Genomic DNA, 56,261 nt, shown 5'->3' with positions numbered 1-56,261 from the left:
ACTGCTCGGTGATTGATACCGTGATCATGGGCCATGAAGAGCTGTGGAACGTCAAGAAGGAGCGCGACCGCATCTACTCCCTGGCGGAGATGAGCGAGGAAGACGGCATGGCCGTGGCCGACCTGGAAGTGCAGTTCGCCGAGATGGATGGCTACACCGCTGAATCCCGGGCCGGCGAATTGCTACTGGGGCTGGATATCCCGCTGGAACAGCACAACGGACCCATGAGTGCCCTGGCGCCGGGCTGGAAACTGAGGGTGCTGCTGGCCCAGGCTCTGTTCTCCGATCCCGACGTGCTGCTGCTGGACGAGCCCACCAACCACCTGGACATCAACACCATCCGCTGGCTGGAGAACATCCTGGTGGCTCGCAACAGCACCATGATCATCATCTCCCACGACCGCCACTTCCTGAACAGCGTGTGTACCCACATGGCGGACCTGGATTACGGCGAGCTGCGCCTGTTCCCGGGCAACTACGACGAATACATGACCGCTGCCACCCAGGCCCGCGAACGCATGCTGGCAGACAACGCCAAGAAGAAGGCCCAGATTGCCGAGCTCCAGCAGTTCGTCAGCCGCTTCTCGGCCAACGCCTCCAAGGCCAAGCAGGCCACCTCCCGGGCCCGCCAGATCGACAAGATCCAGTTGGAGGAAGTGAAGCCCTCCAGCCGGGTCAGCCCGTTCATCCGGTTCGAACAGGGCAAGAAGCTCCACCGCCAGGCCGTGACTGTGAAAGATCTCTACAAGGGTTTCGGTGAGGAGTGTGTGCTGTCGAAGCTGAACTTCCAGATCGAAGCCGGCGAGCGGGTCGCCATCATCGGCCCCAACGGAATTGGCAAGACCACGCTGCTGCAGTGCCTTGCCGGCGCCTACACCCCGGACAGCGGCGAAGTGAAGTGGACCGACAGCGCGGAAGTGGGCTACTTCGCCCAGGACCACACCGCCGACTTTGCCGAGGATGACACCCTGACCGACTGGATGGCCCAGTGGACCAAGGGCGGCGAACAGCTGGTGCGCGGCACTCTGGGACGCATGCTGTTCTCGGGCGATGACATCGGCAAATCCGTGCGGGTGATCTCCGGCGGCGAACAGGGCCGGATGCTGTTCGGCAAGCTGATCCTGCAGAAGCCCAATGTGATGCTGATGGATGAGCCGACCAACCACCTGGACATGGAATCCATCGAGGCGCTGAATCTGGCGCTGGAGAACTATCCGGGTACACTGATTTTCGTGAGCCACGACCGGGAGTTTGTTTCTTCGCTGGCGACGAGGATCATAGAGTTGAAGGCTGATGGCGTTACGGACTTCAGTGGTTCCTACGATGATTACCTACGGAGCCAGGGGTACGTCTGAGCCCCAGGCTTGGGTGCAGCCAGTCCCACACGCCCGCTCCAACCTGTGAGCGAGCCTCCAACAGAACAACGGACACAGAACAATATGGTCGAGACCGAGATTATTGCCGCTACCCGCAAATGGGTCGAAGACGTCGTTGTCGGCTACAACCTTTGCCCGTTTGCCAAGCGTGAGCTGGTGCACAGCCGAGTGCGTTTCGTGGTATCCGAGGCGGAAACCGAAGACGGGCTGCTGCAGGCGCTGCACTCGGAACTTCAGCGGCTGGAGGACGAACCGGAGATCGAGACCACCCTGTTGATCCATCCGGGTGTATTGCAGGCGTTCGGTCCCTACAATGAGTTTCTGGATGCCGCCGATGGCTTGTTGGCGTATCTGGAGATGGAGGGCGTTTACCAGATCGCCAGTTTTCATCCGGAGTACCGGTTTGAGGGTACCGAGCCGGATGCGGCGGAAAACTACACCAATCGGTCACCGTTTCCTATGCTGCACCTTTTGAGGGAAGCCAGTCTGGAGGCGGCGATTGATGGTTATCCGGATGTGGATGGAATACCCCGAAGAAACATCGAGTTGATGGATGAATTGGGCGCGGAGAAGATGCGGAGTATTCTGCGTTCGTGTCTTGGTGAATCAACTCCCAGGGGCTGAATAGATGGGACTGCTTTTCGAACAAATTGATAGTCAGCCTTCAGTGATCGGTGAGATCACGCTGCGCCGGCGCCGGATTCCGGCGATTGGGGACCGGGACATCTATGAGGTGAAACTGGGCGAGGAATTTCTCATGTCCAGCATGTTCGTGGATGCCGAGGTAGCCCTGGCCGACATCGGGCTCGCGGAAACCGAGGGCGAAGACCTTAGCGTGGTCGTGGGTGGCCTGGGGCTCGGTTACACCGCCGTGGCGGCGCTGCGGGAGCCGCGGTTGGAAGAGCTTTTGGTCGTTGAATACCTCGAGCCCGTGATCGGCTGGCACCAGACGGAGCAGGTGCCCCTGGGCAAGGACCTGAACGCCGATCCGCGCAGCCGCTATGTGCATGGCAGCTTCTTCGAGCTCGCCGTGGCTGATCCGGAAACCGGGGGCTTTGATCCGGAGAATCCCGGCAAGCAATTCGACGCCATTCTGCTGGACATCGACCACTCGCCCCGGGCCCTGCTGCACGATTCCAGCGCCAGCTTCTACACCGAGCCCAATCTCCGCCTGATGGCCCGTCAGTTAAAGCCCCGGGGCGTGTTTGCCATGTGGTCCAACGAGGGCGAAGACGCGGAATTCATGGCCGTGCTGCGGGCGGTGTTTACCGATGTCGCCTGTCATGTCGTATCCTTTTTCAATCCGTTCCAGAACAGGGAATCGTTCAACACCGTGTATGTGGCCCGCAAGCCGGGCTAAGAGCCGGAGTCTGTATGCCTGTTACTACACACCGCAGCCGACCCTTCAGCGCGGATCAGCGCCTGCCGGAGACGGACACGCCGCCGGAGGTCCACGAGCCGGAGGTCGCCGGTGCCCTGCTGGCGGAATTCATTCACCGACACCCGCGGCTGATGATTCTTACCGGTGCTGGCGTTAGCACCGACTCTGGCATTCCCGATTACCGGGACGGCGACGGCGCCTGGAAGCGCAAGCAGCCGGTCCAGCACCGCGCATTCATGGAGGATAGGCAGACCCGCCAGCGCTACTGGGGCCGGAGCCTGATCGGCTGGCCGGTGATGCGCAATGCCACGCCCAACCCCTCGCATTTTCACATCGCCGACCTGGAGCTACTGAATCACAGCAACCTGGTGGTCACCCAGAACGTCGACCGACTGCACCAGAAAGCCGGCACTCGGGCGGTGCTGGACCTGCACGGCCGGGCCGACGAGGTATTGTGTATGAGCTGCGGCTACCGATGCCCGCGTGACGAGGTTCATGATCGTTGTGCAGACCTCAACCCGGGATTCCGGCATTACACCGCCACTACCGCGCCTGACGGCGACGCCGATCTGGACGTGGATTTCTCGGAGTTCCGGGTGGCCGGTTGCCCGAAATGCCAGGGTATCCTCAAGCCGGACGTGGTTTTCTTCGGCGATTTCGTGCCCAGGCAACGCGTTAACGCGGCTCTGGATGCCCTGAAAGCCAGTGACGGGCTGCTGGTGATCGGCTCGTCACTGATGGTCTATTCCGGATTTCGCTTCTGCCGTTACGGCAAGGAGTGGGGCAAACCCATGGCCACCCTGAACCTCGGCCGCACTCGGGCCGAGGCACTGGTGGACCTGAAACTCAACAGCCGCATTGGCGAGACGCTTCAGGCCGCACTCGATAAGCTCTGAGGGTTCAGGCAAAACCCAGGGTCTTGCGCCACTTACGCAGCAGGAAGTTGGTGTCGTGCTGCCAGGGGTGGAAATCCGGGCGGAAGTAGTCCAGGTATTCCGGGATGATGGCGGTAAACATGCCCTTGCGGCCCCACAGGTGGTTCAGCCCCCTGGCCCAGGATTTCAGGTTGGCAAGCTCTCCGTCCTCGCGCATCAGCTCGGCGATGAACGCGTGGATGGCCACCAGCACCAGAACCGTGGCCAGTGCCATGGTGCCCATACGAATGGCGTAATCGGCGGCACCCTTGCCGTAAACTTGTTGGTAAGTGTTGAAGGCCACCGCCTTGTGTTCGTTCTCTTCAATACAGTGCCAGGCCCAGAGCGTGCGCATGGTGGGGTCGATCGCCTCCACCAGATCTTCACGCCTGAGCAGCTGCGCTGACAGAATGCCGGTGAAGTGCTCCAGGGCCACGGTGCCCGCCAGGTGAACACGCCTGCTGCTGAGCAAAGGCAGGTCTTTCACCGACAGAAAGCCCCGGGTCCAGCCTTCCAGTTTCTTGATGTCAAAGCCGTGATTGATGGCGCCCTCGTTAAAGTGGCCGTGTTCCTTGGCGTGCATGGCCTCCTGGCCGATAAAGGCGCTGATGTCCTTTTGCAGCTGGGGGTCCTGTACCTTGTCCCGCACCGCGCGGACGCTGGCCACGAAATACCGCTCACCATCCGGAAAGAGTGCCGATAGCGCGTTGAAGAGATGGGTCATGAACGGGTCGTTGTCCACCCAGTGACGGGGAACATTCTCAAAGCCGAAGTCCTGACGGCGAACGGGAAAAGACGCGGTTACTGCTGACATGATAAAAGCCTCGATCACTGAATGACTCACAGACAGACATTACGGGGCTTCACTGGAATTTGTCCGGTTAGAAGGGGACAGATGGTTGTCTGTAGCCGGCAAGCAATCGGGAGGGGCTGAAATGGTCAGGAAGGGAGCCGACGAGGCGGCAGGGCCGCCCCATCGGCAAACGGCTCAAACCAGGTTGTAGACGAACACCACGACCACGGCGACCGGTGTGATGAACCGAAGGGTTACGAACCACAGGTTGAACATGCCGGGTGACAATGCCAGTTCCTGTTCCATGGCTTCCCGCGACATGATCCAGCCGGCAAACAGCGCAACCAGCAATCCACCCAGCGGCAACATGATGTTGGCGGTGAAGAAGTCCAGCAGGTCGAAAATGGTCTTGCCTTCGAGCATCGGGATAAAGCCCAGGGGCGTGAAATCGCTCCACAGGTTCAGGGACAGAATCGAGGCAATCCCCAGGGCCCAGCACACGAAGCCTGCACCGAGCGTGCTGACGGTGCGGTTCAGGCCATTACGCTCCTCCAGCCACTCCACGATGGGCTCCAGCAGGGAGATGCCCGAGGTCCAGGCGGCAAAGATCAGCAGCACGAAGAACAGGGTGCCGAATAGCGAGCCCATGGGCATCTGGCCAAAGGCCAGGGGCAGGGTCTGGAAGATCAGGCCGGGGCCTGCGCCGGGCTCAAGGCCGTTGGCAAACACAATCGGAAAGATCGCCAGGCCGGCCAGCAGCGCTACGCCGGTGTCAATGATTGACACGGTGATGGATGTGCGGGCGATGGAAATCTTCTTGGGCAGATAGGAGCCGTAAGCCATCATCACCGCCATACCCAGGCTCAGGGTGAAGAAGGCGTGGCCCAGGGCCACCAGAATGCCGGAGGTCGTGAGCTTGGAAAAGTCCGGCTGGAACAGGAACGCAGCGGCCTGTCCGAAATGGCCGGTGGTCATGGCATAGCCGACCACAATCAGCAGCAGCACAAACAGAGCCGGCATGAGGATGCTGACTGCACGCTCAAGCCCGGACCGGACGCCGCGCATCACAACCACCATCACCAGGGCCATGAACAGGGTGTGCCAGGCGAGCAGAGTGGCCGGGTCGCCGAGCAGGCCGGAGAAAATGGCACCGACGGCGTCCGCGGACTGGCCCGAAAGCTGACCGCTGGCGGTCGTGCCCACGTAGGAGATGGCCCAGCCCCCGATCACGGAATAGAACGAGAGAATCAGGAAGCCCGCCAGAATGCCGAGGGCGCCCACCAGCTTCCAGGCTGGTTTCAATCCGTCCCGCTCGGCAATCAGGCTCAGACTCTTGACCGGGCTGCGGCCGCCCCGGCGACCGATCATGACCTCCGCCATCATGATAGGAATACCGATGGCAGCAATACACAGCAGGTACACAAGAACGAAGGCGCCGCCGCCGTTCTCACCGGTCACATAGGGAAATTTCCAGATATTGCCAAGGCCGACGGCGGAGCCGGTGGCGGCAAGGATAAAGGCAAGACGTGACGACCAGAGCCCGCGCTTGGCATTGGCGCCTTCGAGGGCCCCGGAATAGCTCGCGGAATCTGAGGAAGTAACAGACATACAGATCTCCTGGAATACTTGTTGTTGTGTCAGGGGTTGGTGAGGGGGCAGAAGAGAGTTTCTGCCCCCGCAGTGGTGCGCCGGCCTGTAATCAGCCGACGCGGGCCAGCGGATCGGGCGCCAGCCCGGCTCCGGCGGTGTGCTTCTGGAACCGTTCCTCGGCCAGCTCGTTGGCGATTTCCCCGGTGGGGCGCCCGGAACGGTCGGAACGATTGAAGATTTCGGTCAGCGTGTCGCCGATGGTGTCCACGTGGGCGCGAACCGTCTCCGGTGTGGCACCGGTGCGTTCGTAGAAAACGTCGATGATGCCGCCGGCGTTGATGGCAAAGTCCGGCGCATAGAGAATGCCCCGATCCCGCAGCATGGCGTCGTGCTCCGGGTGCTCCAGCAGATTGTTGGCAGCGCCGGCGATGATGCCCGCCTGCAATTGGGGAATACTGTTGTCGTTCAGGACCGCTCCCATGGCACAGGGCGCCACCACGTCCACCGGCAGGAACAGGATGTCCTCGGCGCTGGCGGGGCGGGCGCCAAGCTGGTCCACGGCCCGGCGCATGTTGTCCTCGTGGATGTCATAAACCCACAGCTCGGCGCCGGCCTCGGCCAGGTGCTTCGCCAGCCGGAAACCGACATTGCCAATGCCCTGGATGGCCACCTTCAGGCCTTTCAGATCGTTGCGTCCCAGTTTGTGCTTCACGGCAGCCTTCAGACCGATGAACGTGCCATAGGCGGTTGCCGGTGACGGGTCGCCGTTGCTGGGGTTGCCATCAAAGCCCGTGCGTGAGGCTATGCCTGCAACGTAGCGTGTGTGTCTGCCCATGACCTTGAGGTCCGGTACGCTGGTGCCTGAGTCTTCGGCGGCGATGTACTGGCCGCCCAGGCTTTCCAGATGGCGCCCCATGGCTTCCATCATGGCTTCGGTCTTGTGCTTGCGCGGGTCGCCAATGATCACGGACTTGCCGCCGCCCAGGTCGAGGTTGGCGAGAGCCGATTTGTAGGTCATGCCACGTGACAGGCGCAGCACGTCGCGCAGGGCTTCTTCGTCTGAGGTGTAGGGAAACATCCGACAGCCGCCGAGGGCAGGCCCCCGGGAGGTGTTATGAATGGCGACGATGGCCTTGAGCCCGGTTTCGGGATCACAGAAAAAAGACAGATGTTCGTGGTTATCGAACTCGGGATGGCTGAAGAGCATGGTGAAATCCTCCCCCACTTGACCGGATCTCGGCATGAGCGGGTGTCTTGTTCTTGTCGACCGGCTTGTGGCCGGCGTTCCGATTTCAGGTGTCCGCTATTCCGATGGGGATCGCCCTTGGAATGGTGCCCTTGTGGGACCGGACAGAGTCAAACTAGCGACATTTAACGTTAACGTCAACATGCAAAAGCGAACGATTAGACATCAGTGTCATATCAGGTGCCGGCTTATCGTGAAACGTTTCGACCAGTTATAGGGTTACGGTTGTTGAGTGATTTATAATCAATAGATGTCAGCGACACTCAGTTTGCTGAGAGGAGGCACATCATGAAACGCCTTTTCTATCTGGTGGACTCCATCGACAGTCTGGAGGACATCTCCAACGATCTGCATCAACGTGGAATCACCGATTGGCGGTTTCACATTGTCAGCAAGGACGAGGCCGGTCTTTACACGCACAGGCTGCACTCGGCCAGCGTACTCGACCGCACCGATCTGCCCCGGTTTGTTGAGCGCGGCATGATCATAGGTGCCCTGTTCGCGCTGTTTTTTGTGGCTCCGCTGGCGGTGTGGGGCGATCTTGGCTGGCCGACGGCGGCGTTTGTCGCGATCGGCGCCTTTGCCATTATCGCCGGTGGCTGGCTCGGTGGATTCGGCGGCATCAGTACCGTGAACTACCGCATCCGCAAGTTCCATGGCGAAATCGAAGCGGGCCGCCACCTGGTGATGGTGGACGTGCCCAAATCGGACATGGAGGAGATGAAGGAGCTGATGGCCAGGAATCATCCGGAAGCCAAACTGCAGGGTGCTGGTAGCAGCTTCAACAACCCCTTCGCTGCTGGTGACGGACGCGTTCACGTCGTCCATTAGTCGCAGGCCGGTGGTTTCTTCGGGAACTACCTATACGCGTACCGGGGAAACTGGCCTAGTTTCCCCGGATGTCTGTCGCTTCCTATCCTTATCAGCTTCAGCCGGCCCGGGTACGGGTAGAATTTTTCCGGCTGCTTCCCATCTCGATGTTCGTGGTGGCGTTTGGTGCGGCGTTCGGTTTGGCGGCGACCCAGAAAGGCCTTGAACCTCTGCAGGCGATGCTGATGAGCGCCACGGTCTTTGCCGGTGCCTCCCAGTTTGCCGCCGTGGATATGTGGGGCGCCGAGGTAGCCCTGCTGCCGATGATGGCCGTCGTGTTCGCCATCAATTCCCGCCACCTGCTCATGGGCGCTTCGCTGTACCCGATGCTCCGGGAGGTCTCCCCGGGTAAACGCTACGGGCTGCTGTTGCTGCTGACGGACGCCAACTGGGCAGTTTCGGCCCAGGAATACCAGAGCGGTCGTCGCAACCTGGAAGTGATTCTCGGCGGTGGCCTGGCCCTCTGGCTGGCGTGGATTCTGGGCACCGGCCTGGGCGTCTACTTCGGTGGCCTGCTCCAGAACCCCAAAGCCCTGGGCCTGGATATGGTGCTGGGCTGCTTTCTGCTTGCCATGGCCCTCGGCGGTAAAAAATCTCCCAGGGTGCTGGTGGCCTGGACTGTTGCCGCTCTGGCGTCCCTTGCCGCCTGGAAATGGCTGCCAGCGAACACCCACGTGGTGGTAGGCGCACTGGCCGGCGGCGTGATCGGATTTTTCTGGCTGGACAAACCGCCAGGTGATCGCCATGACCATTGAAACCACCACCGGCGGAATCCTCCTGTTGATCGCCATCATGACGGCGGTCACGCTGGCCACCCGTTTTGGCGGCGTGTTCATCATGTCGTTCGTGAAGATTAACCCGCGGATCGAGAGCTTTATCAACACCATGGCCAGCTCGGTACTGATCGCCATCATCGTACCGCTGGCGTTCAGCGGTGATGCCGGCGCGGTGGCAGCTCTCATGGTGACTGCGGTGATCATGCTGGCCCTGCGCAAACCCCTGCCGGCCATCGCCGCCGGCATAGCTGCTGCCGGGGTGGTTCGCTACCTGGGGGTCGCCAGTCTTTAGTATCTTCCAGCCGAAACTTCTGGCTCCGGAGTATGAAACAGGCGGGCAGATCCTCCCAAAAAACGCTGTGAATACGTCCCTGTACGCTTGGCTCCGCCATCCCTGGCTACGCACATTTTTGGGAGGATCTGCCCGCCTGTTTCCCGGAGCTATTCGGAGTATTCCGGCATCGGATTGGTGTTTCTCAGGGCGAGTTCGCCGATGCCAGGAAGCTTGACGCCAAGGGCCAAGGGGTTAACCCCGAAGGATAACCCCAGAAGATTCAGTTCCAGCCCCTCGCGAACCCCCGCCAGCAGACCGAAATAGCCTCCTAGAGACAGCTGGTAACCGGCGCCTCCCGGAACCTCCGCGACGATCTGATCGCCCAGGTAATCCTTGCCAATGGCATGGTTGGGTAACGCAACATCGAGACCTTCCACTTCCCGAATGACCCAGGCCACGAAGGTGTTGCTGTTGGGGCCGGGCCAGGCTTCGTATTCGGTGGGGTAGGGGTAGGACTCGACCGCCTGATAGATCTGCGGAATCAGTTTTTCGGCGTCTTCGCCCCGGATATCCGCGTACAGCTCCGGCCGGGCGCCATACCAGTGCCGGTCCGGCTCACCAGGGCGAGAATTCACCACGTAGTTCCGCCAGCCGGTGACTTCGTGTACCCGGTAGTGGCTGGCACCCTTTTCCTTGGTGGCGATCCAGGTATGGACGGCAAAGTACCCTCGCCAGCTCCACGCCCGGGCCCCGTAGACCTGAATGATCGCTTCCTCCGCTTCCGAGGGCAGAGGCGCGATGCCGGCGCTTTCCCGGGTTGCGGTATGCCAGCTTTCTGCACCGTGGAGCGTGCCGCTGGCGGCGAGAAGCAGCGGCCCGGAGAGTAGCAGCAGGATGGCGCCCAGCATCCAGCCGGTGTATTTCAGCAGTGGCTTCATCAATCCTGTCCAAAAAAGGCAAACCCATGGGACCCGGTGAACACTGGGGAGTTCCCCCGGCCTGAATGAATCGATCTGAGATACGTGAGCCTGCCCCGTGCGGATGAGCGCGAGCCCCGGGGCCCTGGTTTGCTGCCTGCTGGCTTGTCTTCTAGGCTCAAGGGTACAGGCAACCGTTTTTTGGAGGCTTCTATGTCAGACCATCACGTCTACAAGAAAGTGGAAATTGTCGGCTCATCGAAAACCGGGATCGAAGACGCCATTGAAAACGCTCTGGCCGAATGTGGCAAGAGCGTGAAGAACATGGAGTGGTTTGAAGTCACCGAGACCCGGGGCCACATTGTGAACGGCAAGGTGGGCCACTACCAGGTGGTGCTCAAGATCGGTTTCCGTATTGCCGACAGCTAGCAACCATACGGAACGCTAGGAGGCCACAACCGATGTTCTGAACCGTGGATCCCCATGGAGGTGTGACATGGCTAAAGAACAACAGAAGTCTGAACGAACCGCACTGTTGCTGGTGGACATACAGAACGATTTCTGTGAGGGGGGCAGCCTGGCTGTTCCCGATGCCAGCGACATCCTGCCCCCGGTCAACAAGCTGATTTCCAAAGCGCAGGCGGCGGGGCAGACCATAATCGCCAGCCGGGACTGGCACACGGTGGATCACGCCAGTTTTGAGGCCCGTGGTGGGCCCTGGCCGCCCCATTGCATTCAGGACACCCCGGGCGCGAAGTTTCATCCGGAGCTTTTGCTTCCCGACGACGCGATTCGGGTGAGCAAGGGCACCGGATTTGATACTGACGCCTACTCTGCTTTTGATGGCACGCAACTCGGTAATTTCCTCAGCCGGCGCGGTGTCCGGCACCTGACCATTGTGGGGCTGGCGCTGGATGTCTGTGTCCGCGCCACGGTGCTTGACGCCCTCGACAAGGGCTTCTCGGTCGAACTGATCGAGGCAGGCACCCGGGCTGCAAAGCCCGAAGAGGCGCAGGATATTCTCGAAGAGCTCCAGCTGGCGGGCGCATCGGTTCACTGATTGGCTAAAGGAGGATGTAGGTGATTCGGCAGCAAGATCTTGCCCTGATGGTGGATCTTTACGAGTTGGCTATGGCCCAGGCCTATTGGTCGGAAGGCATGGCGGACGAGGCTGTGTTCAGTCTGTTTTTCCGGGAGCTGCCGGAGCATCGCAATTTCATACTCGCCTGCGGCCAGCAGCGGGTCGCGGAGGTAATCCGGGACCTGCGGTTCACCCGGGACCACATCGACAGGTTGCGGGAACTGGACCGGTTTGAACCAGAGTTTCTCGAGTGGCTCGCCGGTTTTCGTTTCAGCGGGACTATTCGTGCGGTCGATGAAGGCACGCCGCTCTTTCCCCAGGAGCCGTTTCTTGAGGTAAGGGCACCGGTGGCGGAAGCGCAGCTGCTCGAGAGCCTGGTGATGAACTACGTGCATCTGGAGTCGGTTCTGGCGTCGAAGGCGGTGCGCGTGAGGTTGGCCGCCGGGGAGTGCCCGGTGGTGGATTTCGGCATGCGCCGAATGCATGGGCTGGATTCGGCGCACCGGGGCGTGCGCGCCTACCGACTGGCCGGATTGTCCGGAACCAGTAATGTCCTGGCGAGCCTGGACTTCGGAATGCCTGTCAGCGGCACCATGGCCCACAGTTTTGTCCAGTCCCATGACGAGGAGATGGCGGCCTTCCGGGTTTACGCGAAACTTTACCCCGGCACCACACTGCTTGTGGATACCTACGATTCCCGCCGGGCGGTAGGGCGAATTGTTGAGTGGCTCCAGCAGGAACCGGACGTGGACATCGGGGCCATCCGCCTGGACTCCGGAGATCTCGGTGAGGAAGCCGCAGATTGCCGGAAGATTCTTGACGACGCAGGGTTCCACCGGATCAAGATCCTGGTGAGCGGCGGTCTCGACGAATACCGTATTGCCGCCCTGAGGGAAAAGGGCGCGCCCATTGATGGCTTCGGCGTTGGCACGGCTATTGGTGCCGCCAGCGATGTTCCCGCCCTGGAACTGGCCTACAAACTCACCGAGTACGCAGGCAGGCCCAGAATGAAGAATTCCTCCGGCAAGACCTCCTGGCCCGGTGAGAAGCAGGTGTTCCGTCAATACGATGCCGATGGAACGGCAACCGGTGACATCATTGCCGGAGCCCATGAAACCTTCGACGGTGAACCGCTGCTCAAGCCGGTTCTGGAAGCGGGGGAACTGACGCCCGGTGCCATTGCGCCCCTGGATGAACAGGTGCAATCCGCTTTCCGGGCCATTAACGCCCTTGCGCCGGAGCTCCGTGGCCTGGAGCCGGCCAGGCCCCATCCGGTGTCCTTCAGCGATTATCTGCGTCGGTTGCAGGCCGACACCCTCAAAGAAGTGAGTCGCTGATCTGCCTGGCCACAGGCAGCGACCGGTTCAGGACTGACGGATGGCCCGTTGCCGGATGGCGGACACCAGCCGATTCATGTGATCCCGGGCTTCGCCCTCATGCAATGTGTGGCATTTGTCCTGCAGTACGCGTCGGTCGTGGCTTGAAGAAGCGCTGTTGACGTCCTTGAGCAGGTCGAGGTACTGACAGGCGGCCAGATGGGCCTTGATCTCGGTGTCGATCAGCCGGGTTACCAGTTCATCCACAGCCTCATGACAGAAGGGACGATTGCGGTTGAGCAGATTCCGGGCCTCGAGGGCCGCATTGCGTGCCTCCAGTCTCAGCTCGCCGGCGGCTTCGCCAGACTCCACCGCCCGCAGGAACAGTCCCAATCGTTCGTGCAGGTGCCACACCTGGGGCCAGATCTTGCCGTAGGCGTCCATTTCGGTTCGGTAGTGCGCCTGATGCAGCGGATGGGCACCGCCGTTGCTCGCCGTCTCCGGGCCGTGATTGAACTGGGCCACTCGCAGGTCGTCCACCTCGCGCCAGAGCGTGTCGGCTCGTTCCCGCAGGGCATCCAGTCGTTGCTCATGGCGCCGGCGCGCGCCCGAGATCATCGCCAGGGTAATCAGTGCAATCACCAGGGCCGCTCCTGCCATCAGAAGCGGGATCTGACCAGCTGCGAGCAGGCCGCCCAGGGGCTCGGTTTCCATGTTATCGGACCCTCTTTCAGTTCCGGTTCCGGTCTTTCAGTATAGAAGCTACGGCGCTGGCTGCCGAAAAGGCAGGACCGATCGGGCGTCGTCGAAGTAGGCCTGAACGTGGTCGGCTTCCTCCCGCGTGAAGTTCCCGATGGCCTCCCGGAAACCGGGGTGAAGAATGCCGTGCCAGGAATGGGTAATAACCGGCTCGAATCCCCGCACCAGTTTGTGTTCGCCCTGGGCGCCGGCGTCTATGTGGTCCAGGCCGAGTGAGAGCGCCAGCTCGATGCCCTGGTAATAACAGGTTTCGAAGTGCAGGTGGTTGTATTCGTCCAGGCAGCCCCAGTAGCGGCCGTAAAGGGTGGTTTCGCCTTCCAGGAACAGGGCACCGGCGATCATCTCGCTGTCCCGAACCGCCATGATCAGGTGCAGGTGCTCTGGCAGCTGTTCACGTAACTGCTCGAAGAACGACCTGTTCAGGTATGCCCGCTGCCCCCGCTTCAGGTAGGTGGCCTGGTAGAACACATGAAAGGCCGCCAGTACGTTATCCGGGATGTCCCGGCCGGAGAACCGGGCGAAGGTGATGCCCTGTTCGGCCACCTGCCGACGCTCCTTGCGGATGGACTTGCGTTTGCGGGAGGTGAGGGCGGCCAGGAAGTCGTCGAACTCGCGGTAGCCGTGGTTGTGCCAGTGGAACTGACAGCCGATCCGGTGCAGGGCCGGCTCGTATGCCAGTAGCCGCTGGTCGGCGTCATTCGGGAACAGCAGGTGCCAGGAATGGGCTCCCAACTGTTCGGTCAGGGTGCCCAGCAGGTCGTGCAGCTGTTCCGGCGTGAGCTGACTGCGCAGCTCCGGCTCCAGCAACAGTCGGGGACCTGCAGAGGGCGTGAAGGGAATGGCTATCAGCAGCTTCGGATAGTAATCGAGGCCGTGGCGCTGATAGGCATCGGCCCAGGCCCAGTCGAACACGTACTCGCCCATGGAGTGGCTTTTCAGGTAGGCGGGAGCCACCCCCACTATCCGTCCGGCCTTGCGGAACACAAGATGGCTGGGCGCCCAGCCGGTGGCTGCCGTGGTACAGCCTGAGTCCTCGAGCGCCCTGAGAAACTCGTAGCGCAGAAAAGGGTTACCCCGGCCCGACAGGCACTGCCAATCCTGAGGCGGTATGTCGTGGATGCTGTTGCAGGTTTCCAGGGTAAGGGCATGGTCTGTGTTTGCAGGCATGGCAGGGCAAGACTCCTTGAACGTCCTGATACCTTACGTCAAAACCCGCATTCTGATCATCCCGGCCGGTGGCGAAGTTGTTTCGTTTGTTGCTCTGGAGGCCGTTGCTGGCTGTGTAAAGGTTCTGCAAATGGATCGGGCTGCCGCGCCGGAGACCGCCACCGGCGTGTTAGACTTCAGGCAGCGAGGCGTGGGACCGGGTCTGGTGCCCCGCAGTGTGGGAGAAAGAGGATGCAGAGCAGGGTATTGCTGGTTGAGGATGACGCCGAGCTCCGGGAGCTGCTGGCCCGCTACCTCACCAACCAGGGGTTTACCGTCCGCGAAGCCGCCAACGGGCGAGACGGCCTGGCACTGGCCTTGGGCCAGGATTGCGACATTGTCGTTCTGGATATCATGCTGCCGGATATCAGTGGACTGGACGTGCTGCGTGATCTGCGTGCCCGGACACATCTGCCGGTGGTCCTGCTGACAGCCCGGGGCGACGAAACCGACCGGATTGTCGGCTTTGAGGTGGGCGCCGACGATTACATTCCCAAGCCCTGTAATCCCCGGGAGCTGGTGGCAAGACTCCAGGCGCTACTGCGCCGGATTGCCTGGGACCAGAAGGCAGAGGTTGATGCCACCCGTACCTACGGAGACCTGCGCGTGGAACCGGCCCATCGACGCATCTACCAGAACAACGAGCCGATGGACCTTACCGCAACCGAGTATGAAGTGTTGCAGGTGCTGTTGGCGCACGCCGGCAGCGTGGTGCGCAAGACCGACCTGATGCAGTGGGCTCTTGGCCGGCGGCTGGAAGCCTATGACCGCACCCTCGATATGCACATCAGCAACCTGCGCCGCAAGCTCGGCAGCGACGAACCGCCCCGGATTGAAACGGTGCGCGGGCTCGGCTACAGCTATCGGGTGCCGGAATGAGACGACGCGTTATTTTCCCCCTGTTCTGGCGCATCTTCCTGTCCATCTGGCTGGCCATGGCGGTAACGGTGGTCGCCAGCAATCTCGCCACCCGCATGCTGCTGGACCAGGAACGCCAGGCCATTGAGCGCCAAGCGGGTCTGCGCGGGCTGGCCGAACAGGCCATTGCCATTCGGGAGGCGGGAGACCGCGGCGAGGCCTGGCGTTTCCTGAAGGCCGAAGGAGAGCGCCTGGAGCTGCATCTTGTTCTGATTGATCAGGATGAACATGATGGCAAGCTGCCGTCCTTCATTCGTGACCGCATGGAGTCTGGCTGGTATCCCCAGAAGCCGGCTGTTCTTGAGGTCGGCCAAGGGTACCGCCTGGTGGCCTGGCCACGGGTGCAGGGGCCGGGCTGGTTGAATCCGCGATTCTTCCGGGCCATCGAGTTCGGGCTGGCCTTCGTGATGATTTCCCTGGCGTGCTGGTGGATTGCCCGTATGGTCTCGCGCCCCCTGCGGCACATGGAAACCACGGCCCGGGCGATTGCCCGGGGTGACAATAAACTCCGGGTCAGCGAGAACATCGCCCGGCGCCGGGACGAGGTAGGGCAACTGGCGGCGGCCTTTAACGCCATGACCGAGCAGCTCTGCAGCCTGCTTGAGCGGCAAAAGCACTTGCTCAGGGACATCTCCCACGATCTGCGGACGCCCCTGGCAAGGCAACGTGTTGCCATAGAACTGGCGAGCGACTCGGGGCCGGATGACGAGCTGTTGGCCAGTATCCTGCGCCAGAACGAGCGGCTGGAGACCATGACCGGGCAAATCCTGACGCTATACCGGGTAACCGAGGCTGGCGGCGATATCGAGCGGCAACCGTTGCGACCGGTTCAGGTGGTCAACCAGGTGCTGCACGATGCGGCGGACTATGCCGAGCAGCAGGGCGTGGATTGTCAGCTGGTGGTCTCGCCGGAATCCTCGGGCACCTCTGTGCTGGGCGATGAAGGGCTGCTGCGGCGGGCCATCGACAACATCCTGCAGAACGCGCTGGACCACACGCCACCGGGCAAGGTGGTCCACCTGAATGTGTCGGTGGCAGACGGCTGGCTTGCGCTGGCGTTCGATGACCAAGGGCCGGGCGTCCCCCGGGAGCTGCTGGGCCATCTTTTCGAACCCTTCTATCGGGCCGACAAGTCGCGGGGCGGCAAGGGCTGGGGGCTTGGGCTGGCGATCGCCCGGGATATCGTGTTGGCGCACGACGGGCAGATTGAAGCCGAGGCCGGGCAGTGGGGTGGCCTAAGGGTGACGCTTTGGCTTCCGGTGTTCTTCTCGGGCGGTTGATTCGCGCGCCTGATCGCCGGGCTTCAGCTCCGCGGCGCCGGAAAAGTCGATACCCTCCTGCAGCTCGTCCTCGTCAAAACGGATACCGCAGGCCGCTTTGCGAAGCTTTGCAGGTTGTGCGGTGCCAGGTGAATTGTATTCGTCTTCGGAGGCCATAGGTCGTTGTCCATGAAAAAAGATTACCCCGTGCCGGCAGGATACCTTGAGCGTGAAACGGAAGTGAAGAAAAGCCGTTTCATTGCCCGGGTCGCGCCCGTGGGTTCGCGGGACGAAGTAAAAGACTGGCTGGAACAGGCGCACAGGGACCATCCCGATGCACGTCATGTTTGCTGGGCCTACCAGATCGGCCGCCCTGGATCCGCGGCGGAGGCAGCCATGAATGACGACGGCGAACCCAGTGGCACCGCCGGCAAACCCATACTGTGGGTCATCCAGCACAAGGACATGGGGGATGTCCTGGTGATGGTAATCCGCTATTTCGGAGGTATCAAACTGGGTGCCGGGGGATTGGTGAGAGCCTATGCCGGCGCTGCGGAAGCGGTACTGTCAGCCGTTGAACGGGTGGTCCAGACGCCCATGCTGGAGGTTAGCGTGACCCTGACGTTCGCCGATGAGCAACCCCTGAGGCATTGGTGCGACATGCAAGGGGCGACCGTGGAGTCGGTCGAGTACGGCGAGTGGGTGCGCGCCAGGGTCCGGGTGCCGGAACACCTGCAGGACGCTTTCACCGACTTCTGTCATGCTCAAAAGCTGGATTACAGTTTGGCAAGGTGACGGATCCCGGGGGCATCGCACTGCGTTGTCAGGGCGTATAGTGGAAAAAAGCAACAGGCACGAGCGAGGACAGACAAGATGATGCGTTTTCTGATACTGACAATGTGCGTGATCGCGATGACCGGTTGTGCCAGCAACGTGGTGACCGATTACAACTCATCTGTGGTGTTCGGGAATTATTCTTCCTGGGCTTTCGCGGATAACCAGAGTTCCTCTTCTTTCACGTCACTGGATGGCAGTCGGATACAGCAGGCCATTGAACGGGAATTAAACCGTAAGGCTCTCCGCAAGACGCCGGTTGCCGAAGCCGACCTGCTGGTAAACTGGCAGATTGTTACCGAAGAGCGCCTGGAGCAAACCGGGCTTGGCCTTGGTTTCGGTTTCGGTCGTGGTAATTTCGGCTGGGCCCTGTCGGCACCGCCACCCGTGCGTGAGGTTGAAGAAGGCAAGCTGGTGGTGGAGCTGGCAGACAGCGAAACCAAGAACGTGGTCTGGCGCGCGGCCAGCCGCCGTTACCTGAACGAGGATCAGTCGCCTGAGACCCGGCGGAAGTTGATCGATGAGGTGGTCGCCGAGATGTTCAGCAAGTATCCTCCCGGCCTTGACTGAAGCACCAGGCAAACGGTGATGAGTGGGGGAACACATGAAGAAACGATCGGAAGGCGGACTCGTCTTTTCAACGGAGCAGGGCCGCATGTGCCCCGGGTGCCGTCAGCCGGTGGCTGAATGCGCCTGCGCCAAGGAATCCCGGCCCGCCGGTGACGGCATCGTGCGGGTCAGCCGGGAGACCAAGGGCCGCAAAGGAAAGGGTGTGACGCTGATCACCGGCATACCTCTTGATGACAAAGCCCTCGAGGCTTACGCCAAGACGCTCAAGGCCAAGTGTGGCACCGGCGGCACCGTAAAGGACGGCGTGGTCGAGATTCAGGGCGACCAGCGGGACATTCTGGTTCCTCTCCTGGAGCAGAAAGGCTGGACGGTCAAACGGGCCGGTGGCTGATGGTCGAGGCGCAATTGCCTGACTGCCCCGTTACAATGGTGCTTTCCCTGAACAAATCGTTCGTTTGATCCTGTCCGGAGGCAAGCATGCATATACTGGTTTTGGGTGCCGGCGTTGTTGGCACGACAACGGCCTGGTTTCTGCAGAAACAGGGCCACCAGGTTACCGTTGTCGACCGGCAGAATAAGGCTGCCCTGGAAACCAGTTACGCCAACGGCGGGCAGATTTCGGTCTCCCATGCTGAACCCTGGGCCAACCCCTCGGCTCCCCTCAAGGTACTGAAGTGGCTGACCCGGCCAGACGCGCCACTGCTGTTCCGGCCGCGGCTGGATCCTGCCCAGTGGCGCTGGGCGCTGTCATTTCTTGGCCAGTGCACCTCCGCGAGGGCCGCCCACAATATCCGCCAGATGGTAAATCTGGGTACCTACAGCCGGGGGCAGCTTCAGGCCCTGCGAGAGGAAACAGGTATCGAGTACGATCACCTGGAGAAAGGCATCCTGCATTTCTACACCAATCCCGCGGAGTTCGAGGCGGCCATGGAGCCGACCCGTCTGATGCAGGAGCTGGGCTGCGACCGGCAGGTGATTGATTCGGCCCGTGCCATTGAGTTGGAACCGGCTCTGAAACCCATCCGGCACCGGATTGCCGGCGCCACCTACACTTCCGAGGACGAATCCGGCGATGCCAGGAAATTTACCCAGAACCTCGCCCAGCGCTGCGCCGACGCCGGCGTGACTTTCCGGTATGGCACCCGGATTCTGGGCTTCGAGCAGGCCAGTGAGCGTATCCTGGGCGTCCAGACCCTGAACGAGGGGCGCCACGAAACACTGCGTGCGGATGCCTATGTGCTCAGCCTGGGGAGCTTCAGTGCGGCCCTGGCACGTCAACTGGGGATCTACCTCAACATCTACCCGGCCAAGGGCTACTCCATTACCGTTCCGGTCAAAAATGAAGAGGCGGCGTTCAACGTCAGCCTGACCGACGACGAATACAAGCTGGTGTTCTCGAGGCTGGGTGATCGCATCCGGGTGGCAGGTACCGCCGAACTCAGTGGTTACAGCCGCCGGCTCAACTACACCCGCTGCCGTGCCATTGTGCGCCGCACCGCCGAGGTGATGCCCGAGGCCGGGCACTGGGACCAGGCCGAATTCTGGGCGGGCCTGCGCCCGGCCACACCCTCGAACGTTCCCTACATTGGCAAGAGCCACTACGCGAACCTTTACCTGAACACCGGCCACGGCACCCTCGGCTGGACGCACTCATGCGGTTCTGCGGCGGCACTCGCGGACATCATCGATGGCCGGACGCCTGAGGTGGATTTTGCGTTTTCAAGACTCTGAGCGTGAAAAAGGGGTGAATGATCGCTCATCCACCCCAGCGGTTACCTTGTCCAAGAATCCTTACTTGAGCTGATCCCGGATCAGCTTCTTGTTGATCTTGCCAACACTGGTCTTGGGAATATCCTCCACGAAATCAATCTGTTCGGGAATGGCCCATTTATTGATTTCGCCGCTGTCCACGAACTGCCGGAGGTGGTTCTGGATGTCCGAAACATCGGCCTGCTCGCCGGGTTTGAGGGTAACCAGGGCATGAGGACGCTCGCCCCACTTTTCGTCAGGCACGCCTACCACGGCAGCGCCAGCCACCGCCGGGTGCTGGCTGATCAGGTTTTCCAGATCCAGTGACGACAGCCATTCACCTCCGGTCTTGATCACATCCTTGATGCGATCCTTGATGGTCAGGGTGTTGTCCGGCTCCATGGAGGCGACATCGCCGGTGTGCAGCCAACCGCCCTGCCATAGCTCCTCGCCTTTGTCCGGTTGCTTGAAGTAGCTCTGGGTCAGCCAGGGGGCCCGGGTAACCACCTCGCCCTTGGCTTCGCCATCGTGGGGTACGGGCTTGCCGTCGGGATCGACAATTTCGATCTCCACCATGGGCACGGCAATGCCGGTCTTGACCCGTTTGGCGGTCTGTTGCTCCAGGGGCAACTCCAGATCTTCCGGCTTGAGGTGAGTGGTGCTCAAAAGCGGGCAGGTTTCCGACATGCCATAGCCCGTGTACATGCGGATGCCGAGCTTGGCACCGGCATCGCACAGGCCCTTGGTGAGTGCGCTGCCACCGATGAGTACATGCCAGTTGCTGAGATCGGCGGTCTTGATGGATTCGGTGGCCATCATCATCTGCATAATGGTGGGCACACAGTGAGAGAAGGTGACCTTGTGCTCCTTGAGCAGGTCCACCAGAAGTTCCGGCTCATAGCGGCCCGGGTACACCTGCTTGATACCCATCATGGTGGCGGCGTAGGGCACGCCCCAGGCGTGTACGTGGAACATCGGGGTCACTGGCATGTACACGGAAGACGACCGCAGCAGCGGCATCTCGTCGTAGGCGGAGAGGGAACCGGTCATGGCCAGGGTGTGCAGTACCAGCTGGCGGTGGCTGAAAAACACGCCCTTGGGATTGCCGGTGGTGCCGGTGGTGTAGAAGGTGGTGGCCACGCTGTTCTCGTCAAAATCCGGGAAATCGAACTTGGTGGCGGCCGCTGCCAGCAGTGATTCGTACTCACCGGCGGTATCCAGGCTGGTGGACTTGGGGCTGCTCTCGTCGGTTAGCTGAATGTAGGTTTTTACCGTCTGGATGTCGCCTTTGATGGCGTCCAGAATCGGCAGGAAGTCGTCGTGCACCAGCACCACGTCGTCTTCGGCGTGGTTCATGGTGTACAGGATCTGGTCGGGCGAGAGGCGCACGTTAATGGTGTGCAGGACGGCGCCAATCATCGGGATGGCAAAAAAGCACTCAAGGTAGCGAGGTGTGTCCCAGTCCATCACGGCAACGGTGTCACCGGGTTTGACGCCGGCATCGGTCAGGGCGTTGGCCAGGCGGTGGATGCGCTCTACCAGATCGGAGTAGGTGTACTTGCTCCGGTTGGCGTACACGATCTCCTGATCGGGCGAATAGCGGGGGCCGGAGAGCAGGAGCTGTTTGATCAGCAATGGGTACTGATGGGCGTTCTCAGCCGGCTCCAGGATGCGGGTCTGTGCCATTGCGTGTTTCCTCTTTCCCGTTTGTTGGTGTTGTGGTGAGAAACAGGGGTTAATCTGACACAGATGCAGGGAAACAGGAACCGGGGAAGATTAAAAAACGCAGAGCGAACGATGGCTTAGGGAAGTCTTTGGATTCGCTCTGGGAGCGGCCGGCCCCAGGTTGGGGCCGGTGTGCCTGGGCAGGTGCCGTTTACTCGCAGATGTCGTTTACTCGTAAGTGCAGAGATAGGCTGTGTCGATGTCGGTTTTCGCCTTGAAACTGGCCTGTCCTGCCACGTCGAAGCTTTCCCCGGCGCCGTAGGTCATCCATTCCTCCATGCCCGGCAGCAGAACGGTCAGTGCGCCGCTGATCACCGTCATGGTTTCTTTCTTGCTGGTGCCGAATTCGTACTCGCCCGGGCTAATGACACCCACGGTGGCCGGCAGGGTGGAGGTCTGGAAGGCGATTGACTTGGCTTTGCCGTCAAAGTATTCGTTCACTTTCAGCATGGGCTGAGCTCCTTGAATGAGTTTGGGTGGCTACTATACGGCAAATTTCTTCAAGTCCAATGACAAAATTGCGGGCGCCACACCGGTTGCCCGGGTTCATTGCTCCCAGGGCTTGCCCTGGGTACCTTCCATGGTTTTTACCCCGATATGCATGGCGGCTTTCGCCAGGATGTTGGCACTCACCGGGGCGGTCATCAGCAGGAACACGGTTATCAGGATTTCCGAGATACCGATGCCCTCCCCGCGGGCGCTGAAGAACACCACCGAGCTCAGCATGATGGCACCAACGCCGACCGTGGTGGCCTTGGTGGGGCCGTGCAGGCGGGTGTAGAAATCGGGCAGGCGGGCAAGGCCTATGGCGCCTATCAGGGTGAAGGCACCCCCCAACAATAGCAGCGCAGCAATCAGGTATTCCGCGATCGGGTGCATGTCATCAACCTCCGGAAAATCATTGTTTCGGGGCGGCGTTATTCAATCACGCTGCCCCGTTTCAGATATTTGGCCATCGCCACGGTGCCCACAAAGCCCATGACCGCGATCAGCAGAGCCGCTTCCAGGTACATACGGGTGCCGAGGGTAAGGCCCAGCAGGATAATCAGCGCAATGGCATTGATATAGAGCGTATCCAGGGCCAGCACGCGGTCCGGGGCATCCGGTCCCTTGACCAGTCGGTAGACATTCAGCAGCGTCGCCAGGGTAACCATGGCGATGGTGGCGTACAGGGCAAAGGTCATCATTTGAACATCTCCAGCAACGGCTTCTCGTAGCGGTTGTGAATGGCCTCAATGACTTCCTGGTCGCTGGCCGCGTCCAGTGTGTGAATGAGCAGCGTTTTGCGGTCATCACTGACATCCGCGCTAACCGTTCCCGGGGTCAGGGAAATGGTGCTGGCGAGAATGGAGATGGCCAGGGGGTGTTCCAGCTCCAGGGGATAACAGACAAAAATCGGTCTCGGCTGGCGTGGGCTGAGAATCAGTCTGGCCACCGCGAAGCTGGCTACCACAATGTCCACGAGCATGATCACCAGGTATCTCGCCATGCGCCAGGGTTTGACGAAAGCGGGGCGCTCGGGCCAGAAACCCTGGGTCAGCTGGGGAATCAGCCAGGCCAGTAACAGGCCCATTACCACGCTGGCACCCGACACCCCCTCACTGAGGAACTGCCACACCGTAAACAGGAGCAGGCTTAACCACGGTTGCGGAAAACTCAGACGATCAAGCATCAGTCATCCTCCTTCACCATGGGCGTCTGCAGTATCTGGATATAGGCATCGGTGTTGTGGAGCTGCGCTGCGGTGGCATCGGTATACCGGGTAATCGGTCCGGCCAGGGCCACGATCACCACCGCCAGTGCCACCAGTGCGCCCGAAGCCACCGAAATCCGGCCATTGAGTGGCTCGGGCTCCTCCAGATGGCCATCGACGGTTCGCCAGAACACAATGCTGCCGGCGCGGCTGTAGGCAATCACGGTCAGGAAGCTGCCTACCAGCAGAACCGACCAGAGCCAGGCCATTTCGGTGCCCGAGTCCACCGCCTGAAGGATCAGCAGCTTGCCGAAAAAGCCGCTCAGCGGCGGCAGGCCGGCAGCGGCTACCGCGCCCACCAGGAACAGAACACTCAGGAAAGTGCGGTTGCGCATGGTGGGTGCCGTGACAATGCGATCACCGGCCGTGCCTCTCTGGTTGGAGACGAGTTCCGCCACCAGGAACAGGCCGCCCACCGTCCACGTGGTGCTCAGCATGTAGAACAGGGCGGCGGACAGCCCGGCCTCGGAACCGATGGCAATGGGCGCCAGCAGAGTGCCAACGGAGATAATCACCTGCCAGGCCACCAGTGTTTTCAGGGTGCCCGAACCGAGCGCGCCAATCAAGCCCATGGCCAGGGTGATCAGAGCCACCGGGAACAGCCAGTCCATGCCGAGATTGGCCAGGGCACCGGCGTCGCCGCCGAAGATCAGCAGGTAGACCCTCAGAATGGCGTAGATGCCGACTTTGGTCATGACTGCAAACAGCGCGGCCACGGGAGCGGTGGCGCTGGCATAGGCCCTTGGTAGCCAGAAACACAACGGCAGTATCGCGGCCTTCAGGCCAAATACCACCAACAGCATCATGCCGCCGGCCTTGACGATGTTCAGGCTCTCTCCGGTTATCTGCGGCACTTTCACCGCCAGATCCGCCATGTTGAGGGTGCCGGTGACGCTGTAGATCATGCCGACGCTGATCAGGAACAGGGCGGAGCCCACCAGGTTGAGCACCACGTAATGCAGGCTCGGGACAGTTCTCTTTGTCCCCCCGCCATGCATGAGCAGCCCGTAGGAGGCAATCAGCAACACCTCGAAGGCGACGAACAGGTTGAACAGGTCGCCGGTGAGGAACGCGATGTTCAGGCCCATCAACTGGAACAGGAAGAGGGCGTGAAACTGGCGGTTGCCCTCATCGGCGCCGCCGATGGCGTAGATATGACAGAACAGCGCCAGCACCGACGTCATGACCAGCATCAAGGCCGCAAGACGATCCAGTACCAGCACAATTCCGAACGGCGGCTGCCAGTTGCCGAAGGCATAGAGACGGTAACTACCGTCGTCTGCCAGACTCAGGAGCACAAAGGTGGATACCAGAATCAGCACTGTGGTTGCCAGTGCCAGGGTCCGGCGCAGGCTGATCGGGGCATACCCCATCAGGGCCTGAAGAATCCCGCCAAGCAAGGGAAGCAGGATGGGAGCGGTAAGCCAGTGGTTCATTTACCGTTTACCTCCTCTTCTTCCTCCGGTGCGGGGGAGCGATACGGCTTCTTGCCATCCACGTGGTCGTCGTCGTTGTCTGCCAGGCTGCGCAGTGACAGCACCACCACGAAAGCAGTCATCGCAAAGCCGATAACGATGGCGGTCAGCACCAGGGCCTGGGGCAACGGATCGGTGTAGCTGGATGCGGTTCCGATGACCGGCTGTTGTCCGGTGGCCAGACGACCACTGGAAAACAGGAACAGGTTCACCCCATACGACAGCAGAGTCAGCCCGACCACCACGGGGAAGGTTCGGGCCCGCAGAAGCAGGTACACACCCGAGGCGGTCAGGGCGCCAATAACCAGTGCGAAAACAAGCTCCATTACGCACCCTCCTTTTTGCTCTTTATGGCGGAGTGGGGATTGAGTCTGCCGATACTGACGAGAGCCAGCAGGGTGGCGCCAATGACCGTCAGGTAAACCCCTAGGTCAAACACCAGTGCAGAGGCCACCTCGAACTTGCCGACCACGGGCCAGGTTATGTAGCCGAAGGTGGAGGTGAGGAACGGATAGCCAAAGGCGAAACTGCCCAGGCCAGCCACGGTTGCGAACAGCAGGCCCAGACCAATCACGTTGTGATAGCGGAAGGGCACGCGATCCTGGGTCCAGATCATACCGCTGGCCACATACTGGAGGATCAGTGCCACGGAGGTGATCAGACCGGCAATGAAGCCACCGCCCGGCAGGTTGTGCCCGCGCAGGAACACGTACACCGACACCATCAGCGCCAGGGGCAGCATGGGCCGTGCAATCTGCCGGAGCATCAGCGGATAGGCGTCCCGGGTCCAGGGGTGACCTTCGCCATCACTGGGCGGAGGGGTAAGCGCGGTGTTCTTGAGCATGGCGTAGATGCCAAGGGCGGCAATGGCCAGCACCGTAATCTCGCCGAGCGTATCGAAACCACGGAAGTCAACCAGGATCACGTTCACCACGTTGGTGCCGCCACCACCGGGTTTGCTGTTCTCCAGGAAAAACTCGGAAATGGAGCTGAACGGCTGGGTCAGCATGGCCAGGGTGACCAGGGTCATGCCGATGCCGGCGGCTCCGGCGATGGCGATGTCCCGGGCGCGGCGCCGGGTCGGTGTTTCAATCGGCGTCCAGGAGGGCATGTAGAAAAGCGCAAGCATCAGCAGCACGATGGTGACCACTTCCACCGACAGCTGGGTCATGGCCAGGTCAGGAGCCGAGAACCGGGCAAATGCCAGGGATACAACCAGACCCACCACGCTGAGCAACACCAGGGCATAGAAGCGCTGGCGATGCATGGCGGAGGTTGCCAGGGCACAGCCAATGAGCACGGCCGCCGCGATGGCGGTAGGTGCGTCCACCGGGCTGAGACCTTTTTCGCCGACAAAGATGCCGAGTTTCATCAGTGGCAGCGCAACGACGGCAATGACGCTGACCACCAGCAGGGTGGCATAGCGCTGGAGCGAGCCGTTTTCCAACAGGCGAGTGGCCTGATTGGCAAGATCCACGATGCGGGAGACCACGGCCTCGAAAACCGCCTTCTCGTCCACTTCCTTGAATCGGGCGTGGAAATCAAAAAACTTCTGGCGCTGGCTGTACATGAGCAGACCGCCGAAGAAGGCCACGAAACTCATGAGCAGCGGCAGATTGAAGCCGTGGTACACAGACAGTGTGTAATCAGGCACGCCGCCGCCCAGGGTGGCTGAGGCAGCAATCTCAAGCAGGGGGCCGATGGATACCGCGGGGAATACGCCCACCATGATGCAGGCGAACACCAGAATCTCCACCGGGAACTTCATGTAGCGTGGTGGTTCGTGTGGTGGGTAGATGGGCAGGTCTACCGGCTTGCCATTGAAGAACACATCGTGCACGAAGCGCGCCGAATAGGCGACCGCGAATATGCCCGCAAGGGTCGCAACGATGGGCGGGAGCCAGGCCCAGAGCCCGGGCAGGTTCAGGGCCAGGGATTCGGCGAAGAACATCTCCTTGCTCAAAAAGCCGTTGAGCAAGGGCACGCCGGCCATCGAGGACGCGGCCACCATGGCCAGGGTGGCGGTGTGAGGCATGTAGCGCCAGAGGCCGTTGATGCGGCGCATGTCGCGGGTGCCGGTTTCATGGTCAATGATACCGGCTGCCATGAACAGCGAGGCCTTGAAGGTGGCGTGGTTAATGACATGGAAAACGGCCGCCACGGCTGCAAGCTGGGTACCCATGCCGAAAAGCAGGGTGATCAGGCCGAGATGGCTCACCGTCGAGTGGGCCAGCAGTCCCTTGAGGTCGTGCTTGAACATGGCGACATAGGCGCCAATCAGCAGCGTGGCCATGCCGGTAAAGCTGACCATGTAGAACCACTGTTCGGTGCCCGCCAGCGCCGGGTAAAGTCGGGCCATGAGAAAAATGCCGGCTTTTACCATGGTGGCCGAGTGCAGGTAGGCTGAGACCGGTGTCGGCGCCTGCATGGCATGAGGCAGCCAGAAGTGGAACGGAAACTGGGCCGACTTGGTGAAAGCACCCAGGAGAATAAGGGTGAGCGCCACCGGATACATGGCGTGGGCCTTGATCTGGTCGCCTGCGGCGAGGACATCGTCGAGCTCGAAGCTGCCGACAATGTTGCCCAGGATCAGTACCCCGGCCAGGAGGGCGAGCCCACCACCCCCGGTGACCGCCAGCGCCATTCGAGCCCCCCGGCGGGCATCCTGTTTGTGGTTCCAGAAACTGATCAGCAGGAACGACGTCAGGCTGGTCAGTTCCCAGAAAATCATCATCAGCAACAGGTTGCTGGACAGCACGATGCCCAGCATGGAGCCCTTGAAGCACAGCAGCAACGCATAGAACTTGCCGACGTTCTCGTGGGCCTTCAGGTAATAGCGGGAGTACAGAATGATCAGCAGCCCGATGATCAGGATCAGCAGGGCAAACAGCAGCGACAGCCCGTCCAGCCGGAAGCTGAACGACAGGCCCACGGCGGGCAGCCACTGGTAGGTATGTAACACCACGCCGCCATCGGCGAGCGTCTGCCAATGTGGAAACAGCGCAGCAAGGGCAATCAGGGCGGGTACTGAAGATGCCACGGCAATCGCCGTTCGCCCTCCCTGGGCAAACAGTGGTGCAGCAATGGCACCCAGGAATGGCAGTAAAACAACCAGCGGTAGCGACATCGCAACCTCGTTATTGGTCTTTTTTTACGTGAGTATTGAAGGCATGTGTGCCTGAGTCTAGTCTCCGGCCGACTGCTGTGCACTGGCTAACCGGTGCTGTACGGCGAGATCGACAGAGTGGATCAGCGGGAAGCGGGTGGATCCGGGAAGTACGGAAGACGTCCCCGGTGCCGCGCGATGTCAGCGGTAACAGGTGGGCGGATTGTACTTGTGCAGCCGAAGGACCTTACGGTCATGGTTGCTCCGTCAGTCAAACTTGAAAACCGATGATACGTGCCCCGTCCCGAAGGTCAAGTCAACTTGCGATTGATCAAGTGTATACTCGAACCAAATTTCCCAGGGACGAATCCCCATGAATTACACCTATCCGACGCTTCTGCGACCACTGGACCTTGGCTTTACCGAACTCAAGAACCGGGTATTGATGGGGTCCATGCACACCGGCCTGGAAGACCGCTTCTGGAACATCCATAAGCTGGCCCGGTATTTCGCCGAACGGGCTGAAGGCGGCGTGGGATTGATGGTGACCGGGGGCTTCTCGCCGAATCTGGTTGGCCAATTGGCGCCCCTGTCCTCGACCATGAACAATCGCGCGACCGCGCTTCTGCACCGCCATGTAACCGGAGCCGTCCACGAAGCTGGCGGCAAGATCTGCCTGCAGTTGCTGCACGCCGGGCGTTACGGGTACCAGCCGCTGATTGTTTCCGCCTCGGCCACCAAGGCGCCAATCAGCCCGTTCAAAGCCCGCGCCCTTTCCTCCCGGGGAGTTGAAAGGCAGATCAACGACTTCGTCAATGCTGCCCGGCTGGCCAAATTCGCAGGCTACGACGGCGTGGAGGTGATGGGGTCTGAAGGGTATTTCATCAACCAATTTCTGTGTGAGCGAACCAATCATCGGAAGGACAAATGGGGTGGGCCTTTCGAAAACCGCATGCGCCTGCCGATTGAAATCGTCCGGCGGATTCGCGAAGCCGTAGGGCCTGAATTCATCCTGATCTACCGCCTCTCCATGCTCGACCTTGTGGAGGGTGGCCAGACCTGGGATGAAATCGTCACCCTGGGCAAGGCAATCGAGCAGGCCGGAGCCACCATCATCAACACCGGGATCGGCTGGCACGAGGCGAGGGTGCCTACCATAGTCACCTCGGTACCCAGGGCCAGCTTTGCGGACGTAACCGCCAAGTTCTATGGCGAGGTGGCAATCCCGGTCTGCACCACCAACCGCATCAACACGCCGGAGAAAGCCGAAGAGATCCTTGCGGCCGGCAAGGCAGACATGGTGTCCATGGCCCGGCCGTTGCTCGCCGACAGTGAGTTCGTGCGCAAGGCACAGCAGGGCCGCAGTGACGAAATCAATACCTGCATTGCCTGCAACCAGGCCTGCCTGGACCACGTATTTCAGGCCAGAAGGGCTTCGTGCCTGGTCAATCCGCGAGCCTGCCACGAGACCGAACTGGTGCTGACGGTTGCGCCTGTGACGAAACGGATTGCGGTGGTGGGTGCAGGGCCGGCCGGTCTGGCCGCGGCGACAACCGCCGCACGTCGAGGACACAGGGTGACCCTTTTCGAGGCAGACAATCAGATAGGCGGTCAGTTCAACTACGCCAAGCGCATTCCGGGCAAGGAAGAGTTCTACGAAACCCTGCGCTATTACCGCCGCCAGATAGAATTGCTGGACATCGACCTGCGGTTGGGTGTCCGGGTGGATGCCGGCACACTGGCCGATGGCGCATTCGATGAAGTGGTGATTGCCACCGGCGTGAAACCCCGAATCCCGTCAATCGACGGTATCGACCACCCCAAGGTGCTGGGTTATCTGGATGTGCTGCGCCATAACAAGCCCGTAGGTCGCACCGTGGCGGTGATTGGCGCTGGCGGCATTGGCTTTGATGTGAGCGAATTCCTGACCCATGACGCCGGCCATCATCCAGAAGACAAGCAGACAGAAGGCGAGCAGCTCAGTATTGGCGATTGGCAGGCGGAGTGGGGCATTCATCCGCAGTTCGAAGGACCGGGCGGATTAGCCGAGCGCCGGCCCGCCCACTCGCCCCGCAAGCTCTATCTGCTGCAGCGCAAAACCGGTAAGGTGGGCGGTGGCCTGGGCAAAACCTCCGGCTGGGTTCATCGAGCCAGCCTCAAACACCGGGAGGTCGAGATGCTCCGCGGCTGCCGCTATGAGCGTATTGACGACCAGGGCCTGCACATTGCCATTCTCGACAAAGACGGCCAAATGACCGGAAACCGCGTACTGGATGTGGACAACGTCATTATCTGTGCCGGGCAGGAACCCCTTCGGGAACTTTTTGACCAGTTATCGGCCTCTGGCGTCAATGCGCATCTGATTGGTGGCGCAGACGTCGCCGAAGAATTGGACGCAAAGCGAGCCATTCGGCAAGGAACGGAAATCGCAGCCCAACTATGATATTACTGATTGCCTTCGCGCTTCTTTCAATAGGTTTCTCTTTTTTGTGTTCGATTCTGGAGGCTGCACTGCTGTCGGTCACCCCCAGCTACATCGCCTCAGTGAAGAAAGAGAAGCCGGAGCTTTTCGCCCGCCTGCGCAAGCTCAAGGACGACGTGGATGACCCGCTGTCGGCCATCCTTACCCTAAATACGGTTGCTCACACCGTTGGCGCCACCGGTGTCGGCGCCCAGGTGACCGTTGTGTTTGGCGAGGCCTGGCTGGGTTTTGCCTCGGCACTGATGACCCTGGCCATCCTCATCTTTTCGGAGATCATTCCCAAGACCATCGGTGCCAAATACTGGCGGGGCATCGCCCCCTACCTGCCCGCCATCCTCGGATTCATGATCAAAGCGCTGCTGCCGCTGATCTGGCTGTCAAAGCAGGTAACCCGGCGTATAGCCCCTGGCGATGATGACACCGATATCCGTGGCGAGATCAGCGCCCTGGCGGAAATTGGCCGGGACCAGCAGGCCCTGGATGAGGACGAGCGCCGCATGATCCAGAACGTGCTCAGATTTCACGAGATCAAGGTCAGCTCGGTGATGACACCGAGAACCGTGTGCAAATACCTGGAACCGGACATAACCGTGGAGCAGTTCCTTGAGCAGGTCCGGAAATCCCCGTTTTCACGGTATCCGGTGATCGACGAAGAGGGTGAGGCCCTTGGCTATCTGCACCGGGCCGATTTGATCAGCCTGGAGCAAGACGTGAACCTGCTCGACCACATGCGCAAAATCATGCGTGTGAAAGGCAATACCAACATTGAATTACTGTTTTCCGACATGCTTCGGGAGCGGCAACACCTGGCCGTGGTCTATGACGAACTGGGCACCTGGCTGGGAATAGTGACGCTGGAGGACATATTGGAGACACTTTTGGGCACTGAAATCATGGACGAAACCGATAACGTCTCCAATCTCCGGCGGTATGCGAAGCAGCGCTGGAGTCGCCGCCTCAAAAAATATAGCTCTGGCCAAAGATAGCCGGAAGGATTAGCGCACCGCTTTCAGTGCATTGGAGATGGCCTCTGCTTCGGCCTCAAGTACCTGACATCGAAGGCTATTTCCCTGTCGAACTGCCTGCTCAATCTGCTTTCTTTTCATGTCATACAGGCGGCTGAGAATATCTGCCTGGCTTTGTCTTACCGGTGCGTTCATGACGGGCCTCCCCATGGTTACACCTGTCGGTATTCTTTACGTTTCCGGCCGCAATATGGCCTACACCTGTCTGGATGCATAACCCGCGCCATCCTGCCCTGGTGCCATTACCTCCCAAAGCGGGCCCTGTACGCCCCTGGAGACAGGCCCGTGTGCCGGCGGAACAACCGGGTAAACGAACTCACATCCTCGTAACCCACCTGCCGGGTGATTTCATCAATAGGTAAACGGGAGCTCTCGAGCTGCTGACGGGCTATCTCGATTCGTAAAATCTGAAGATAGGCATTGGGCGTGTCCCCGGTGGCGGCCTTGAAGCGCCGGATCAGCGAACGTTCCGTGAGACCGGCCACGGTGGCCAGAACCTCCAGGTTGAGGGGGGCGTCAAAGTGGGCATCCAGCCAGTCCTGCAGCCTCAGTATGGCGGCATCGGAATGATATCGACGGGCCTGCAGGGCGCTGTAGGGTGCCTGACTGGTTCGCCCGACATCCAGCACAAACGCCTTGGCAAGTTCCCGGGCAACCTGAGTGCCGGCGTAGCGCTCAACCAGATGAACGCCCAGATCCCACCAGGCCATGCCCCCGCCGGCGCAGGCAATGTGCCCGTCTACCGTTACCAGCCGGTCCGGTTGCAGATCCACCCGGGGGAATCGCTCCCGAAACTGCTGGCTGAACCCCCAATGCGTCGTCGCCATCCGGCCCTCAAGCAACCCCGCCTCGGCCAGCATGAAGGCCCCGGTACAGTTACTGGCCACTCGCACCTGACCGGAACTGACAGCCCCGAACCGGCCCAACCACTCGATCAGCTCGCCATTGCTCGCCAACACCGCCTCGATCGGACCTCCAATGGTAGGAATGACCACCAGATCGTCCGGTTCCGCGCCAGCGGCCAACTCGTTCCAGGCGCCATCCGCCTGAATGGTCAGCCCGTTGATGCACCGGCACGGCACGCCATCCCTGGTCAGCAGTCGGGTGGAAAATTGCGGCGATGGCGCTTCATTATTGATCCGGGCCCAGGTAACCCCGGCCAGCCGGAAAAGATCAATAATGCCGGTAATGGCGCTGGCCAAAGCGCCATCAAATCCAATAACAGAGACGGTTCGCATGCGTACTCCAAAGCAGGCTGCCAGCGGGGTCTTCCCTCCCGGGACTGTCTGCAGCATGGATGCTGCAGCCAAGCGTACATGGATGTATTCACAGCGTGTCCCGGGAGGGAAGACCCCGCTGGTGGCCGTCTGGCAGGCACCGTCTTTCGTGCTGGTGCATGGATCGATGGCATTATTGGCCATAATTGTGTCATAAACGCCGGTTTCCTGGAAAAATCAGTTGTGAGAGGCTGTTGATAACAAACAGGAGACCCAGCATGACCGACACCCTGATCGACCGCCGCGACCTGGCGTTCCAACTCTACGAAGTGCTCGACACCGAGACACTCACCACCCGCGAGCGCTTCAGCGAACACAACCGGGACACCTTCGATGCCGTTATCGAAACCGCCGACAAAATGGCCCGGGAAAAATTTGCCAGCCACAACAGCGCCGCCGACAAAGACGAGCCAAAGTTCGTTAACGGCCAGGTGGACATGCTGCCCGAGGTAAAAGAAGCCTTCGATGCCTATGCCCAGGCCGGCTTCATTGCCGGACGCTACGACTACGAGCTTGGTGGCATGCAACTGCCGGAATCCGTCATGGCGGCCTGCAACGGCTTTTTCACAGCCGCCAACCCGGGCACCGCGGGTTACCCGTTTCTGACGACGGCCGCCGCCAACCTGATCCGAGTCTTCGGCAACGAGCAGCAGAAAGGCATCTACCTGCCGAACATGCTAAGCGGCCGCTTCAGCGGCACCATGGCGCTCACAGAGCCCCACGCTGGCTCCAGCCTGGCGGAAATCCGCACCTCCGCCACACCCACTGACGACGGTCACTACCTGATCAAAGGCGCCAAAATCTACATCTCCGGTGGCGAACAGAGCATCACCGACAACATCGTTCACATGGTGCTGGCCAAGATCAAAGGCGCACCGGCGGGCGTGAAGGGCATTTCCCTGTTCATCGTGCCGAAGTTCCTGGTGGACGAAGATGGCAACCCCACCGAACGCAACGGCGTCAGCCTCGCCGGCCTGATCCACAAACTGGGCTACCGTGGCACCACCTCCACCGCCCTGAGCTTTGGCGACGACGCCCCCTGCCACGGCTACCTGGTGGGCGAGCCGCACCAGGGCCTGAAATACATGTTCCAGATGATGAACGAAGCCCGCCTGGGCGTGGGTTTTGGCGCCGCAGTCATCGGCTACCGGGGCTACATGCACAGCCTGGAATACGCCAAAGACCGCCTGCAGGGCCGCAAGGCCAGCGAAAAGAACCCGGAAAGCCCGCAGGTGCCGATTATCGAGCACGCCGACGTGCGCCGCATGCTGCTTGCGCAGAAGGCCTACAGCGAGGGCGGCCTGGCCCTGTGCCTCTACGGCGCCCGGCTGATGGACGACCAGCATACCCACCCGGACGAACAGAAACGCCTGGAAGCCGGCAAGTTGCTGGACCTGCTCACCCCGGTGATCAAGGCCTGGCCGTCTGAATACGGCCCCAAGGCCAACGACCTGGCAATCCAGGTCTACGGCGGTGCCGGCTACACCCGCGAATACCCGGTGGAACAATGCTGGCGCGACAACCGCCTGAACCCCATCCACGAAGGCACCAACGGCATCCAGGCCCTGGACCTGCTGGGCCGCAAGATCTGGCAGGACCAGAGCCACGGCCTGCAATTGCTGATGCAGGAAATGCAGGTGGATCTGCAAGCGGCCACCACCGACCGCTGCCAGCAATGGGCCTTGTCCCTGAGTGAAACCCTGCAGCAGGCGGTGAAGGTTACCCAGAGCCTGGGCAAATCACTGATGGAAGGCGATCCGGACCGTACCCTGGCCAACGCCTCCTGCTATCTGCATCTGTTCGGCCACATCATGGTGGCCTGGATGTGGCTGCGACAGGCCAACGCGGCCGCCAAGGCCCTGGCTTCGGCCAATACCGACGACGAGCGCAACTTCTACCAGGGCAAATTGCAGGCGGCCCAGTATTTCTTCCACTGGGAACTGCCCACCGTAGCCCAGGACCTGGTACTGCTGCGCAACCAGGACGACACCTGCCTGAATATGAAGGCAGAGTGGTTCTGAGCCCGTTTGCAGACTGAGAATTCGGGTGGTTGCACGCCCGGCTGGCAGGCCTTTCCGGGACACGCCGCAAGTACGTCCTTGTAGGCTCGATCGGGCCATCCCTGGCCCTCAACGGTCCCGGAAAGGCCTGCCAGCCGAACGCGCCCGTGCGTCAGCGCAATTCGCTGAACAGACATAAACACCACTCTGGCTGCTCGAAATAAGGAAAATGCGTTCGGGTATAACTGCCTTAGTGGGAGCGCGAGCGACGGGGAACGTCTTCCGGGACCGTCTGTGGCCATGGATGGCCACAGCCGAGCGCACAGGGATGTGCTTGTAGCGTGTCCCGGAAGACGTTCCCCGTTGATCGTGCCAACGCCAACACATGCAGGCTACAAGCCTGAACATGAGGATAAGTCCATTGTCACTGGTTAATGTCGAAAAGAGAGACCACGTACTGCTGATCGGCCTGAACCGGCCGGAAAAAATGAACGCCATGAACCGCGAGATGTACCACCAGATCGCGGCGGCCTATTACCAGCTTGAGAACGACCCGGAACTGCGAGTCGGATTGATGTACGCCGAGGGCGACCACTTTACCAGCGGCCTGCAGCTCGACGACTGGGCTGGCGTGTTCGCCAACGGCAAAGGCATCGAGCCGGGAGAAGGCGAACTGGATCCATTCCATATCACCGGCCCCGGCCTCAGCAAACCCGTGGTGTTTGCCGCCCAGGGCATCTGCTTTACCTGCGGCGTGGAAATGATGCTGAACACCGATGTGCGCGTGGCGGCCAAAGGTACTCGCTTCGCGCAGTTGGAAGTCAAACGCGGCATCTTCGCCTGCGGCGGCGCTACCATCCGCCTGCAGCGGGAAATCGGTTGGGGCAACGCCCAGCGTTACCTCCTGACAGGCGACGAATGGACGGCTGACCAGGCCTACCACTGGGGTCTGATTCAGGAACTGGTGGAGCCCGGTGAACAGTTCAAGGTGGCTTTGGAGATCGCCGGAAATATCGCCAAGGCCGCGCCTTTGGGGGTTCAGGGCAGTCTGAGATCCTCCAAAATCGCCGTGAGCGAAGGCCAGGAAGCTGCCAAACAGCGCTTGTTCCCGGACCTTCAGCCGGTGATGGCCAGTGAGGATGTCAAAGAAGGAATCCAGTCGTTTCTGGAAAGAAGGGACGCGGTTTTCAAGGGCAAGTAACCGACACACGAGCCCAGCAAAAACTCCGATTGAGAGCCTCAGTCGCGCCGGGCTATTCTCGACTGTTGCACCAAAAGTCTGGGCAGCCGACCGGGGATCTTCCGTCCGGGAGTGTGAGCAGCAGGGATGCTGCGATCAAGCCCCCATGGATGGGTTCACGGCGTCTCCCGGACGGAAGATCCCCGGTTGGATGCAGGCTCACGGACGCAAAGGCTGGGGCCTGCGTTTGCGGCCAACCAACATCAGGCCGCCGCGGACTTCCCGGATTCGCGCCGAGCCTTCGCCTCGGCGGCCACCTCCGCCGCATAATCCGCATACTTGGCCATCAACTCCTCCCGGCGATCCGGATCCCAGTTGATTTTGCTCAGATCGCCCTCGTAGTGGTCAATCACCCGCTTGTCCATGGTCTCGTACCACCACTGCGGCAGATAGGCCGGCAACAGCATCGACGCGTAGCCGCCGGGTAGCTGCGGTGCCTTTTCGAAGTGGCGAAGGGCCTGGTAGCTGCGTTGTGGATGGGCGTGGTGGTCCGAATGCCGCTGCAGCTGATACAGGAACAGGTTGGTTACCACGTGATTGCTGTTCCAGCTGTGCTCCGGCTTTGTTCGCTCATATTTGCCGTTCTCGTCCTTCTGGCGCAGCAGCCCGTAATGCTCGATGTAGTTCACGCTCTCCAGCAGACTGGCCCCGTACACCGCCTGGGCCGCCAGGAAAGGCACCGCCCTGGGGCCGCACACCAGAGTGGTGGCGCCGAAGAAACCCGCGCTCATGGCCCAGCCCTGCAGCAGCTCATTATCCAGGCTCCAGAAGCCCTTGCCCTTCCGGGCCAGGCGAGCCTTTTCAATCTTGATGGAGGATTTGATGCCGCCCAACACCGTGCGCGGCAGGAACTTCCAGAAACTTTCGCCCATGCGGCTGCTGGCCGGATCCTCGGGGGTGGCGACGCGTTTGTGGTGGCCGAAGTTGTGCTCCACCACAAAATGGGTGTAGCCGGTGGGTGCCAGGGCTGCCATGGCCAGCAGCTTGTTCAGCCTGTTGGACTTGTGGCCCAGTTCGTGAGCGGTGTTGATGCCGACGCCATTGATCGCGCCCACCGTCAGGGTCAGGCCGATCTTGTCCTCCAGAGGCGTGTTCTTGCGGCTGGCCAGCCAGGCGCCCATGAACGTCATCACGTACTGGGTGGGGATGAAGGCTTTCACAATCCGGTCGTAGTATTTGTCCTGCTCCAGCGTCTTCACCGCCGACTCGGGCGGGTTGCTTTTGTCCTCGCCGATGGCGCGGTCCAGAGCCGGAATGATGCCGTGTACGAGGGCGGGGCCGGTCCAGGCGAGGGCCTTCAGTTTTTTGGGGGCCAGCGCGTAACCGGTCAGGGCCGCCAGGCCGATACCGGGCAGGGCCGGGCCGAGCAGCCACATATACCGCTTGGGGTCTTTCCAGGCGTGTGATTCCGTTGTCTGTTCCGGGGTTGGCATCACCTTGTGCGATTCCAGATTGTCACGGGTTTTGGCGTTCATGGTTCTCTCCCATCAGGTAGGCGTTCTTGAAATTTATGTCGGACAATCTGGCAATGCAACAACCGGCGATAGCGAGTCGGCAGCTTGGCACAAAATGACAATCGTGGCCGAGGAGGGTGGTTTGCGGTTCGGTTTTTGGCGAAAACGGGTTTTCTGGACCAGACTCAAAACAAAACAAGAACCAGGGAAGAACCCGCAATGTCTCGAGTTTCCTCCGCTACAGCCTCATGTTCCGCCAGGGCCATGCTGGTCGAGTACCTGACCTCGGGACGGCTCGCCGAAGTGGTTTACCGCGATGGTGCCGGGCAGGTCTGCCAGGTGCACGATGTGATCCGTGACTTTTGCAGCCGTGCCGGCAAGGATTTTCTGCTGCTGGGGCGGGGGGTGATGTTGCCCTTCGACCACGTGATTACCATCGATGGCCAACTGCTGGCCGATGGAGTGCCTTAGCCTTAGGCAGCCGGCTAACCAAAGGGTAATCGCCCCGTAATTGCTTTCCTTTGTAGGCCGGCCGTACCCTGACCCGCGTTGTAAACACTGACCAACAGAGGGAAATGGTATGAACAGGCTCGCATTGAGTACGCTTTTGATCGTTCTGACGCTTGGGCTTGCCGCATGCAGCTCGGAGGACAACGAAGGTGTGGACGTTGAACAGGCGGCGGACAACGCTGGCGACATGATGGACGACGCGGCGGATTCCGCGGAAGAAACCATGGAGGAAGCGACCGGCCAGGATGAAAGCGCCATGGGCGAACTCCAGGAGGGTGCGAAAGAAGCCGGTGAGGCCATGGGCGAGGCGGCTGAAGAAACCGGCGATGCCATGGAAGAAGGCTACGAGGAAGCCACCCAGCAGTAAGGGCTGTCCGCCCCGCCCGGGCAGTTCGGGCGGGGCGACCCCGGCGCCGATTATTCTGTAAAGGAATGTTAACGGTTTTGTCTTTTTAACGTCTGCTATCTGTCACATTGCTCGCCGACACTGGCCTCTCAACAACACAGACCCGCTGTTTTGAGAGAGGCGAATCCATGGCCAAGCATCACCTTGATTCCAACTATCTGGACCCGAACTACGAGCCGGTAGTCAACCATTCCGGCAACCTTCCGTTCCGTGAAATTCTGGCAGCCCGCATGCAACGTCGCACCGTGATGAAGGGCAGCGTGGGTGCCGCCCTGGCAAGCGTCATGGGTGTTGGCCTGGCTGGCTGCGGCAGTGACAGCAACGGCGGAGGCACCACAACCGGCAACGCCGCCAACACCCAGCTGGGTTTCAAGGCCGTTGCCACTTCCAGCGCCAATGAGGTCGTCGTTCCGGAAGGCTACTCCGCCCGGCCTTTCCTGCCCTGGGGCACGCCGATTACCGGCTCCTACCCGGCCTACAAGCCGGACGGTACCAACACCGGTGCCGAGCAGGAGCAGCAGATGGGCATGCACCACGATGGCGTGCACTTTTTCCCGATTGATCTTAAGGCCGGCGGCAACAGCTCCAGCGAAGGCCTGCTGGTGATGAACCATGAGTACATCAACCAAAGTGAAATCCATCCCACAGGGCCTAACTACGTGGCTGGCGAACGCCCTGCAGACGAAGTGCGCAAGGAAATCGCAGCTCACGGCGTGTCGGTTGTTCACATCAAACGCGATACCGAAGGCACCTGGGACATCGTCTTCGGCAGCCCGTTCAACCGTCGCATCACCGGTAACACCGAAATGGACATTCGTGGTCCGGCCCGCGGCTACAGCAAGCTGGTGACCAAATACAGCACCGACGCCACCGAAACCCGGGGCACCCTGAACAACTGCGCCATGGGCCCGACGCCCTGGGGCACCTACCTGGCGGCGGAAGAAAACTGGCACGGTTACTTCGCGAACAGCGATGCCAACCAGCCCAGGGAACAGGTGCGTCATGGCGTGGGCAGCTCCAGCCGGTACGACTGGGAGTTGGCGCAGGGCGGAGCGGATCAGTACATCCGCTTCAACGTTACACCGGGCACGGGTACGGCAACAGACGACTACCGCAATGAAGCCAACACTTACGGCTACATGGTGGAAATCGACCCCTTCACACCGGAGAGCAAGCCCCAGAAGCGCACCGCCCTGGGCCGCTTTGGCCACGAAGGCGTGATCTTCGCACCGGTGACCGAGGGTGAGCCGGTAGTCTGCTACTCCGGCGACGACTCCCGCTTTGAATACATCTACAAGTTTGTGTCCGCCAAGCCCTACTACGCGGCCACCGCCGGCGGTTACCTCCTGGACGAAGGCACCCTGTACGTCGCTCGGTTCAACGACGACGGCACCGGCGACTGGCTGCCTCTGGACCTGAATAATGCCGACTTCAAGGCCAAGGTAGACGCCGCTGTTGGCACGACCGTCAGCGACATTGTCTTCGATGGCTTCGAGAACCAGGCCGACGTTCTGGTCAACACCCGGCTGGCTGCCGACATTGCCGGCGCCACGCCCATGGATCGTCCCGAGTGGGGCGCCGTGGATCCCAACTCCGGCCAGGTCTATTTCACCTTGACCAACAACAGTCAGCGTACTGAGGCCCAGGTCAACGCGGCCAACCCGAATGCTGAGAACCGGACCGGCCACATCATTCGCTGGAGCGAAAACGGCGATGATTTCACGGCCACCGGCTTCGATTGGGACATCTTCGTGTTTGCCGGTGAGCAGGGCACGGAAACCGTGGTGGATGATGAGGTGATTGTGTCACTGACCGACGACAACATCTTCAACAGCCCGGATGGCCTCTGGTTTGACTACAACGGCCGCCTCTGGATCCAGACCGATGGCTCCGATGCCGCGCCTTATCAGAACAACATGATGCTGGCCGCCAACCCCGAAACCCGTGAGATCAAGCGTTTCTTCGTAGGGCCCGTGGGCTGCGAGGTCACCGGTGTAACGTCCACCCCGGATGTGAAAACCATGTTCGTCAACATCCAGCACCCGGATGGCAACTGGCCGGACGCCAGCCAATCCCGTCCCAGGGATGCGACTGTGATCGTTACCCGTGACGACGGTGGCGTTGTCGGCGCCTGATTCCGGCCAGTCCCGCGGCAACTGACAGACCGCAAACCTGGCGCTTCTGGTTACAGAGTGCGTCGGGTTTGCGGCTTTTTGTTTCAGAAATACTTTTCCCTGCCGATACCTGTGTTAAATACACTAAAGTATGAGTTATTAACTCACATCAATTCTTTAGTCTCCGCAATGGCCTTAAATAAAAGATGCTTATAAAAGCAATTATAAATAAGAGGTTGCTATGGGATTGTTGGATCGTAGGTCGATTCTTTGGGGGGTGGCGATTGCGATTGTCGTGGCGGTCGTCTGTGCGGTGGGGGCGCCCATGGTAGGTCTGGAACCGGTATCGGTGTTGATCGGCCTGCTCGTAGGACTGGCCGTGGCAGCAGGATTCCTGATTGTCCGCGTTCTGGAACCGACGGAGCGGGGCCTTCATGCCCTGAATGATGGCTCGCTGGCGGAAAATCATCCGCTGTACGATCAGTGCGCCCAATTGCTGGCGGATGCCAGGGCTGGTCGCGCGCTGGTGGAAACCCTGGCAGGCAGTGCCGATCGGAACGCTATTTCCGCGGCCCAGGTGTCGTTTGCAGCGGATCAGCTCAAGCTGCGGCTGGATCGGCAGGTGGAGGAAACCGCCCAGATGGCCGACTACGCAGGCCAGATTACTGAGACGGTGCGGGAGTCCTCGGAGCAGGCCGCCGATGCTGCCACCATGGCCCTGCAGAACAAACAGGTGAGTACCGAAGGCCACGATGCGCTGATGTCGGCCATCAGCAGTGTGCGCGCCGTGCACGAGCAGTCTGGTGAGAACCTGCGACTGATCCAGGAACTGAATGAAAAATCCAACCGGATTCAGGGTGTAACCACCACCATCCAGGGTATCGCCGAGCAAACCAACCTCCTGGCGTTGAACGCCGCCATTGAGGCCGCTCGCGCCGGCGACCAGGGGCGGGGCTTTGCGGTGGTGGCGGACGAGGTTCGGCAACTGGCCGGGCGCACGGCCCAGGCCACCGGCGAGGTGGCCGAAACCCTCGAGGAAATCCGCTCCGATACCACGTTGATTGTTTCCCGGATCGAGGAACTGGCCCAGAGCATTGAGCAGGGGCTGGCTTCGGTGGAGAGCGTGGGTGGTCGCCTTGAGCAGATCAGCGAGCAGTCCGACCGGGTGCAGCAACAGGTCGCCCGCATCGCCGAAATTGACCAGAACAACGAGCAGAGTCTGGCCCAGGTGTTTTCAGCCATCGAGACCGTGCGAGACCAGATATCGGAAAGCGATAGCAGCGTCTCGGCGCTGGCGGAGCAGGCGGCAACGCTGATGGAACTGGCGGAAAAAGCCAACGCCTCGTTTGCGCTGAACAGTGACGCCAGCTATCACCGTATTTTCTACGATCACGCCCGCACGGGCGCCGAGCAGATCGGCCAGCTGTTTGAGCAGGCAATCCGGGACGGCAAGCTCTCCGAGAGTGCGCTGTTTGACCGGGAGCGCAAGCCGATCGCCAATACCCAGCCGCAGAAATACGCGAGCAGTTTCGATCAGTTTACCGATCAGTACCTGCCGGCTGTTCAGGAGCAGGTCAAGAATGCCCATGAGGCAATCGTGTTTGCCATTGCCTGCGCGCCCGACGGCTATGTTCCCACCCACAACCGGGATTTTGCCCACGCTCCAACCGGCAATCCGGAGGTGGATCTGGTGAAAAGCCGCAGCAAGCGCCTGTTCAACGACCGCACCGGTATCCGCTGTGGTACCCACAAGGAAACGATGTTGCTGCAGACCTATCGCAGGGACACTGGAGAGATCATGCACGATCTGTCGGTTCCCATCTTTGTGAACGGTAAGCACTGGGGCGGCTTCCGCCTGGGCTACCGTCCGGACAATCACTGACGCGGCCGTCAATCCGGTTCGCCAGGGCTATGGTAGACTTTCTGTGACCGTTACAGAGGAGCTATGCCTTGACTGAACCGGAGTACATTCCCGCCGATTCGGATCCGGCGTCCCGCCGTACAGATCCGGCCCGGAACCTGGCCGTTGTCGTCTACATCCTCCAGGCCCTGTCATTCTTCGTGGGCGGTGTGACCGGCCTGGTTGGCGTGATTATCAACTACGTCAAGCTCGACGACGTTCGCAACACCTGGGTCGAGCGGCATTTCCGCTGGCAGATCCGGACCTTCTGGATCGGTCTGTTGTGGACCGTCATCGGCATTGTCACCACGCCGCTGATCATTGGCTGGTTCATCCTGCTCGGTATCTCGATCTGGATTATCTACCGCATTGTCAAAGGAGCGCTGGCCCTGAATGATGGCAAGGCGCCTTCCTGATCTGGGGGCCATGCCTTCCTACGCAATCCTCTCTCGCCGCTCGAGTGCCGATGGCGCCTGGTGGGTCGTATCAATGTGGTTGATTGGATTGATGCAAGGTGGAAAGAGGCCGTCCGCCTTGTAAAACCCTGTAAAAAAAACACCTTGGCCTGTTATGACAGTTACCCGCGCCTGCTCCCCTTCCTTTTTTGTATCAGTCTGTAAATCTCTGTAAATCCGAAAAATTTTCAAGGCGACTCTGAGGGTGGCCTGCTTCTCTGATCAATCTGACATTACCCCTATGTAATTCAGGCCATCGTGCCCCTTCGGACTTTTCCCTGACTATCGCGAGCACGTCCTGTCGAGACGTGGAACAAGACTTTAAAGGGGCAAAAGGGAATGAATTACAAAACAAGATGGCCAAAGACCTTATTACTTTCCTGCTTGGTCGCGGGGTGCAGTTTAACGGGGTTGGCGGGCGGCGCCGCAGCCGAGACCCGGCAGGCACGCAGCGACCTCTCGCTCATGGGCGTTTACATCGAGCCCGATAGCCAGCGCACTGACAAGTACGGCACGGCCTTCCGCGCCACCTACGGCAAGCGGCTGAGCGAGTCCTGGTGGCTGGAGCCCACCCTGTTTTCCGGTGTTATCGAGGCGGGCCGCACTGGTCTGACCGACTACTACCAGCAGGGTGCCGGCGTCGACTTCAGCTATCGCTTGCCCGGCGAGCGCACCTTCACACCCTTCGGCCTGATCGGGGCGGGTGTTTCCCGTAACGATGTGGCCAACCATTCCGACAGTGAATTCGGCGGCTACGGCAACCTGGGCCTTGGTGTGCTGACATCGGCGATCACGGATTCCGGTCTGAGGCTGCGCGCGGAAGTGCGCTACGTGTACGACACCTTCGACGACGGTCTTTCGGACGTTCACCTCGCTGCCGGCATTACGCTGCCCATCGGCACCACTCGTTCCCAAGTAGTGGAAAAAATCCGGTACATCGAGAAACCGGTGGTGATTGAAAAAGAGAAGCTGGTGGGAATGGCCGATTCCGATTCCGACGGCGTTGTCGATGGCGTCGACCAGTGTCCGAACACCCTGGAAGGGCTCCAGGTCAACGCCGTTGGCTGTGTCGAGACTGACCGGAAGCAAAGCGTGGTGCTGTCGGGGGTTTCCTTCGAATTCAATTCCGATCGTCTGACGGCCAACGCCAAGGACATTCTCGCCAAAACCGCCGACGCCCTGCGTGGACAGCCGGACCTCCGTGTCGAGCTCGCAGGCCACACCGACAGTGTCGGCTCTGCCAACTACAACCAGCAGCTTTCGCAGAAGCGCGCCGATGCCGTCCGGAATCACCTGATTGATTCCGGTATAGCACCAGAGCGGCTGGTTGCCAACGGGTATGGCGAGTCCAGGCCTGTCAGGAGCAACAGCTCGGAAGAGGGAAGGGAACGCAATCGTCGCGTTGAATTCAACGTGATCCAGGATTCAGAAGCGGAGTAATCGCCATGGAAACCAAAACAATGAAAACAATGATGTTAGTGGTCTTTATTGCATTGCTGGGTCTGGCCGGGTGTCGCTCCGACAGCGCCCTGGTCACAGAAGCCTTCGGGCCCGCAAACCCGTTGTTTGACCAGGACGGGGACGGTATCCCGGATAATGAGGATTCCTGCCCGTCAGTTGCCAATTCGGGTAACGACGCTGATGCCGATGGCATAGACGATGCCTGCGACAAGTCGGTTGGCGGCTCCTCTGATATCGATGGAGATGGAGTGCTGAACGGCTCGGATAACTGTCCGACCATCGCCAACCCGAGCCAGCGAAACAGGGATGCTGATCTGACCGGCGACGCCTGTGACACCGACGCCGACGGCGACGGAGTGGCTGACAAGATTGCCAACAGTGATGGCTCATTCTCGGTGAAGAGCGTTGCCAGTGGTGGTGACAACTGCCCGCTCGTGCCCAATGACGGCCAGGCCGATTTTGACGGTGATCAGGTGGGCAATGCCTGCGACACCGACACCGACGGAGATGGCATTAATGACAAGACGGATAAAGGCGATGGCTCCTTTGAGTCGCTTGCGGCCTCGGACGGTGGCGATAATTGCCCACTGTTTGCCAACCCCGACCAGGCCGATGCCGATGGCAACGGCGTGGGCGATGCCTGCGAGACCGATTCAGACGGTGACGGACTGCCCGATGGCGCCGACAATTGCCCGAGCATCGCAAACCCGGGTCAGGAAGATCTGGATAATGACGGCGAGGGCAATGCCTGTGATGCCGACACCGACGGCGACGGAATTGCCGATGACAATGCCCTGGGCCAGCCGCTGGACAACTGCCCGCTGGTGGTGAATCCGGACCAGGCGGATACCGATGGCGACGGCATTGGCGACGTCTGCGATCTGGTGAACGACAATGAATACGCGTGCGGTGTAGAGGGTCAGCCATTCACGCCCATGCTGGCCAGCGATACCGATATCAAGGCTGAAGCCTCGAAAGACCTGTCCGGTTGCCTCCTGGGGTTGGGATTGATTTGCGAGGTGCAGGATCCGGCGAATGTGGTTGACGGTGACCTCACAAACACCGCGACTCTGCAGAACACCGACCTGCTCGGATTATCGACCAGCCGGCTTAAAGTGGCCGCCACAACCGGCTTTGCCTACCCTGGCGCCAATGCTCTGGGCATTGCCTTCAATGAGAGTCCTCAGGTGTTGCAGGCAGATCTGCTCGGTGGCGACCTGATCGTGCGAACCAGCCTGAACGGCGTTATTCAGGAGGAAAGTACCGGCGAAGGGCTGCTGGATCTGGATTTGCTGGGGGCGTCCGGCGTGCTGGGCGGTACCTCAACCAGCTTCCTGGTGTTTCAGACCGAGAAGCGCTTCGACTCGGTGGTTATCGAGTTTGCGCCCTCGCTTCTGTCGCTCCTTAACGAGGTAAACGTTCAGGCAGTGTGTGCCAGCAAGACAGACCTGGCGGTTGACTGACGCAGAACCGCCTGTCATTTCAACCGCAAACGACACAGGGCCGCATCCGCGGCCCTGTGTCGTTCAAGACGAATCAAAGGTAGCTGACGTAGGTGAGCGCGGAGACGCCCAGAAGACAGAGGAGGGAGGCGAGCATCAGCTTAATACCGGGGGCCAGCAGTACCACGTCTTCGGCATTATCCCGCTGACTGGTGGGCCGCAGACCGTTCACGAGGCCACCGCCATCGACAGACCCAGTTCTTTTGCTTCCAGGCAGTCGCAACAGTTGGATCGCTGGCAGGTTTCGGCATCGTGGATGTGCATCCGGGCAGTTGCCGGACCTGTTCGTGGGTTCAGCCCGCGATAGAGCCGGATGTGTCTCTGCAGGGCGTGGGCCGCCTCCTGCCTGGAGGCGAAAGGCCCCAGATCCATCTGTTCCCGGGTTTTGACATACCATCCCAGTACCGTTCGTACCAGACGACCTTCCTGCTGTTTCGCGACTGCTCTGGTTTCTGCACGCATGGATCTGCCCTTGATAAAGAAACGACCGTTCAGTGGACACGTCCCTGTGAACTGCTGCAAAGCATCCTTACGGTAGCAACGGAAGAGTCGGCAAAAAGGTTCCTTCTTTTTTTCAGATAATCCGCTTTTTTCAGGTGCTGTCTTTTCTACCGACAGTTCGGCGTATCCGATCAGTCGCCGGTCACCTCTTTGAGGCGAACGGCACTGAACATCCCGGCAAGCCCCATGAGCCCCAGAACCAGTATGACAGCCACCTCGGAAACCATTGAGACAAGCGCGGTGAGGCCTCCGGTGGCCAGGAGCAGAAACCCGATCACCGTGTTGCTCACCGCCGTGTAATCGGTGCGCTTGTTGCCGCCGGCCATATCCACCAGATAGGTTTTCCGACCGAGCCGCACGCCGGCATGGGCAATACTGAGTACAAAAAAGGCGATCGGGTAGAACCACACACTGCCAATATCGGGCCCGGTAATCAGGGCAACCGTGGCCACCAGCAGGCACACCCCGCTGGACATGGCCGCGCCGCGTATCATCACCCGGCGCGAAGAGGTGTCGGCCGCCCAGCCCCAGAAGCTGGCGCTTAGCGAACTGGCAAGGCTGCTGGCCAGCAGGAACACACCCAGCATCCAGCCGATGTCCGTTTCCTGCTGGGCGAGTACCACAAAGTAGGGGGCGGCCAGCGCTGAGCAGAGTAGCAACGCCCGAGTGATCACGAAGTTGCGGAAGGGGACGTCATCCCGCAGCAATGACAGGCTGCGAAAAGCTTCGGTAATGGCATTGCCACCGCCGCCGGTCTCGCCGTCGTATTCTTCCACATTGGCAAACAGAAGGCCGGCAATTACCCACAGTGCAGCCGCCAGAAGCAGGAGCAGGGTGTAGAATGCGACCCCCGGGTCGCCGCGCTCCCAGAACAACAGGGCCGTAAGTACCACCGTGGCGCTGCCGCCGATGGTTGAGGCGAGGCCGGAAAGCCGGCCGCGACGGGTCTTTGGAATGCATTTTCCCTGCACGTCTTTCATGGACACGGAACAGAAGCCTCGTGCCAGGGAAAACAGCACCAGCGAAGCGATAATGCCGTAGCCTGCCGGGTAGCTTTCCAGAAACCAGACGCTTGCGGCCATGCCGACAACACTCACAGCCTGGCCGAAGCTGCCCAGCGTCCAGAACCACTTGCGCACCGCCTTCTGGCGTACCCAGGCCGCAATCACCATCTGCGGCACCAGCGAGCCGGATTCACGAATCGGAACCAGCCAGGCCACCAGCGCTGGGGCTCCGATGGCACTCATCAACCAGGCCAGAACGGTTTTTGGACTGATCAGCAGGTCACCCAGTTTGGTCAGCACGTTGCTTGCGAGGATCAGGAAAAAGTTGCGCGGCACCTCTCGGCAGGCCTCCTCCGGGATGTCCTTGCATACGCGCGCATCCTCCTCGTTGGCTATGAGGCTGTATAAGCGGTCGATGGTTTCCTTTTTTGCTTCGTTTGCTGCCGGCAAGCCCGGTTCCTCCAGTGAGAAATGCGCAAGAATACCAATACGAAAGGGTAACCTTAAATGCAGCTTACGTGGCGCCTTCCGGATTGGACCAGAGCAGCACGGTCGCCAGGTGCCAAGTGGCGGCGGCCGAATAAGCCCCTTGCCCCGCGCAGGGTAGATCGGGCCTAATACCCGGGCAATCAGGGAGTACGCCATGCTGAGTTACCTTCACGGCTTCCATGCCGGAAACTTTGCCGATGTCCAGAAACACGGGGCCCTGAGTCTGGTCCTTTCGATGATGCAGTCAAAAGCCTCCGGGATTGCCTGCTTTGATACCCACGCCGGCAGTGCCCTGTACGACCTGCACAGTGAGCGGGCACGGAAGACTGCCGAGGCAGACTCGGGTATCCAGAGAGTGTGGCAGGCCCGCGCGAGCCTGACATCACCGGACTGGCAGCCGTTGCTGGACATCCTGGCCCAGTGTAACCAGGGCCAGGACGGTCTGGTGAACTACCCTGGCTCTCCGGCCTGGTTCCGGCAATGTTTACGCCCCCAGGACGACCTGACCGCGTTCGAGTTGCATCCGGCCGAAGGCGAGCATCTCGCGCAGTGGGCAGGCTCCGGGCGTCTCCGGGTGATCCGCCAGGATGGGCTCGCGGGTCTGCTGCGGCACCTGCCGCCACGACAGCCGCGCTTGCTGGTGCTGATCGATCCTTCCTATGAGGTCAAGACCGAGTACCAGGAAGTGGCAAGGACCCTGGAGAAAGCCTGGCAGAAGTGTCGCCATGGCGTGTACCTGATCTGGTACCCGATCCTGGCCAGTGGTGCCCACGAGGCACTGACATCGGCTGTGAAGACCGGCGGTGTACACAAGGTCCTGACATCCGAGGTCCGCCTGCGCAAGCCGCCGGAGCGGGGCATGACAGGTTCGGGCCTGCTGGTTGTCAATCCGCCCTGGGGCTTTGACACTCGCTTCACTGCCATGCTCAATGACGTGGCCGGGGATCAGGTGCTGAATCTTTCCCATCACATGGACTGGCTGGTACCGGAATAGGAGGCCGAGATGAAGAATCAGAAACAGGCCATGCTCTATGGCCTTGGTACGGTGTTGCTGTGGTCCACGGTTGCCACCGCCTTCAAGCTGGCCCTGAGGGACCTGGCGCCGGTGCAGATGCTGTTGATTGCCGTGGCCGCCTCCGTCCTGGTCATGGCCATTATCCTGATGCTGCAGGGGCGTTGGCATCTGGTGTTCTCGCTGAGCAGGCAGCAATACGTCCAATCCATCGGCATGGGCCTGATCAATCCCTGCCTCTACTATTTTTTCCTGTTCGGCGCCTTTGACCGGTTGCCGGCCCAGGAGGCGCAGCCGCTCAATTACACCTGGGCCCTGGTGCTGGCCTATCTGTCCGTGCCCTTTCTGGGTCAGCGGCTGCGGCGGCTCGATATCATTGCGGGGCTTGTGTGCTATGCCGGTGTGGTGGTGATCGCCACTCGAGGCGCGGTTACCTCGCTGAGCTTCGAGGACCCCATCGGGGTTTCCCTGGCACTGGGCAGCACGGTCATCTGGGCTTCCTACTGGATCATTGCCACCCGCGATACCCGGGACCCTGTGGTGGGGCTGTTCCTGAATTTCCTGTTTGGCCTGCCGGTCATCGCGGTGATCTGCTGGTGGACCGAGGGGCTGGACTTTGCACTCGGGACCTCTCTGGCGGCAGCGCTTTACGTGGGGGTGTTCGAGATGGGCATTGCCTTTGTGCTCTGGTCCTACGCCATGAAAAAGGCGGAGAACACCTCCAAGGTGAGCAACCTGATTTTTATTTCGCCCTTCCTGTCACTGGTGTTTATCTACTTCATCCTGGGCGAGCACATTCTTTATTCCACCTACATCGGGCTGGTATTGATCATGGCCGGGTTGTGGCTGCAACAGCGCAGGGTCAAGGCCAGGGAAGAGGCGCTGGTTGATGGCGGGTGAGTGGTTCGTCTACATGGTGCGGACAGCCCAGGGCGCGCTCTACACCGGCATTACCACGGATGTCGAGCGGCGGTTCGGTGAGCACCAGGCGGGCGCCCCCAGGGGCGCCCGCAGTCTGTGGGGCAAAGGCCCGCTGGAGCTGGTGTTCAGAGCTCCAGCCGGGGACCGGAGCCGGGCGTCCAGACTGGAGTGGCAGATCAAACAGTGGCCCAGGGCGCGCAAGGAAGCCCTGGCCCGGGGTGAATTCAGTCTGCCAGATGACGTCTGATGTGCTCGCCGGCGCGGGACATGGCCGCGGTGGCCCGATCCAGTTGACCACTGTGCACCTGAAACACGTGCCACAGGCTGTTATACACCTCCAGCCGCAAGTCCCCATCAGCTTCGGCAGCCTTCCGGGCGAGGCGCTCGGCGTCGTTCAGCAGGATTTCCTCGCTTCCGGCCTGGATCAGCATCGGTGGCAGGTCTCCCAGATCCCCGAAGATTGGCGATACCAGTGGATGGCTCAGCGGTGTGTCACCGGCATAGAGTCTGGCGGCCTTTGAGGTCCACGCCGCCTGCAGTACCGGTTCCCGTTCCGGCGCATAGAGATGCTCCTGGGTCAGGTCGACCCAGGGCGAGAACACCGTCAGGGACGAGGGCAGCGGCTGCCCACGGTCACGCAGTCGCATGGCCAGGGCCAGAGCCAGGCCGCCACCGGCGGAATCCCCCGCAACGGCGATCTGCTCGGGCCTGAAGCCCGCCTCAAGCAACGCCAGCCAGCAGGCTTCGGCGTCGTCCAGTGCGGCGGGAAATGGGTGCTCAGGCGCCAGCCGGTAGTCCGGTGTCAGTACCGTACAGCCACTGGTTTTGGCGAGATGGCCGGTAATGCCACGATGGGTTGCGGAGGAGCCGATGATGTAACCGCCGCCATGCAGGTAGAGCACGGCGCCCCGGGAGTCGGAACCAAAGGTGGCACGGGTGGCGGGTACCGTAGCCAGCGTGGTTTCCTCGAACCTGGCGCCACGGGGCGGGAACGAGCTGCGATAGGCCTGGCGGATGATTCTTCTCTGAACCGGCACCGGAATGGCCGGGTGGAGCATCGGCCGGACCAGGCGATTCATGGTCTGGCGCAGGGCCGTCTCCAGAAGCTGCTGCAACATCTGTGTCTTTACTCCGCTATGGGTTAGGATTGAAGGCCGAATTCAGGAACTCATTCATAACAGGCGTTTAACTCTACGTGTACTGGAAAACGGATACCATAGAAATACCGGATTGGGACAGACACTCACTCCTGGAGCGGTTGGAGCCGTTTGATCCGGACCGTCCACGGGAGCTCAGCGCCGAAATGGTGGAATACTGCCGTTTCTATGGCCTCGACCTCTGGGTTGAGCACCCTGGTGTGAATTACCACCAGGGTTACGCCAAGGCCGGTGGCCATGAAGTGATGGTTCATTATTTCCGTCTTCCCGATTCGCAACCGCAACGGGGTACGGTGTTCATTCTCCACGGTTATTTCGACCATGTGGGGCTTTACACCCAGTTGATTGATCGGTGCCTGGGGGCGGGCTTTGATGTGCTGGCCTACGATCAGCCGGGCCACGGCCTGTCCAGTGGCACGCCAGCGGCCATTGGCAGCTTCCTGGAGTACCAGGGCGTGCTGGCGGATGTCATGGCCACCGTCCGTGGGCGGATTCGGGAACCCTGGTTTGCGGTAGGTCAGAGCACCGGAGGCGCCATACTGATTGATTACCTGCTGTCCAACCAGCACAACCAGCAGACCTCGGACTTTCAGAAAGTCGTTCTGCTGGCGCCGCTGATCCGCCCCATGGGCTGGGTCAGCGCCAAGGTACTGCACAGCATGATGCGGCCGTTCATTTCCCGGTGGCGCCGTGTGTTCGCCGATAACAGCGGTAACACGCGGTTCCTTCGGTTCCTGCGGGAGCACGATCCGCTGCAGGCAAGGGCGGTTCATGTCGACTGGGTAACCGCTCTTCGCAAGTGGGTGCCGCACATCGAGTCGGCGCGGCCAGTCGATTTTCCGGTAACCGTTGTGCAGGGTGAAAAGGACCTGACGGTCGACTGGCAGCACAACCTGAGAATTATCCGGAATAAATTTTCCTCGGTGGAGGAACTGAGAATCCCCGACGGGCGTCATCATCTTGTAAATGAAGCCCAGGATTTGCAGGCAACCGTATTCAATACCATTATTGATACATTCACCAACCCGGCAAGCGATACTGGTACCCAGGTTCAGCGTCGTCCGGGAAGCACAAGGCACGGGAGAAAACTGTGAAAAAGACAATACTTGCGTTTGCAGTGGCAACGGTCGGTCTCGGCGGCTGTATGACCTACGACCCCTACACCGGCGAGGAGAAAACCTCGAATGCAACCAAAGGCAGCATCATCGGCGCTATCGGCGGTGCAGCTATCGGTGCAGCCACTTCCAGCAAGAGTGACCGGGGCAAGGGCGCGCTTATTGGCGCGGCCGGCGGCGCCGCGATCGGTGGTGGCATCGGCTACTACATGGACAAGCAGGAAGCGGAGCTGCGGCGCAAGCTTGAGGGCACCGGCGTGCGGGTGGTGCGCAATGGCGACCAGATTGAGCTGGTCATGCCGGGCAACATCACCTTCGACCTGAACCAGTCGTCCATTCAGCCATCATTCATGGACACCCTGGAGTCCGTGGCGCTGGTGCTGAAGGAGTACGACAAGACCATCATCCAGATCGAGGGTCACACCGACAGCTCCGGCTCTGACAGCTATAACCAGCTGCTGAGCGAGCAGCGCGCGAACTCGGTCCGTGATTTCCTGCTCAATCAGGGTATCGAACCCAAGCGCACCCGGGCCGTGGGCTACGGTGAGCGCTATCCCATCGCGTCCAACGACACCGCAGCCGGCCGAGAGCAGAACCGTCGGGTAGAGCTGACCCTGGTGCCGATGCAGTAAAACGGCGCTGTCAGGCACAAAAAAACCGGAGCCATGCTCCGGTTTTTTTGTGCCTGGCGACAGGCGGTATCAGAACAGAACGCGACACCGAATCGTGCCTTTCACCTGGCGCAGCTTTTCCAGTGCCAGCTCGCCGTAGGCCTTGTCGACGTCCACCACCACATAGCCAATGTCTTCCTTGGTCTGCAGGTACTGGCCGCATACGTTGATGCCGTTTTCCGAGAACACCTGGTTGATCTCGGACATCACGCCCGGCACGTTCTCGTGGATGTGCAGCAAGCGGTGCTGGTTCGGGTGCGAGGGCAGAGCCACCTCCGGGAAGTTGACGGACGAGACCGAGGTGCCGTTGTCGCTGTACATGGCCAGCTTTTCCGCCACTTCGCGACCGATGTTTTCCTGGGCCTCAATGGTGGAGCCGCCCACGTGCGGGGTCAGGATCACGTTGTCGAACTCGCGCAGCGGGGAGACGAACTCCTCGTCGTTGGACTTGGGCTCGACCGGGAACACGTCGATGGCGGCGCCCAGCAGCTTGCCACTGCGCAGGGAATCGGCCAGTGCGTCGATGTCTACCACAGTGCCCCGGGAGGCGTTCATCAGGATGCTGCCTGGCTTCATCTGGGCGAACTGCTCGGCCTTGAACATGTACTTGGTGGCCGGTGTTTCCGGCACATGCAGGCTCACTACATCCGCAATGTTCAGCAACTCCTGCAGCGTGCCCACCTGGGTGGCGTTACCGATAGGCAGCTTGGACACCACGTCGTAGAAGTACACGTCCATGCCCAGCCCTTCGGCCAGTACGCTGAACTGGGTGCCGATGTTGCCATAGCCGATGATGCCCAGTTTCTTGCCGCGGATCTCGTAGCTGTCCTTGGCGGACTTCAGCCACTCGCCCCGATGGGCCTTGGCGTTTTTCTCAGGCACGCCACGCAGCAGCAGGATGGCCTGGGCCAGTACCAGTTCCGCCACCGAGCGGGTATTGGAGAAGGGCGCGTTGAAGACGGCAATGCCACGGCGGGTGGCGGCCTGCAGGTCAACCTGGTTGGTGCCAATGCAGAAGCAGCCCACGGCCACCAGCTTGTTGGCGGCTTCAAATACTTTCTCGGTCAGCTGGGTGCGGGAGCGAATACCGACGAAGTGCGCATCGGCAATCTTCTCGATCAGGTCTTCCTCGGCCAGCGAATGAGTCAGATACTCGATATTGGTGTAGCCCGCAGCGTTCAGGGTATCAATGGCAGATTGATGCACGCCTTCCAGCAGCAGGATCCGGATTTTGCTCTTTTCAAGAGACGTATTTGACATGGGCTTGCTTCCGAACCTTTCGTCACGTGAAATGACCCGTGGCCAGTGATCGTCAGGGCTGGCTCACAGAACAGGGGCGGTATGATACCATAAACGCAGATTTTCACAGCGCGCCGGTTTGCCTGAATCAACTGTCTGTGATGGCGGTTGCATGTCGCCCCGGCCCAAACCTGACGAGACCCACACATCCATGAATTCCGAACAGATCATTGCTTCTCTCAAAGACCTGATGGCCGCCGGCGATGCCCCTGGTAAAGTGCTGACCGATCCGGCCGATCTGGACACCTATGGCAAGGACTGGACGAAAATCTACCCACCCAAACCGCTGGCCATTGCCCTGCCCAAGACCACCGAGCAGGTTCAGGCGCTGGTGAAGTTTGCCAATGAAAATCAGGTGGCGCTGGTGCCCTCTGGCGGTCGGACCGGTCTGAGTGCTGGCGCGGTGGCCGCCAACGGCGAGGTGGTGGTGGCGTTCGACAACATGAACCAGATCCTGGAGTTCAGCGCCAGCGATCGCACCGTACGCTGCCAGGCGGGCGTGGTAACCGAACAGCTACAGAACTTCGCCGAAGACAACGGCCTGTATTACCCTGTGGATTTCGCCTCTGCCGGCTCCAGCCAGCTGGGTGGCAACCTGTCCACCAATGCCGGTGGCATCAAGGTTATCCGTTACGGCATGAGCAGGGACTGGGTTGCCGGTCTCAAGGTGGTCACCGGCAAGGGTGATATCCTGGATCTGAACAAGGATCTGGAAAAGAACAACACCGGCTACGACCTGCGTCACCTGTTTATCGGCGCAGAGGGCACTCTGGGTTTTATTACCGAAGCTACCATGAAGCTCTCGCGCAAACCGGACAACCTCACTGTGCTGGTGCTGGGCCTGAATGACCTCACCAATACCATGGATGTGTTGCAGACCTTCCAGAAGAAGATCGACCTCACCGCTTATGAGTTTTTCTCCCATCAGGCCATGGGGCATGTTCTGGCCCACGGCCAGGTGCAGGCGCCGTTCGAGACCGAGGCGCCATACTACGCGCTGCTGGAGTTCGAGGCGGTGTCTGACCAGGTGATGGACGATGCCATGGCCCTGTTCGAGCAGTGCGTGGAGAACGGCTGGGTGCTTGATGGGGTGATCAGCCAGAGCGAAACCCAGGCCCAGAACCTGTGGCAGCTGCGTGAGCGCATCTCCGAGTCGATTGCCCCGCGCACACCCTACAAGAACGACATTTCCGTGGTGGTCTCCAAGGTGCCCGGCTTCCTGCAGGAAATCGACAAGGTGGTCACTGAGCATTATCCGGATTTCGAAATCATCTGGTTCGGCCACATTGGCGACGGCAATCTGCATCTGAACATCCTCAAACCCGAGGATATGGCCAAAGAGGATTTCTTCGAGAAGTGCCAGCAGGTGAACAAGTGGGTGTTCGAGATTGTCGAGCGCTATCAGGGCAGCGTGTCTGCCGAGCACGGCGTGGGTATGACCAAGAAGCCGTACCTGCAGTACACCCGCAGTGAAGCCGAGATTGCCTACCTGCGTGGCATCAAGCAGGTGTTCGATCCGAACGGCGTCATGAATCCCGGAAAGATTTTTGACTGATGCAGAGCCATATCGTTGTACTGACCGGCGCTGGCATCAGCGCCGAGAGCGGCCTCTCCACCTTCCGTGACAACGGCGGACTGTGGGAGAAGCACAGTGTTTACGATGTGGCCACCCCTGAGGCCTTCGCCCGTAACCAGGACCTGGTGCTGCGGTTCTACAATGATCGGCGCCGGCAACTGGCCTCCGCAAAACCCAACCAGGCCCACCAACTGCTGGCAGAGCTGGAGAAGCGCTACCGGGTGACGGTGATCACCCAGAACGTGGACGACCTCCACGAACGTGGCGGGTCCAGCAACGTCATTCATCTTCACGGCGAATTGACCAAGGCCCGGAGTTCAGCGCACCCCGAACTGGTCTACGACATCGGCTACCGGGACATTCAGCCCGGCGATTGTTGCGACTGGGGCGCCCAGCTTCGCCCCCACATCGTCTGGTTCGGTGAAGAGGTTCCGCTGCTGGAGCAGGCCGCCGACATTGTGCGATCGGCCGACGATCTGCTGATCGTGGGCACCTCACTGCAGGTCTATCCGGCAGCCGGACTGGTTCATGAAGTGGACATGGATGTTCCGATTACGGTCATCGATCCTGGCGAGCCGGCCGCTGTTTCCCGGGCCAGGGTCATCCGCAAGGGCGCCTGCGAGGGCGTCCGCGAGTGGGTGGCTGGCCGAATGGGCTCCGGCGGAAGCTTGTACTAGAATCAGATCACGCCGGTCACGGCGTGCCCTCTGTGTTCCGCAGGGCCAAAGGTGGGACATCCAAAGGAGTGCCGTTAATGAGCATCGTAAAGGAATTCAAGGAATTTGCGGTTAAGGGCAATGTG

Annotated in this window: 57 protein-coding genes (2 of these 57 cut by a window edge); 35 read left to right on the top strand and 22 right to left on the bottom strand. The window is 60.6% G+C overall.

Features of this window, described 5'->3' with window-relative positions; all coding sequences use genetic code 11:
• The 4 genes from BM344_RS05725 to BM344_RS05710 form a co-directional block, all read left to right on the top strand.
• On the top strand, positions 1–1,355 hold the 3' portion of the coding sequence (locus BM344_RS05725; protein ID WP_091990835.1) for an ABC-F family ATPase. Its footprint begins 232 nt before the window's first position; the window shows 1,355 of its 1,587 coding nt (coding positions 233–1,587); its start codon lies beyond the left edge, outside the window; it ends in the stop codon at positions 1,353–1,355.
• An 84-nt stretch (positions 1,356–1,439) separates the two neighbouring features.
• Positions 1,440–2,000: a DUF1415 domain-containing protein gene (locus tag BM344_RS05720; protein WP_091987061.1), complete on the top strand. Its 561-nt coding sequence runs from the start codon at positions 1,440–1,442 to the stop codon at positions 1,998–2,000.
• 4 nt (positions 2,001–2,004) lie between these two features.
• Entirely contained in the window at positions 2,005–2,736 is a 732-nt protein-coding gene (locus tag BM344_RS05715; RefSeq protein ID WP_091987059.1) for a polyamine aminopropyltransferase, read from the top strand.
• Between the two features lie 14 nt (positions 2,737–2,750).
• A complete protein-coding gene (locus tag BM344_RS05710; protein ID WP_091987057.1) occupies positions 2,751–3,653 on the top strand; it encodes an NAD-dependent protein deacetylase in 903 nt (300 codons plus the stop codon).
• A 4-nt stretch (positions 3,654–3,657) separates the two neighbouring features.
• Here BM344_RS05710 and BM344_RS05705 read toward each other — a convergent pair whose 3' ends face one another.
• The 3 genes from BM344_RS05705 to BM344_RS05695 all read right to left on the bottom strand — a co-directional run bounded on the left by BM344_RS05705 (position 3,658) and on the right by BM344_RS05695 (position 7,261).
• A complete protein-coding gene (locus BM344_RS05705; RefSeq protein WP_091987054.1) occupies positions 3,658–4,485 on the bottom strand; it encodes a metal-dependent hydrolase in 828 nt (275 codons plus the stop codon).
• A gap of 174 nt (positions 4,486–4,659) precedes the next feature.
• Positions 4,660–6,072: a sodium-dependent transporter gene (locus BM344_RS05700; protein ID WP_091987053.1), complete on the bottom strand. Its 1,413-nt coding sequence runs from the start codon at positions 6,070–6,072 to the stop codon at positions 4,660–4,662.
• 91 nt (positions 6,073–6,163) lie between these two features.
• Positions 6,164–7,261, bottom strand: coding sequence for a Glu/Leu/Phe/Val family dehydrogenase (locus BM344_RS05695; protein ID WP_091987050.1), 1,098 nt, complete (start codon positions 7,259–7,261; stop codon positions 6,164–6,166).
• Positions 7,262–7,588: 327 nt separating this feature from the next.
• On the opposite strand from BM344_RS05695, the gene BM344_RS05690 reads away from it, so the two are divergent.
• From BM344_RS05690 to BM344_RS05680, 3 genes are all read left to right on the top strand, one after another.
• Entirely contained in the window at positions 7,589–8,131 is a 543-nt protein-coding gene (locus tag BM344_RS05690) for a hypothetical protein (protein WP_091987048.1), read from the top strand.
• Between the two features lie 68 nt (positions 8,132–8,199).
• Positions 8,200–8,925 carry an AzlC family ABC transporter permease gene (locus BM344_RS05685; RefSeq protein ID WP_091987046.1) on the top strand — a complete coding sequence of 242 codons (726 nt, stop codon included), beginning with the start codon at positions 8,200–8,202 and terminating at the stop codon, positions 8,923–8,925.
• Entirely contained in the window at positions 8,915–9,238 is a 324-nt protein-coding gene (locus BM344_RS05680) for an AzlD family protein (protein ID WP_091987043.1), read from the top strand. Before BM344_RS05685 ends, BM344_RS05680 begins: the two co-directional genes overlap by 11 nt.
• A 149-nt stretch (positions 9,239–9,387) precedes the next feature.
• Here the strand turns inward: BM344_RS05680 and BM344_RS05675 are convergent, their stop codons facing one another.
• Positions 9,388–10,158, bottom strand: coding sequence for a DUF3750 domain-containing protein (locus BM344_RS05675; RefSeq protein WP_091987041.1), 771 nt, complete (start codon positions 10,156–10,158; stop codon positions 9,388–9,390).
• 192 nt (positions 10,159–10,350) lie between these two features.
• On the opposite strand from BM344_RS05675, the gene BM344_RS05670 reads away from it, so the two are divergent.
• The 3 genes from BM344_RS05670 to BM344_RS05660 all read left to right on the top strand — a co-directional run bounded on the left by BM344_RS05670 (position 10,351) and on the right by BM344_RS05660 (position 12,555).
• Entirely contained in the window at positions 10,351–10,566 is a 216-nt protein-coding gene (locus BM344_RS05670; RefSeq protein ID WP_091987039.1) for a dodecin, read from the top strand.
• Positions 10,567–10,633: 67 nt separating this feature from the next.
• The gene (locus tag BM344_RS05665) at positions 10,634–11,197 is read left to right on the top strand and encodes an isochorismatase family protein (protein WP_091987036.1); all 564 of its coding nucleotides are present in this window, start codon (positions 10,634–10,636) and stop codon (positions 11,195–11,197) included.
• Positions 11,198–11,217: 20 nt separating this feature from the next.
• The gene (locus BM344_RS05660; protein ID WP_091987033.1) at positions 11,218–12,555 is read left to right on the top strand and encodes a nicotinate phosphoribosyltransferase; all 1,338 of its coding nucleotides are present in this window, start codon (positions 11,218–11,220) and stop codon (positions 12,553–12,555) included.
• A 27-nt stretch (positions 12,556–12,582) separates the two neighbouring features.
• Here BM344_RS05660 and BM344_RS05655 read toward each other — a convergent pair whose 3' ends face one another.
• Complete coding sequence (locus tag BM344_RS05655) at positions 12,583–13,248, bottom strand: hypothetical protein (protein ID WP_091987031.1); 666 nt, start codon at positions 13,246–13,248, stop codon at positions 12,583–12,585.
• 48 nt (positions 13,249–13,296) lie between these two features.
• Positions 13,297–14,460: a GNAT family N-acetyltransferase gene (locus BM344_RS05650; protein WP_091987028.1), complete on the bottom strand. Its 1,164-nt coding sequence runs from the start codon at positions 14,458–14,460 to the stop codon at positions 13,297–13,299.
• 231 nt (positions 14,461–14,691) lie between these two features.
• On the opposite strand from BM344_RS05650, the gene BM344_RS05645 reads away from it, so the two are divergent.
• From BM344_RS05645 to BM344_RS05615, 6 genes are all read left to right on the top strand, one after another.
• Positions 14,692–15,378, top strand: coding sequence for a response regulator transcription factor (locus BM344_RS05645; protein ID WP_091987025.1), 687 nt, complete (start codon positions 14,692–14,694; stop codon positions 15,376–15,378).
• Positions 15,375–16,697 carry a sensor histidine kinase gene (locus BM344_RS05640; protein ID WP_091987023.1) on the top strand — a complete coding sequence of 441 codons (1,323 nt, stop codon included), beginning with the start codon at positions 15,375–15,377 and terminating at the stop codon, positions 16,695–16,697. Before BM344_RS05645 ends, BM344_RS05640 begins: the two co-directional genes overlap by 4 nt.
• Positions 16,698–16,865: 168 nt before the next feature.
• Positions 16,866–17,471 carry a YigZ family protein gene (locus BM344_RS05630; RefSeq protein ID WP_091987018.1) on the top strand — a complete coding sequence of 202 codons (606 nt, stop codon included), beginning with the start codon at positions 16,866–16,868 and terminating at the stop codon, positions 17,469–17,471.
• An 81-nt stretch (positions 17,472–17,552) separates the two neighbouring features.
• Complete coding sequence (locus BM344_RS05625) at positions 17,553–18,080, top strand: DUF4136 domain-containing protein (protein ID WP_208603413.1); 528 nt, start codon at positions 17,553–17,555, stop codon at positions 18,078–18,080.
• Between the two features lie 34 nt (positions 18,081–18,114).
• Complete coding sequence (locus tag BM344_RS05620) at positions 18,115–18,471, top strand: translation initiation factor Sui1 (protein WP_091987012.1); 357 nt, start codon at positions 18,115–18,117, stop codon at positions 18,469–18,471.
• Positions 18,472–18,557: 86 nt separating this feature from the next.
• Positions 18,558–19,811: a D-amino acid dehydrogenase gene (locus tag BM344_RS05615; protein WP_091987009.1), complete on the top strand. Its 1,254-nt coding sequence runs from the start codon at positions 18,558–18,560 to the stop codon at positions 19,809–19,811.
• A gap of 60 nt (positions 19,812–19,871) precedes the next feature.
• Here BM344_RS05615 and BM344_RS05610 read toward each other — a convergent pair whose 3' ends face one another.
• The 8 genes from BM344_RS05610 to BM344_RS05575 all read right to left on the bottom strand — a co-directional run bounded on the left by BM344_RS05610 (position 19,872) and on the right by BM344_RS05575 (position 27,909).
• Positions 19,872–21,515, bottom strand: coding sequence for a fatty acid--CoA ligase (locus tag BM344_RS05610; protein ID WP_091987007.1), 1,644 nt, complete (start codon positions 21,513–21,515; stop codon positions 19,872–19,874).
• Positions 21,516–21,722: 207 nt separating this feature from the next.
• Entirely contained in the window at positions 21,723–22,004 is a 282-nt protein-coding gene (gene ppnP / locus BM344_RS05605; protein WP_064228261.1) for a pyrimidine/purine nucleoside phosphorylase, read from the bottom strand.
• Between the two features lie 96 nt (positions 22,005–22,100).
• Complete coding sequence (locus BM344_RS05600; protein ID WP_091987004.1) at positions 22,101–22,433, bottom strand: Na+/H+ antiporter subunit G; 333 nt, start codon at positions 22,431–22,433, stop codon at positions 22,101–22,103.
• Between the two features lie 38 nt (positions 22,434–22,471).
• Complete coding sequence (locus BM344_RS05595; protein ID WP_091987002.1) at positions 22,472–22,741, bottom strand: K+/H+ antiporter subunit F; 270 nt, start codon at positions 22,739–22,741, stop codon at positions 22,472–22,474.
• Positions 22,738–23,226, bottom strand: coding sequence for a Na+/H+ antiporter subunit E (locus tag BM344_RS05590; protein ID WP_091986999.1), 489 nt, complete (start codon positions 23,224–23,226; stop codon positions 22,738–22,740). The genes BM344_RS05595 and BM344_RS05590 overlap by 4 nt, the downstream gene beginning before the upstream one ends.
• Complete coding sequence (locus BM344_RS05585; RefSeq protein WP_091986997.1) at positions 23,226–24,743, bottom strand: monovalent cation/H+ antiporter subunit D; 1,518 nt, start codon at positions 24,741–24,743, stop codon at positions 23,226–23,228. Before BM344_RS05585 ends, BM344_RS05590 begins: the two co-directional genes overlap by 1 nt.
• On the bottom strand, positions 24,740–25,108 hold the full coding sequence (locus BM344_RS05580; RefSeq protein ID WP_091986995.1) for a Na+/H+ antiporter subunit C: 369 nt from the start codon (positions 25,106–25,108) through the stop codon (positions 24,740–24,742). Before BM344_RS05580 ends, BM344_RS05585 begins: the two co-directional genes overlap by 4 nt.
• Positions 25,108–27,909, bottom strand: coding sequence for a monovalent cation/H+ antiporter subunit A (locus BM344_RS05575; RefSeq protein ID WP_091986991.1), 2,802 nt, complete (start codon positions 27,907–27,909; stop codon positions 25,108–25,110). Before BM344_RS05575 ends, BM344_RS05580 begins: the two co-directional genes overlap by 1 nt.
• Positions 27,910–28,261: 352 nt before the next feature.
• Between BM344_RS05575 and BM344_RS05570 the strand changes: the two genes are divergently transcribed.
• Together BM344_RS05570 and BM344_RS05565 are read left to right on the top strand one after the other, a co-directional pair.
• Positions 28,262–30,331, top strand: a complete 2,070-nt coding sequence (locus tag BM344_RS05570; RefSeq protein WP_091986988.1) for an NADPH-dependent 2,4-dienoyl-CoA reductase — start codon at positions 28,262–28,264, stop codon at positions 30,329–30,331.
• Positions 30,328–31,356 (top strand): CNNM domain-containing protein, encoded by a 1,029-nt coding sequence (locus BM344_RS05565; protein ID WP_091986986.1) that lies wholly within the window; start codon positions 30,328–30,330, stop codon positions 31,354–31,356. The genes BM344_RS05570 and BM344_RS05565 overlap by 4 nt, the downstream gene beginning before the upstream one ends.
• A 9-nt stretch (positions 31,357–31,365) precedes the next feature.
• On the opposite strand, the gene BM344_RS17555 is transcribed toward BM344_RS05565, so the two are convergent.
• Positions 31,366–31,530: a hypothetical protein gene (locus tag BM344_RS17555; RefSeq protein WP_167363216.1), complete on the bottom strand. Its 165-nt coding sequence runs from the start codon at positions 31,528–31,530 to the stop codon at positions 31,366–31,368.
• A gap of 107 nt (positions 31,531–31,637) precedes the next feature.
• On the bottom strand, positions 31,638–32,633 hold the full coding sequence (locus tag BM344_RS05555; protein ID WP_091986981.1) for a GlxA family transcriptional regulator: 996 nt from the start codon (positions 32,631–32,633) through the stop codon (positions 31,638–31,640).
• Positions 32,634–32,890: 257 nt separating this feature from the next.
• Between BM344_RS05555 and BM344_RS05550 the strand changes: the two genes are divergently transcribed.
• On the top strand, positions 32,891–34,693 hold the full coding sequence (locus tag BM344_RS05550) for an acyl-CoA dehydrogenase (protein WP_091986978.1): 1,803 nt from the start codon (positions 32,891–32,893) through the stop codon (positions 34,691–34,693).
• 400 nt (positions 34,694–35,093) lie between these two features.
• Positions 35,094–35,873, top strand: a complete 780-nt coding sequence (locus tag BM344_RS05545; RefSeq protein WP_091986975.1) for a crotonase/enoyl-CoA hydratase family protein — start codon at positions 35,094–35,096, stop codon at positions 35,871–35,873.
• 242 nt (positions 35,874–36,115) lie between these two features.
• Here the strand turns inward: BM344_RS05545 and BM344_RS05540 are convergent, their stop codons facing one another.
• Positions 36,116–37,387 (bottom strand): alkane 1-monooxygenase, encoded by a 1,272-nt coding sequence (locus BM344_RS05540; RefSeq protein WP_091986973.1) that lies wholly within the window; start codon positions 37,385–37,387, stop codon positions 36,116–36,118.
• A 198-nt stretch (positions 37,388–37,585) separates the two neighbouring features.
• Between BM344_RS05540 and BM344_RS05535 the strand changes: the two genes are divergently transcribed.
• From BM344_RS05535 to BM344_RS05505, 7 genes are all read left to right on the top strand, one after another.
• A complete protein-coding gene (locus BM344_RS05535; RefSeq protein WP_091986970.1) occupies positions 37,586–37,837 on the top strand; it encodes a hypothetical protein in 252 nt (83 codons plus the stop codon).
• Positions 37,838–37,946: 109 nt separating this feature from the next.
• Positions 37,947–38,243, top strand: coding sequence for a hypothetical protein (locus BM344_RS05530; protein WP_091986967.1), 297 nt, complete (start codon positions 37,947–37,949; stop codon positions 38,241–38,243).
• 167 nt (positions 38,244–38,410) lie between these two features.
• A complete protein-coding gene (locus BM344_RS05525) occupies positions 38,411–40,417 on the top strand; it encodes a PhoX family protein (RefSeq protein WP_091986965.1) in 2,007 nt (668 codons plus the stop codon).
• Between the two features lie 220 nt (positions 40,418–40,637).
• Positions 40,638–42,278, top strand: coding sequence for a methyl-accepting chemotaxis protein (locus BM344_RS05520; protein ID WP_091986963.1), 1,641 nt, complete (start codon positions 40,638–40,640; stop codon positions 42,276–42,278).
• A gap of 68 nt (positions 42,279–42,346) precedes the next feature.
• A complete protein-coding gene (locus BM344_RS05515) occupies positions 42,347–42,712 on the top strand; it encodes a DUF4870 family protein (protein WP_091986960.1) in 366 nt (121 codons plus the stop codon).
• Positions 42,713–43,162: 450 nt separating this feature from the next.
• Positions 43,163–44,191: an OmpA family protein gene (locus BM344_RS05510; RefSeq protein ID WP_167363215.1), complete on the top strand. Its 1,029-nt coding sequence runs from the start codon at positions 43,163–43,165 to the stop codon at positions 44,189–44,191.
• A 5-nt stretch (positions 44,192–44,196) separates the two neighbouring features.
• Entirely contained in the window at positions 44,197–45,675 is a 1,479-nt protein-coding gene (locus tag BM344_RS05505; RefSeq protein WP_091986955.1) for a thrombospondin type 3 repeat-containing protein, read from the top strand.
• A 73-nt stretch (positions 45,676–45,748) separates the two neighbouring features.
• On the opposite strand, the gene BM344_RS17550 is transcribed toward BM344_RS05505, so the two are convergent.
• The 3 genes from BM344_RS17550 to BM344_RS05495 form a co-directional block, all read right to left on the bottom strand.
• On the bottom strand, positions 45,749–45,886 hold the full coding sequence (locus BM344_RS17550; RefSeq protein WP_167363214.1) for a hypothetical protein: 138 nt from the start codon (positions 45,884–45,886) through the stop codon (positions 45,749–45,751).
• A complete protein-coding gene (locus tag BM344_RS05500) occupies positions 45,883–46,176 on the bottom strand; it encodes a DUF6316 family protein (protein ID WP_139229627.1) in 294 nt (97 codons plus the stop codon). Before BM344_RS05500 ends, BM344_RS17550 begins: the two co-directional genes overlap by 4 nt.
• A gap of 170 nt (positions 46,177–46,346) precedes the next feature.
• Positions 46,347–47,669, bottom strand: a complete 1,323-nt coding sequence (locus BM344_RS05495; RefSeq protein ID WP_091986949.1) for an MFS transporter — start codon at positions 47,667–47,669, stop codon at positions 46,347–46,349.
• A 193-nt stretch (positions 47,670–47,862) separates the two neighbouring features.
• Between BM344_RS05495 and BM344_RS05490 the strand changes: the two genes are divergently transcribed.
• The 3 genes from BM344_RS05490 to BM344_RS05480 are packed head-to-tail and all read left to right on the top strand — an operon-like array spanning position 47,863 to position 49,888.
• Positions 47,863–48,702, top strand: coding sequence for a 23S rRNA (adenine(2030)-N(6))-methyltransferase RlmJ (locus BM344_RS05490; RefSeq protein ID WP_091986946.1), 840 nt, complete (start codon positions 47,863–47,865; stop codon positions 48,700–48,702).
• A gap of 9 nt (positions 48,703–48,711) precedes the next feature.
• Positions 48,712–49,620: a DMT family transporter gene (locus BM344_RS05485; protein WP_091986943.1), complete on the top strand. Its 909-nt coding sequence runs from the start codon at positions 48,712–48,714 to the stop codon at positions 49,618–49,620.
• Positions 49,610–49,888, top strand: coding sequence for a GIY-YIG nuclease family protein (locus BM344_RS05480; protein ID WP_091986941.1), 279 nt, complete (start codon positions 49,610–49,612; stop codon positions 49,886–49,888). The genes BM344_RS05485 and BM344_RS05480 overlap by 11 nt, the downstream gene beginning before the upstream one ends.
• On the opposite strand, the gene BM344_RS05475 is transcribed toward BM344_RS05480, so the two are convergent.
• Positions 49,866–50,759 carry an alpha/beta hydrolase gene (locus BM344_RS05475; protein WP_091986938.1) on the bottom strand — a complete coding sequence of 298 codons (894 nt, stop codon included), beginning with the start codon at positions 50,757–50,759 and terminating at the stop codon, positions 49,866–49,868. The genes BM344_RS05480 and BM344_RS05475 overlap by 23 nt on opposite strands.
• A 77-nt stretch (positions 50,760–50,836) precedes the next feature.
• Here BM344_RS05475 and BM344_RS05470 point away from each other — a divergent pair, with 77 nt between their 5' ends.
• Positions 50,837–51,892: an alpha/beta hydrolase gene (locus BM344_RS05470; RefSeq protein WP_091986935.1), complete on the top strand. Its 1,056-nt coding sequence runs from the start codon at positions 50,837–50,839 to the stop codon at positions 51,890–51,892.
• A complete protein-coding gene (locus tag BM344_RS05465) occupies positions 51,889–52,545 on the top strand; it encodes an OmpA family protein (protein ID WP_091986933.1) in 657 nt (218 codons plus the stop codon). The genes BM344_RS05470 and BM344_RS05465 overlap by 4 nt, the downstream gene beginning before the upstream one ends.
• A gap of 69 nt (positions 52,546–52,614) precedes the next feature.
• Here the strand turns inward: BM344_RS05465 and serA are convergent, their stop codons facing one another.
• A complete protein-coding gene (gene serA, locus BM344_RS05460; protein WP_091986930.1) occupies positions 52,615–53,844 on the bottom strand; it encodes a phosphoglycerate dehydrogenase in 1,230 nt (409 codons plus the stop codon).
• Between the two features lie 190 nt (positions 53,845–54,034).
• Here serA and BM344_RS05455 point away from each other — a divergent pair, with 190 nt between their 5' ends.
• From BM344_RS05455 to mscL, 3 genes are all read left to right on the top strand, one after another.
• Positions 54,035–55,438: an FAD-binding oxidoreductase gene (locus tag BM344_RS05455; protein WP_091990832.1), complete on the top strand. Its 1,404-nt coding sequence runs from the start codon at positions 54,035–54,037 to the stop codon at positions 55,436–55,438.
• Positions 55,438–56,136, top strand: a complete 699-nt coding sequence (locus tag BM344_RS05450) for an SIR2 family NAD-dependent protein deacylase (protein WP_091986927.1) — start codon at positions 55,438–55,440, stop codon at positions 56,134–56,136. Before BM344_RS05455 ends, BM344_RS05450 begins: the two co-directional genes overlap by 1 nt.
• 77 nt (positions 56,137–56,213) lie before the next feature.
• Positions 56,214–56,261, top strand: partial view of a large-conductance mechanosensitive channel protein MscL gene (gene mscL / locus BM344_RS05445; protein WP_091986925.1) — the beginning only. Its footprint extends 357 nt past the window's final position; only the first 48 of its 405 coding nucleotides appear in the window; it begins with the start codon at positions 56,214–56,216; the stop codon falls past the right edge of the window.

Source organism: Marinobacter gudaonensis (assembly GCF_900115175.1).
GTDB lineage: Bacteria > Pseudomonadota > Gammaproteobacteria > Pseudomonadales > Oleiphilaceae > Marinobacter > Marinobacter gudaonensis.
Note: the sequence above shows the minus strand (reverse complement) of the source record. Positions and strands in the feature narration are given on the sequence as shown.

Coding starts and splice junctions, on each gene's coding strand:
- BM344_RS05500 (WP_139229627.1), bottom strand. CDS start 46,176: ATGCGTGCAGAAACCAGAGCAGTCGCGAAACAGCAGGAAGGTCGTCTG.
- BM344_RS05595 (WP_091987002.1), bottom strand. CDS start 22,741: ATGATGACCTTTGCCCTGTACGCCACCATCGCCATGGTTACCCTGGCG.
- BM344_RS05695 (WP_091987050.1), bottom strand. CDS start 7,261: ATGCTCTTCAGCCATCCCGAGTTCGATAACCACGAACATCTGTCTTTT.
- BM344_RS05505 (WP_091986955.1), top strand. CDS start 44,197: ATGGAAACCAAAACAATGAAAACAATGATGTTAGTGGTCTTTATTGCA.
- BM344_RS05535 (WP_091986970.1), top strand. CDS start 37,586: ATGTCTCGAGTTTCCTCCGCTACAGCCTCATGTTCCGCCAGGGCCATG.
- BM344_RS05705 (WP_091987054.1), bottom strand. CDS start 4,485: ATGTCAGCAGTAACCGCGTCTTTTCCCGTTCGCCGTCAGGACTTCGGC.
- BM344_RS05570 (WP_091986988.1), top strand. CDS start 28,262: ATGAATTACACCTATCCGACGCTTCTGCGACCACTGGACCTTGGCTTT.
- BM344_RS05565 (WP_091986986.1), top strand. CDS start 30,328: ATGATATTACTGATTGCCTTCGCGCTTCTTTCAATAGGTTTCTCTTTT.
- BM344_RS05480 (WP_091986941.1), top strand. CDS start 49,610: ATGGCGGGTGAGTGGTTCGTCTACATGGTGCGGACAGCCCAGGGCGCG.
- BM344_RS05700 (WP_091987053.1), bottom strand. CDS start 6,072: ATGTCTGTTACTTCCTCAGATTCCGCGAGCTATTCCGGGGCCCTCGAA.
- BM344_RS05615 (WP_091987009.1), top strand. CDS start 18,558: ATGCATATACTGGTTTTGGGTGCCGGCGTTGTTGGCACGACAACGGCC.
- BM344_RS05630 (WP_091987018.1), top strand. CDS start 16,866: ATGAAAAAAGATTACCCCGTGCCGGCAGGATACCTTGAGCGTGAAACG.
- BM344_RS05540 (WP_091986973.1), bottom strand. CDS start 37,387: ATGAACGCCAAAACCCGTGACAATCTGGAATCGCACAAGGTGATGCCA.
- BM344_RS05525 (WP_091986965.1), top strand. CDS start 38,411: ATGGCCAAGCATCACCTTGATTCCAACTATCTGGACCCGAACTACGAG.
- BM344_RS05610 (WP_091987007.1), bottom strand. CDS start 21,515: ATGGCACAGACCCGCATCCTGGAGCCGGCTGAGAACGCCCATCAGTAC.
- BM344_RS05450 (WP_091986927.1), top strand. CDS start 55,438: ATGCAGAGCCATATCGTTGTACTGACCGGCGCTGGCATCAGCGCCGAG.
- BM344_RS05590 (WP_091986999.1), bottom strand. CDS start 23,226: ATGCTTGATCGTCTGAGTTTTCCGCAACCGTGGTTAAGCCTGCTCCTG.
- BM344_RS05710 (WP_091987057.1), top strand. CDS start 2,751: ATGCCTGTTACTACACACCGCAGCCGACCCTTCAGCGCGGATCAGCGC.
- BM344_RS05455 (WP_091990832.1), top strand. CDS start 54,035: ATGAATTCCGAACAGATCATTGCTTCTCTCAAAGACCTGATGGCCGCC.
- BM344_RS05625 (WP_208603413.1), top strand. CDS start 17,553: ATGCGTTTTCTGATACTGACAATGTGCGTGATCGCGATGACCGGTTGT.
- BM344_RS05530 (WP_091986967.1), top strand. CDS start 37,947: ATGAACAGGCTCGCATTGAGTACGCTTTTGATCGTTCTGACGCTTGGG.
- BM344_RS05475 (WP_091986938.1), bottom strand. CDS start 50,759: ATGTTGCAGCAGCTTCTGGAGACGGCCCTGCGCCAGACCATGAATCGC.
- BM344_RS05490 (WP_091986946.1), top strand. CDS start 47,863: ATGCTGAGTTACCTTCACGGCTTCCATGCCGGAAACTTTGCCGATGTC.
- BM344_RS05655 (WP_091987031.1), bottom strand. CDS start 13,248: ATGGAAACCGAGCCCCTGGGCGGCCTGCTCGCAGCTGGTCAGATCCCG.
- BM344_RS05485 (WP_091986943.1), top strand. CDS start 48,712: ATGAAGAATCAGAAACAGGCCATGCTCTATGGCCTTGGTACGGTGTTG.
- BM344_RS05650 (WP_091987028.1), bottom strand. CDS start 14,460: ATGCCTGCAAACACAGACCATGCCCTTACCCTGGAAACCTGCAACAGC.
- BM344_RS05665 (WP_091987036.1), top strand. CDS start 10,634: ATGGCTAAAGAACAACAGAAGTCTGAACGAACCGCACTGTTGCTGGTG.
- BM344_RS05645 (WP_091987025.1), top strand. CDS start 14,692: ATGCAGAGCAGGGTATTGCTGGTTGAGGATGACGCCGAGCTCCGGGAG.
- BM344_RS05520 (WP_091986963.1), top strand. CDS start 40,638: ATGGGATTGTTGGATCGTAGGTCGATTCTTTGGGGGGTGGCGATTGCG.
- BM344_RS05670 (WP_091987039.1), top strand. CDS start 10,351: ATGTCAGACCATCACGTCTACAAGAAAGTGGAAATTGTCGGCTCATCG.
- BM344_RS05715 (WP_091987059.1), top strand. CDS start 2,005: ATGGGACTGCTTTTCGAACAAATTGATAGTCAGCCTTCAGTGATCGGT.
- BM344_RS05675 (WP_091987041.1), bottom strand. CDS start 10,158: ATGAAGCCACTGCTGAAATACACCGGCTGGATGCTGGGCGCCATCCTG.
- BM344_RS05580 (WP_091986995.1), bottom strand. CDS start 25,108: ATGGAGCTTGTTTTCGCACTGGTTATTGGCGCCCTGACCGCCTCGGGT.
- ppnP (WP_064228261.1), bottom strand. CDS start 22,004: ATGCTGAAAGTGAACGAATACTTTGACGGCAAAGCCAAGTCAATCGCC.
- BM344_RS05685 (WP_091987046.1), top strand. CDS start 8,200: ATGTCTGTCGCTTCCTATCCTTATCAGCTTCAGCCGGCCCGGGTACGG.
- BM344_RS05720 (WP_091987061.1), top strand. CDS start 1,440: ATGGTCGAGACCGAGATTATTGCCGCTACCCGCAAATGGGTCGAAGAC.
- serA (WP_091986930.1), bottom strand. CDS start 53,844: ATGTCAAATACGTCTCTTGAAAAGAGCAAAATCCGGATCCTGCTGCTG.
- BM344_RS05620 (WP_091987012.1), top strand. CDS start 18,115: ATGAAGAAACGATCGGAAGGCGGACTCGTCTTTTCAACGGAGCAGGGC.
- BM344_RS05555 (WP_091986981.1), bottom strand. CDS start 32,633: ATGCGAACCGTCTCTGTTATTGGATTTGATGGCGCTTTGGCCAGCGCC.
- BM344_RS17555 (WP_167363216.1), bottom strand. CDS start 31,530: ATGAACGCACCGGTAAGACAAAGCCAGGCAGATATTCTCAGCCGCCTG.
- BM344_RS05550 (WP_091986978.1), top strand. CDS start 32,891: ATGACCGACACCCTGATCGACCGCCGCGACCTGGCGTTCCAACTCTAC.
- BM344_RS05585 (WP_091986997.1), bottom strand. CDS start 24,743: ATGAACCACTGGCTTACCGCTCCCATCCTGCTTCCCTTGCTTGGCGGG.
- BM344_RS05640 (WP_091987023.1), top strand. CDS start 15,375: ATGAGACGACGCGTTATTTTCCCCCTGTTCTGGCGCATCTTCCTGTCC.
- BM344_RS05690 (WP_091987048.1), top strand. CDS start 7,589: ATGAAACGCCTTTTCTATCTGGTGGACTCCATCGACAGTCTGGAGGAC.
- BM344_RS05575 (WP_091986991.1), bottom strand. CDS start 27,909: ATGTCGCTACCGCTGGTTGTTTTACTGCCATTCCTGGGTGCCATTGCT.
- BM344_RS05600 (WP_091987004.1), bottom strand. CDS start 22,433: ATGCACCCGATCGCGGAATACCTGATTGCTGCGCTGCTATTGTTGGGG.
- BM344_RS05680 (WP_091987043.1), top strand. CDS start 8,915: ATGACCATTGAAACCACCACCGGCGGAATCCTCCTGTTGATCGCCATC.